This window comes from Lysobacter sp., assembly GCA_013141175.1.
GTDB lineage: Bacteria > Pseudomonadota > Gammaproteobacteria > Xanthomonadales > Xanthomonadaceae > Lysobacter_I.
In genome coordinates, this window is sequence record JABFRN010000001.1 from 3270525 (window position 1) to 3327581 (window position 57057).

General features: G+C 64.8%; 54 protein-coding genes, 1 pseudogene and 1 riboswitch (2 of these 56 running past the window's edge). Of the genes and pseudogenes, 18 read left to right on the forward strand and 37 right to left on the reverse strand.

Features of this window, described 5'->3' with window-relative positions:
* The 7 genes from mltG to HOP03_14395 form a co-directional block, all read left to right on the forward strand.
* Positions 1-649, forward strand: partial view of an endolytic transglycosylase MltG gene (mltG, locus tag HOP03_14365; GenBank protein ID NOT89346.1) — the 3' portion only. Its footprint begins 404 nt before the window's first position; only the last 649 of its 1053 coding nucleotides appear in the window; its start codon lies beyond the left edge, outside the window; the stop codon is at positions 647-649.
* The gene (locus HOP03_14370) at positions 646-1329 is read left to right on the forward strand and encodes a dTMP kinase (GenBank protein NOT89347.1); all 684 of its coding nucleotides are present in this window, start codon (positions 646-648) and stop codon (positions 1327-1329) included. Before mltG ends, HOP03_14370 begins: the two co-directional genes overlap by 4 nt.
* Before the next feature lie 10 nt (positions 1330-1339).
* Complete coding sequence (locus HOP03_14375; GenBank protein ID NOT89348.1) at positions 1340-2404, forward strand: DNA polymerase III subunit delta'; 1065 nt, start codon at positions 1340-1342, stop codon at positions 2402-2404.
* Complete coding sequence (locus tag HOP03_14380; protein ID NOT89349.1) at positions 2401-2763, forward strand: pilus assembly protein PilZ; 363 nt, start codon at positions 2401-2403, stop codon at positions 2761-2763. The genes HOP03_14375 and HOP03_14380 overlap by 4 nt, the downstream gene beginning before the upstream one ends.
* 367 nt (positions 2764-3130) lie before the next feature.
* Entirely contained in the window at positions 3131-3760 is a 630-nt protein-coding gene (locus HOP03_14385; GenBank protein NOT89350.1) for a DUF938 domain-containing protein, read from the forward strand.
* A gap of 261 nt (positions 3761-4021) precedes the next feature.
* Positions 4022-4402, forward strand: coding sequence for a hypothetical protein (locus HOP03_14390; GenBank protein ID NOT89351.1), 381 nt, complete (start codon positions 4022-4024; stop codon positions 4400-4402).
* Positions 4403-4521: 119 nt separating this feature from the next.
* Positions 4522-5520 carry a hypothetical protein gene (locus HOP03_14395; protein ID NOT89352.1) on the forward strand — a complete coding sequence of 333 codons (999 nt, stop codon included), beginning with the start codon at positions 4522-4524 and terminating at the stop codon, positions 5518-5520.
* Positions 5521-5738: 218 nt separating this feature from the next.
* Here HOP03_14395 and HOP03_14400 read toward each other — a convergent pair whose 3' ends face one another.
* The gene (locus tag HOP03_14400) at positions 5739-8651 is read right to left on the reverse strand and encodes a TonB-dependent receptor (protein ID NOT89353.1); all 2913 of its coding nucleotides are present in this window, start codon (positions 8649-8651) and stop codon (positions 5739-5741) included.
* A gap of 461 nt (positions 8652-9112) precedes the next feature.
* Positions 9113-12004 (reverse strand): aminomethyl-transferring glycine dehydrogenase, encoded by a 2892-nt coding sequence (gene gcvP, locus HOP03_14405; GenBank protein NOT89354.1) that lies wholly within the window; start codon positions 12002-12004, stop codon positions 9113-9115.
* Between the two features lie 38 nt (positions 12005-12042).
* Positions 12043-12162: riboswitch (glycine riboswitch) on the reverse strand.
* Between the two features lie 210 nt (positions 12163-12372).
* Between gcvP and HOP03_14410 the strand changes: the two genes are divergently transcribed.
* Complete coding sequence (locus HOP03_14410) at positions 12373-13617, forward strand: multidrug effflux MFS transporter (GenBank protein NOT89355.1); 1245 nt, start codon at positions 12373-12375, stop codon at positions 13615-13617.
* Between the two features lie 142 nt (positions 13618-13759).
* Positions 13760-13963: a hypothetical protein gene (locus HOP03_14415; GenBank protein ID NOT89356.1), complete on the forward strand. Its 204-nt coding sequence runs from the start codon at positions 13760-13762 to the stop codon at positions 13961-13963.
* A 30-nt stretch (positions 13964-13993) separates the two neighbouring features.
* Here HOP03_14415 and HOP03_14420 read toward each other — a convergent pair whose 3' ends face one another.
* From HOP03_14420 to HOP03_14515, 20 genes and pseudogenes are all read right to left on the reverse strand, one after another.
* Positions 13994-15325: an amino acid permease gene (locus HOP03_14420; protein NOT89357.1), complete on the reverse strand. Its 1332-nt coding sequence runs from the start codon at positions 15323-15325 to the stop codon at positions 13994-13996.
* Positions 15300-15743, reverse strand: a complete 444-nt coding sequence (locus tag HOP03_14425) for an aldehyde-activating protein (GenBank protein ID NOT89358.1) — start codon at positions 15741-15743, stop codon at positions 15300-15302. The genes HOP03_14420 and HOP03_14425 overlap by 26 nt, the downstream gene beginning before the upstream one ends.
* Positions 15740-16824 (reverse strand): annotated as a pseudogene (locus tag HOP03_14430) (Rieske 2Fe-2S domain-containing protein). Before HOP03_14430 ends, HOP03_14425 begins: the two are co-directional and overlap by 4 nt.
* Positions 16825-16919: 95 nt before the next feature.
* Entirely contained in the window at positions 16920-17270 is a 351-nt protein-coding gene (locus tag HOP03_14435; protein ID NOT89359.1) for a hypothetical protein, read from the reverse strand.
* Positions 17271-17286: 16 nt separating this feature from the next.
* Complete coding sequence (locus HOP03_14440) at positions 17287-17832, reverse strand: hypothetical protein (GenBank protein ID NOT89360.1); 546 nt, start codon at positions 17830-17832, stop codon at positions 17287-17289.
* Between the two features lie 446 nt (positions 17833-18278).
* A complete protein-coding gene (locus HOP03_14445) occupies positions 18279-18896 on the reverse strand; it encodes a hypothetical protein (GenBank protein NOT89361.1) in 618 nt (205 codons plus the stop codon).
* A 98-nt stretch (positions 18897-18994) separates the two neighbouring features.
* Entirely contained in the window at positions 18995-22291 is a 3297-nt protein-coding gene (locus tag HOP03_14450; protein NOT89362.1) for a transcriptional regulator, read from the reverse strand.
* 44 nt (positions 22292-22335) lie between these two features.
* On the reverse strand, positions 22336-22641 hold the full coding sequence (locus HOP03_14455) for a response regulator transcription factor (GenBank protein ID NOT89363.1): 306 nt from the start codon (positions 22639-22641) through the stop codon (positions 22336-22338).
* 355 nt (positions 22642-22996) lie between these two features.
* On the reverse strand, positions 22997-23830 hold the full coding sequence (locus HOP03_14460) for a hypothetical protein (GenBank protein NOT89364.1): 834 nt from the start codon (positions 23828-23830) through the stop codon (positions 22997-22999).
* Between the two features lie 209 nt (positions 23831-24039).
* On the reverse strand, positions 24040-24450 hold the full coding sequence (locus tag HOP03_14465; GenBank protein NOT89365.1) for a hypothetical protein: 411 nt from the start codon (positions 24448-24450) through the stop codon (positions 24040-24042).
* A gap of 138 nt (positions 24451-24588) precedes the next feature.
* Entirely contained in the window at positions 24589-24858 is a 270-nt protein-coding gene (locus HOP03_14470) for an XRE family transcriptional regulator (GenBank protein NOT89366.1), read from the reverse strand.
* Between the two features lie 537 nt (positions 24859-25395).
* Complete coding sequence (locus HOP03_14475; protein NOT89367.1) at positions 25396-25674, reverse strand: hypothetical protein; 279 nt, start codon at positions 25672-25674, stop codon at positions 25396-25398.
* Between the two features lie 384 nt (positions 25675-26058).
* The gene (locus HOP03_14480; protein NOT89368.1) at positions 26059-26472 is read right to left on the reverse strand and encodes a hypothetical protein; all 414 of its coding nucleotides are present in this window, start codon (positions 26470-26472) and stop codon (positions 26059-26061) included.
* A gap of 162 nt (positions 26473-26634) precedes the next feature.
* On the reverse strand, positions 26635-29988 hold the full coding sequence (locus HOP03_14485; protein ID NOT89369.1) for an AAA family ATPase: 3354 nt from the start codon (positions 29986-29988) through the stop codon (positions 26635-26637).
* 148 nt (positions 29989-30136) lie between these two features.
* Positions 30137-32107: a M2 family metallopeptidase gene (locus HOP03_14490; protein ID NOT89370.1), complete on the reverse strand. Its 1971-nt coding sequence runs from the start codon at positions 32105-32107 to the stop codon at positions 30137-30139.
* Between the two features lie 107 nt (positions 32108-32214).
* The gene (locus tag HOP03_14495; protein ID NOT89371.1) at positions 32215-32754 is read right to left on the reverse strand and encodes a hypothetical protein; all 540 of its coding nucleotides are present in this window, start codon (positions 32752-32754) and stop codon (positions 32215-32217) included.
* Between the two features lie 37 nt (positions 32755-32791).
* Complete coding sequence (minE, locus tag HOP03_14500; protein ID NOT89372.1) at positions 32792-33055, reverse strand: cell division topological specificity factor MinE; 264 nt, start codon at positions 33053-33055, stop codon at positions 32792-32794.
* A gap of 4 nt (positions 33056-33059) precedes the next feature.
* On the reverse strand, positions 33060-33869 hold the full coding sequence (gene minD / locus HOP03_14505; protein ID NOT89373.1) for a septum site-determining protein MinD: 810 nt from the start codon (positions 33867-33869) through the stop codon (positions 33060-33062).
* Positions 33870-33915: 46 nt separating this feature from the next.
* Positions 33916-34704 (reverse strand): septum site-determining protein MinC, encoded by a 789-nt coding sequence (gene minC / locus HOP03_14510; GenBank protein ID NOT89374.1) that lies wholly within the window; start codon positions 34702-34704, stop codon positions 33916-33918.
* Positions 34701-35315, reverse strand: a complete 615-nt coding sequence (locus HOP03_14515; GenBank protein NOT89375.1) for a GNAT family N-acetyltransferase — start codon at positions 35313-35315, stop codon at positions 34701-34703. The genes minC and HOP03_14515 overlap by 4 nt, the downstream gene beginning before the upstream one ends.
* A 181-nt stretch (positions 35316-35496) precedes the next feature.
* Here HOP03_14515 and HOP03_14520 point away from each other — a divergent pair, with 181 nt between their 5' ends.
* The 5 genes from HOP03_14520 (at position 35497) to HOP03_14540 (ending at position 39921) form a co-directional block, all read left to right on the forward strand.
* Complete coding sequence (locus HOP03_14520; protein ID NOT89376.1) at positions 35497-36732, forward strand: sensor histidine kinase; 1236 nt, start codon at positions 35497-35499, stop codon at positions 36730-36732.
* A 145-nt stretch (positions 36733-36877) separates the two neighbouring features.
* A complete protein-coding gene (locus HOP03_14525; protein ID NOT89377.1) occupies positions 36878-37519 on the forward strand; it encodes a response regulator transcription factor in 642 nt (213 codons plus the stop codon).
* Positions 37520-37668: 149 nt separating this feature from the next.
* Positions 37669-38751, forward strand: a complete 1083-nt coding sequence (locus tag HOP03_14530) for a polyketide cyclase (protein ID NOT89378.1) — start codon at positions 37669-37671, stop codon at positions 38749-38751.
* A gap of 95 nt (positions 38752-38846) precedes the next feature.
* The gene (locus HOP03_14535) at positions 38847-39203 is read left to right on the forward strand and encodes a DUF423 domain-containing protein (GenBank protein NOT89379.1); all 357 of its coding nucleotides are present in this window, start codon (positions 38847-38849) and stop codon (positions 39201-39203) included.
* 7 nt (positions 39204-39210) lie between these two features.
* Positions 39211-39921 (forward strand): DNA-3-methyladenine glycosylase 2 family protein, encoded by a 711-nt coding sequence (locus HOP03_14540; protein ID NOT89380.1) that lies wholly within the window; start codon positions 39211-39213, stop codon positions 39919-39921.
* 3 nt (positions 39922-39924) lie between these two features.
* Here HOP03_14540 and HOP03_14545 read toward each other — a convergent pair whose 3' ends face one another.
* Genes HOP03_14545 through HOP03_14565 form a run of 5 tightly spaced genes read right to left on the reverse strand, consistent with a single transcriptional unit; the run spans position 39925 to position 43782 of the window.
* Positions 39925-40989 (reverse strand): acyltransferase, encoded by a 1065-nt coding sequence (locus tag HOP03_14545; GenBank protein ID NOT89381.1) that lies wholly within the window; start codon positions 40987-40989, stop codon positions 39925-39927.
* Positions 40986-41573 carry a hypothetical protein gene (locus HOP03_14550; GenBank protein ID NOT89382.1) on the reverse strand — a complete coding sequence of 196 codons (588 nt, stop codon included), beginning with the start codon at positions 41571-41573 and terminating at the stop codon, positions 40986-40988. Before HOP03_14550 ends, HOP03_14545 begins: the two co-directional genes overlap by 4 nt.
* Positions 41570-42388 (reverse strand): D-alanyl-D-alanine carboxypeptidase family protein, encoded by an 819-nt coding sequence (locus HOP03_14555; protein ID NOT89383.1) that lies wholly within the window; start codon positions 42386-42388, stop codon positions 41570-41572. Before HOP03_14555 ends, HOP03_14550 begins: the two co-directional genes overlap by 4 nt.
* A gap of 9 nt (positions 42389-42397) precedes the next feature.
* Positions 42398-42922 (reverse strand): hypothetical protein, encoded by a 525-nt coding sequence (locus HOP03_14560; protein NOT89384.1) that lies wholly within the window; start codon positions 42920-42922, stop codon positions 42398-42400.
* Between the two features lie 47 nt (positions 42923-42969).
* Positions 42970-43782 (reverse strand): alpha/beta fold hydrolase, encoded by an 813-nt coding sequence (locus HOP03_14565; protein NOT89385.1) that lies wholly within the window; start codon positions 43780-43782, stop codon positions 42970-42972.
* 167 nt (positions 43783-43949) lie between these two features.
* On the opposite strand from HOP03_14565, the gene HOP03_14570 reads away from it, so the two are divergent.
* Positions 43950-44450, forward strand: a complete 501-nt coding sequence (locus HOP03_14570) for a hypothetical protein (GenBank protein NOT89386.1) — start codon at positions 43950-43952, stop codon at positions 44448-44450.
* Here the strand turns inward: HOP03_14570 and HOP03_14575 are convergent.
* From HOP03_14575 to HOP03_14585, 3 genes are read right to left on the reverse strand one after another with little or no spacing between them, the layout of a single operon-like run.
* Entirely contained in the window at positions 44434-44613 is a 180-nt protein-coding gene (locus HOP03_14575) for a DUF4177 domain-containing protein (GenBank protein NOT89387.1), read from the reverse strand. The two genes, HOP03_14570 and HOP03_14575, sit on opposite strands and share 17 nt — an antisense overlap.
* Positions 44610-44792, reverse strand: coding sequence for an Arc family DNA binding domain-containing protein (locus tag HOP03_14580; protein NOT89388.1), 183 nt, complete (start codon positions 44790-44792; stop codon positions 44610-44612). Before HOP03_14580 ends, HOP03_14575 begins: the two co-directional genes overlap by 4 nt.
* A 54-nt stretch (positions 44793-44846) precedes the next feature.
* Positions 44847-45710 carry an SPFH domain-containing protein gene (locus HOP03_14585; protein ID NOT89389.1) on the reverse strand — a complete coding sequence of 288 codons (864 nt, stop codon included), beginning with the start codon at positions 45708-45710 and terminating at the stop codon, positions 44847-44849.
* Positions 45711-45861: 151 nt separating this feature from the next.
* Here HOP03_14585 and purT point away from each other — a divergent pair, with 151 nt between their 5' ends.
* Together purT and HOP03_14595 are read left to right on the forward strand one after the other, a co-directional pair.
* Entirely contained in the window at positions 45862-47091 is a 1230-nt protein-coding gene (gene purT, locus HOP03_14590) for a formate-dependent phosphoribosylglycinamide formyltransferase (GenBank protein NOT89390.1), read from the forward strand.
* 185 nt (positions 47092-47276) lie between these two features.
* Positions 47277-47657, forward strand: a complete 381-nt coding sequence (locus tag HOP03_14595) for a hypothetical protein (protein ID NOT89391.1) — start codon at positions 47277-47279, stop codon at positions 47655-47657.
* 10 nt (positions 47658-47667) lie between these two features.
* On the opposite strand, the gene HOP03_14600 is transcribed toward HOP03_14595, so the two are convergent.
* The 5 genes from HOP03_14600 to HOP03_14620 form a co-directional block, all read right to left on the reverse strand.
* Positions 47668-50592: an EAL domain-containing protein gene (locus HOP03_14600; GenBank protein NOT89392.1), complete on the reverse strand. Its 2925-nt coding sequence runs from the start codon at positions 50590-50592 to the stop codon at positions 47668-47670.
* 144 nt (positions 50593-50736) lie between these two features.
* A complete protein-coding gene (locus HOP03_14605) occupies positions 50737-52029 on the reverse strand; it encodes an endonuclease/exonuclease/phosphatase family protein (protein ID NOT89393.1) in 1293 nt (430 codons plus the stop codon).
* On the reverse strand, positions 52026-52796 hold the full coding sequence (locus tag HOP03_14610) for an arginyltransferase (GenBank protein ID NOT89394.1): 771 nt from the start codon (positions 52794-52796) through the stop codon (positions 52026-52028). The genes HOP03_14605 and HOP03_14610 overlap by 4 nt, the downstream gene beginning before the upstream one ends.
* Complete coding sequence (locus tag HOP03_14615) at positions 52793-53386, reverse strand: hypothetical protein (GenBank protein NOT89395.1); 594 nt, start codon at positions 53384-53386, stop codon at positions 52793-52795. The genes HOP03_14610 and HOP03_14615 overlap by 4 nt, the downstream gene beginning before the upstream one ends.
* Before the next feature lie 239 nt (positions 53387-53625).
* Positions 53626-54834 (reverse strand): sigma-70 family RNA polymerase sigma factor, encoded by a 1209-nt coding sequence (locus HOP03_14620; protein ID NOT89396.1) that lies wholly within the window; start codon positions 54832-54834, stop codon positions 53626-53628.
* A 147-nt stretch (positions 54835-54981) separates the two neighbouring features.
* Here HOP03_14620 and HOP03_14625 point away from each other — a divergent pair, with 147 nt between their 5' ends.
* Positions 54982-55629, forward strand: coding sequence for a hypothetical protein (locus HOP03_14625; protein NOT89397.1), 648 nt, complete (start codon positions 54982-54984; stop codon positions 55627-55629).
* Positions 55630-55704: 75 nt separating this feature from the next.
* Here HOP03_14625 and HOP03_14630 read toward each other — a convergent pair whose 3' ends face one another.
* Positions 55705-56574 carry a hypothetical protein gene (locus HOP03_14630; GenBank protein NOT89398.1) on the reverse strand — a complete coding sequence of 290 codons (870 nt, stop codon included), beginning with the start codon at positions 56572-56574 and terminating at the stop codon, positions 55705-55707.
* 3 nt (positions 56575-56577) lie between these two features.
* Positions 56578-57057 carry the 3' portion of an acyl-CoA thioesterase II gene (locus HOP03_14635; protein NOT89399.1) on the reverse strand. Its footprint extends 429 nt past the window's final position, so only the last 480 of its 909 coding nucleotides appear in the window; the start codon falls outside the window, past its right edge; its stop codon occupies positions 56578-56580.

The following is a 57057-nucleotide window of genomic DNA, read 5'->3' on the forward strand; positions in this document are numbered from 1 at the left end:
ACAGCTCGACGATGCCGCACTGATGCGCGCGCTGGATCTCGGCGCACAGCATCCCGAAGGCCGCTTCCTGCCGGAAACCTATCTGTACACCCGCGAAGACAGCGACCTCGACGTGCTCAAGCGCGCCGCCACCGCGATGGAGAAAGCGCTGGCCGACGCCTGGGCCACGCACGACAAGGGGTTGCCGCTGCAGACGGCCTACGAGTTGCTGACCCTGGCTTCGATCGTCGAGAAGGAAACCGGCGCACCCGAGGAACGCCCGCAGATCGCCGGTGTGTTCGTGCGCCGCCTGAAGGTGCCGATGCGGCTGGAGACCGATCCCACCGTGATCTACGGCATGGGCAGCGCCTACAGCGGCAACATCCGCCGTCGCGATCTCGACACCGACACGCCGTACAACACCTACACCCGAGACGGCCTGCCGCCGACGCCGATTTCCATGCCCGGCCGCGCCGCGCTGCAGGCCGCCGCGCATCCGGCGCCGGGCGATGCCATTTTCTTCGTGGCCATCGGCGATGGCAGCGGCCGTCATGTCTTCACCAGGACCTACGCCGAACACCAGACCGCAGTCGCCGACTATCTCAAGCGTTACCGCGCGCAGCGTGCAGGCGAACAGCGTGCCGGCGAGCAGCAGGCGCCCACGCAATGACCGCACTCGGCGACAACGGCCTCGAGCGCCATCCGCATTTCGTCTCGCTGGAAGGCGGCGAGGGCGCGGGCAAGACCACCGTGCTCAACGCATTGCGCGACGCGCTGCAGCAGGCCGGACACGACGTGGTGTCCACCCGCGAGCCCGGCGGCACGCCGATGGCCGAACAGATCCGCAACCTGCTGCTGAACGTGCCCGTCGACGGCGTGCAGCACGAACCGCCCGCCGCCGAAACCGAACTGCTGCTGATGTTCGCCGCGCGCGCGCAGCATGTGCGCGAAACCATCCTGCCGGCGCTCGCGCGCGGCGCGTGGGTGATCAGCGACCGCTTCACCGATTCCAGCTACGCCTACCAGGGCGGCGGACGCGGGATCGATCCCACCTTCATCGCCGAACTCGAGCACCACGTGGTCGGTATCCAGCCCGGGCTCACCCTGCTGCTCGATCTGGGCGTGGCGCAAGGTCGCGAGCGCACCCGTGGTCGCGATCTGTATCCAGATCGCATCGAGCGCGAGCGCGACGATTTCTTCGAGAAAGTGCGCGGCGCGTTCCTCGCCCGCGCGCGCGCCGAACCCGAACGCATGCGTGTGATCGACGCGACCCAATCGGCCGCCGAAGTCGCCGCCGACGCGGTCGCGATCCTGCGCATGTTCATCGCGCGCACGGAGTCGTCCGGATGAGCCAGCACACATGAGTCTGCAACTGCCCGCGTTCGCGCCCTGGCAACAGCGCATGTACGCGCAGACCACCGCCGCGCTCGACAGCGGTCGCCTTGGCCATGGCCTGCTGTTGTGCGGCCCTGCGCAGCTCGGCAAGCGCCTGCTGGCGGAACGGCTGGCCCAGCGCATGCTCTGCACCGCCCGCGACAGCGCAGGCGAACCCTGCGGCCATTGCCGCAGCTGTCAGCTGTTCGAGAACCGCTACCAGCGCGACCCCGCCGAGCAGCGCCCCGACGGCATGCCGGCGCATCCGTTCGGTCATTCCGGCCATCCGGACCTCACCTGCGTCGGCTACGAGTGGAACGACAAGGCGCGTCCGCCGCGCCTGCGCACCGAACTGGTGATCGAACAGATCCGGCTGATTTCGGAAAAACTCTCGCTCACCCCGCAATACGGCGGCGCGCAGATCGTCATCCTCGATCCCGCGGACGCCATCAACCACGCCGCCTGCAACGCGCTGCTGAAAACCCTCGAAGAACCGCAGCCCGGCCGCTATCTCTGGCTGATCAGCGCCAACCCCATGCGCTTGCCGGCCACCATCCGCAGCCGCTGCCAGCGGCTGGAGATGCGCCTGCCGCCGCTGGACGAAGCCCAGGCATGGCTGCTGGCCCAAGGCCATGCCGACGCCATCGCGCGCGAGGCGCTGACCGCCGCACGCGGCCACCCCGGGCTGGCCGACCGCTGGCTGCGCGATGGCGGCCTGGAACTGCGTCGCGAGATCGCCACCGACCTGCAGGCCATCGGTCGCGGCGACAAGTCGCCGCTCGACACCGCCAAACGCTGGGCCGACGCCGCCGATCTCGACCAGCGCCTGCGCCACGCCGCCGATCTGGCCCTGTCCGAAGCCGGGCGCTTGACCGATCCGATCAGAATCCGCACCCTCGCAATCTGGTTCGACGCCGCCAACCGCACCCGCGACCTGCTGCGGACCACGGTCCGCGCCGACCTCGCCCTTGCCGAACTGCTCGCGCAGTGGCGGGGTCCGGGCAAAGCAGCGGGTGGCGGGTCACAGCAGTCTTCTGGAGCACGACGATGAACGTCAAAGCGGCAAGCGGTGCCCGTCAGGGCATCCTCTCCCTCGCGGTGAAGGACAAGCACGCGCTGTTCCAGGCGTACATGCCCTTCATCAAACAGGGCGGCGTGTTCGTCCCCACCGCCAAGCGTTACTTCATCGGCGACGAAGTCTTCCTGCTGATGACCCTGCCCGAATCCACCGAGCGCCTGCCCGTCGCCGGCAAAGTCATCTGGGTCACCCCCGCGGGCGCGCAGGGCAACCGAGTCGCCGGCATCGGCGTGCAGTTCGCTGAAACCCCCGAAGGCGAAGCGGTGAAGAACAAGATCGAAGTGCTGCTCGCCGGCATCATGACCTCGGACAAGGCCACGCACACGATGTGAGTGCGCGTCGCTGCGACGCCGCCTTCATGCAGGAGCGGCGGCCGTGATGCCTTGTTCTCGTAGGAGGGGCTTCAGCCCCGAGCGTTTCTCCGCACGCCGGAGACATCCGTGAACGTGCCGATGAGAGGCAAAAGCAGCCCCTCATCCGTCGCTGCGCGCCACCTTCTCCCCGCAGGCGGGGAGAAGGAGAGCGAAACGCCGCCCTCTTCGGAACCATGCTGCGATGTTCCCCGGGCACTACCGTTCTTCTCCCCGGATCGCCGCACACACCGCTGTTCCCTCTCCCTGCGCATGGCGCGGGGAGAGGGTGGCCGATGGAATACGGCCTTCGGACCGGGGCTATGATGCTCGGCCCATTGCATCCGGCATCACGATGACGACCAAGCCGCATTCGCCCAGCTGCGACCGCAACCAGGATCCGATCCTGGCGGTGCTGCGCGAACATTTCGCCGATCGTCGTGAGGTGCTGGAGATCGGCAGCGGCACGGGGCAGCATGCGGTGCATTTCGCGGCGGCGATGCCGTGGCTGCGCTGGCAGTGCTCGGATCACGAGGACGGGTTGCCCGGCATCCGCCTTTGGCTGGACGAAGCGGGGCTGGCGAACACGCCGCCGCCGTTCGCGCTGCAGGCGGTGCTGGTGCCGCAACCGGGGCTGGCGCCGCCGGTGTCGTCGCGCTACGACGCGGTGTTCAGCGCCAACACGCTGCACATCATGGGGTGGCCGGAAGTGCAGGCGCTGTTCGCGGGCTTGGCGATGGCGCTCGCCGACGATGCGGTGCTGGCGGTCTACGGGCCGTTCAATGCGGGCGGCGATTTCACCAGCGAGAGCAACCGCGGGTTCGACGGGTGGTTGAAGGCGCGCGATCCGCGTTCGGGCATCCGCGATGTCGAGGCGGTGCGTGCGTTGGCCGAGGGCATCGGGCTGCGCCCGATCGCAGACCTTGCGATGCCGGCGAACAATCGGATGCTGGTGTGGCGGCGGGGTGGAGCGGGTTGAGCCCTGCGATCGCGGCCTCCGCGCAAAGCGGGTGTGCGATGCGGCGGACGCTGCGGTTTCGATCCCGGCACGCGGTTCCGCAGCGGGCGAATGCCTGACATTCCCGGGGCAATTCCGGGTCGTTTTCGCCGTTTCGGCCTGGAATCAAAGGGATACCACCTGTTTTCCGAGCGTGGCCCATGTCTAGATGGTTTCCGGCGCCGCTGCAGTCGGCGCCGTTTCCGGAAATCAACAGACTGGTCCAACCAAGGAGTTTTCTCGATGAAACGTATCCTGCTGTCGTTGTTGCTTGCGTTCGGCGTTGTTTCGGCCGCACAGGCCGTGCCGCCGTGCTACCCCGGGTCGGTGGTGAATGTCGGCCCCGCCCAGTACCTCAGCCCCACCTATCTCGGCAACTGGTGGGCCACGCACTTTGTCCCCGCGCCCGGGAACGTCGCCAACCAGCATTACTACGTGGCCTTCCATGCGAGCGACGAGCGCTGCAAGGCGCTCTACGGCCCGTCGGCCTGGGCGCAGATCACCGGTCCGTATGCGCTGACGAACACCACGAACGGCACGATCGCGGGCGGCGTCTACTTCCAGTGCAAGAAGTGCTCCAACGTGATGGAGCCGGCGCCGCACGATCCCGCCGAGGAAATGTAAGCGCCGATGCTCCGCAGACGCATGCGGAGCGTGCCAGGCACAGCGGACACGGCGGAATCCTCCGCCGTGTCCTTGATCCCCGCAGGAGAGTCCTGGGGGTTCCGGTCGCCGGAGACGGCGTGACAGATGCTGCGCAGTCGCAGTCGCAGTCGTGGACAGCAGACCCCGACGCGCAGGGCGATGGACGCCAGGAACGCCTGCAATCGTTCAAGGAAAAAGGAAACGTCATGAACAACAACCATCCAATCGTCAGACACCCTCGCAAGACCCACCGTTTCGCCCGACCGGCCGCATGGCTGCTGATGGCCATCGTCGCTTTCGCGGCGATGCCGGCATTCGCGCAGGTGACGTCCTCCGCCATGCGCGAAGATCCGGCATGCACCGCCAGCGTCACGATTTTCGAAGCCAAGCAGACCAGCGTGAATATCCGGATCGGATTCAAGTGGACGACATTCGGCGCCACCGCAGCGACGGCGGTGATCCGACTGTTTCCACAGGGCTCTTCGGTGCCGATCTATACCAGCGGCGGCATCTCGGTATCGCCGGTGGCATCTGGCAATCTGTATTTCCTGATCACACCACCCGGTCCGTATCCCTCGGGCACCTACAAGGCGCGGGTCACGCTGACCGCCAACTGCGGCGCCAGCAGCCAGTCCGAGGCGTTCTTCCCGTACTCGGGTGGCAGCGTCGTGCTGCAGCCGATCGTGCGCTGCGATACGCAGGCCACGGGCAATGGGCAGGTGTGGGGCCAGCAATGCCTCAGCTTCATCCCCAACGGCGCGGGCGGCTACACATTGAACAATACCGCTATTACCGATGGCGACCCGAGCGGCCAGAATCTGCAGCATCCGTTCCTGGGCGTGGGCTGCCAGACGTTCCGCAACGGCACCATGATCGAACAGTACGAAGTCGAGCACGTGCTGGGTTCGCAGCAGGGCAATATCGTCGAGTACGGCTTTTCCAACGGTGGTTTCTATCAGACCGGTACGACGCCGCAGGGCAATTACTTCACGCTGCCGACGACCGTGCCCGCCAACGGTGCGACCTACAGCCGCACCTGCCAGCATTGGGCCGGCTTCAATCTCGTGCAGACGACGGTCACCGCCACGGTGCAGTAATGCCGTGATGCGCTGATCGGAACGAAGGTCTGTCGCGGACGCGGCAGACCTTTTTCGTGTGGTGGCGATCGCCCTCGTTCTTGTTGCTTGCGTCGAAAGATCGATGGCCATACGCAAAGGCATCGCCCCCACGAATCCAGCAGGATCCCCAAAAAAACAGGCCCCGACATGCGGGGCCTGCGATCTTGCCTGATGCGCGGATGCGATGCCCGCAGCCGTTACCAGAACTTGTATTCGACCAGCAGCGTGTAGGCACGCCCGCGCGGGTCGGCGATGCGCGGTTCCCAACCGGCACCGGCAGCGAAGTCGTTCATGTGCGCGGTGAAGGGCGGGTCCTGGTCGAGCAGGTTCTTGATGCCGAAGCCCAGCTTGAGATCCTTGATGCCGGTCCAGGTCACGCTGTAGTTGTAAGTGGTGTAACCCTCGACGCGGGGCTTCCAGCCGGCGGGGATGAAGCTGCCGTTGGCGACGCTGGCCGGTGGTTCGTCCAGATAGCCGTCACGATGGATCTGGCTGAGGCTGTGCGACCAGTTGCCGCGTGTGTAGCCGAAATTCAGCGTGTGCTTCCAGGTGATCGGCAGATTGAAATAGCGCACATAGCGGTCGGCCAGGTTCGGCGAATAAGGCAGCGATTCCAGCGCCTTGGTCTTGAACTGGTCGATGTAGCTGCCGTTGAGGTTCACTCTCCAGTGGCCGCCGGCCAATTCGCCGGTGAGATTGGCGTCCAGTTCCACGCCGCGCATCAGGCTGCCGCCGGAGTTGATGTAACGGCGATCGATCGATACCACTTCGCCACTGGCGTCGCGGATCCAGTTGCTCTGGAACAGGTCGTAGTACCGGATCAGGACATCGCGCGGCGCCGAGCGGATGGTGTTCTCGCGTTCGATTTCCCACCAGTCCAGGGCGATGTTGAACTGCCTCATCGGCGAGTACACGAAGCCGATGCTCTTCTGGGTCGACTCCTCCGGGGTCAGATCGGCCTTGCCGCCGAAGATCTCGACCGGGCGGATGGTTTCGCAGCCGACCACGTTCGGTCTGGCCACGCCGTCGGGACAGGTCGCCGGGTCGGCCAGATCCTGGCCGGTGTACTGGATTTCGCTGACGCCGTTGAACAGCTGATTGAAGCTGGGGACCTTGAAGCCGGTGCTGTAGGCGCCGCGGAACAGCAGCGATTCGAACGGCCGGTATTTGAACGACACCTTCGGGTTGGTGGTGCCTCCGAAGCCGCTGTAATGGTCGTAGCGGCCGGCCAGGTTGAGGTCGAAGTTGCTGAAGACCGGCAACTGGAATTCCACGTAGGCGGCCTTGATGTCGCGGCTGACGTTGCCCAGTGCGTTGGCGTCGTCGAACGGAGCGTTGAACACGGCACGCCGGTTGGTGCGCTGGTCGCCGTCGAAATGGAATTCCTCGCGACGCAGATCGACGCCGGCCGCCATCGCGATATTGCCGCCGGGCAGGGAGAGGACGCCCAGCTCACCGGTGATGGAAGCATCCAGCGAAGTCATCACCGATTCGCCGCCGTACAGCGTCACGCCTTGGGCCGAAGCTGCCGCCAATGCCGACATGGCTTCCGGCGACTGGCTCTGCCCCGGCGCGAGGAACGGGTTGATCAGGCCGCTGCCCAGGATCTGCCGGAGCGAATCGGTGTAATGGAAACCGGTGCCGAGCGTGGACTCCGACTGGCTGCTGGCGCGGGTCAAGCCCACGTCGTAGCTCCAGTCGTCGATCAGGCCGCCGTTGATCACGCCACCGATGCCGGCGACGAACCGGTAGGACTTGGTGGTGGTTTCGATCTGGCGCGGGCCGCAGGCCATGCAGCGCCAGCGGTAGGCGATCGGCGCACCGTAGTTGAGTTGCCCGGTGCCGAAATAGGCGGCCAGTTCGTTGTACACCGCGTCGTAGGTGGAGCGGGTCAGCGGATTGAGCGGATACCAGGTGGTCGGCCCCAGCGAAGTGACGGCGGTCGACGTGCTGGACGAGAGCTGGTTGGGCTCGAAAGTCTTGCTCACGTCGACCTTGGATGCGGTCAACTCGAGGTACGCCTCATGCGCGGTGCCGATCCGGTAAGTCGCACGGCCGATGAAATCCACGCTGTCCTGCGGCTGCTGGATGACCGCAGCGCCGCCGTAGTCCCAGGCACAGGCATAGCGCGACGCCGGGGAGTTCCACAGCCGATAGCCATAAGGCCCCATGTTCGGGCCGGCCGCTTCGCAGCCCGCGGCACCGGGAAGATTGAAGATGTTCACCGCGGTCATGCGGGTGGTGCCGCCGGCCGGATCCAGCACGCCGTTGCGCAGCAGACTGCTGGCGCCCACGCCGGTGCTGCCCAGGCTGAACACGGTGGCGAACGGCGTGCCGCGGGTATCCGGCGACAGGCCGCGTTCGGCCTGGAAACCGTCGGAGAAGTCGCGATCATGGCCGCGCAGGATGGTGTTGCGCTTGACGTTGAGCGTGCCGAACGCATTCCAGCCGTCGCTGTCCAGGTCGCCAGTGCCGAACAGCAGACTGCTGACGTAAGTGTTGGCGCCGCCGGCTTCGGTGACATCCACAAATGCCGATGCCTGCGCGCCCTGGTAATCGCGCTTGGTGATGAAGTTGATCACGCCGCCGATGGCGTCGGTACCGTAGATAGCGGAGGCGCCGTCGCGCAGCACCTCGACCCGGTCGATGGCGGCGAACGGGATCGAGTTCAGATCGACTGCGCGCCCCTTCAGGCCATGGGTCGCCACGCGCCTGCCGTTGAGCAGCACCAGCGTGGCGTCCGCGCCCTGGCCGCGGAGGTTGGCGCCGGAAACGCCGTTGTTGCCGCGCTGCTCTTCGTGGACGATGCCGGCGTTGCTGGCCAGATTGTCCGAACTGTTGCCGGAAATATTCAGTGTCATCAGCAGCTGTTCTGCCGAGGTGATGCCGAGCTGGTCGATCTGGTCCTTGCTGAAGGTCGTGATCGGCAAGGCCTCTTCGACCTGGGCGCGTTTGATGCGCGTGCCGGTGACCGCGATCCGGTCCAGGGTCTCGACACCGCCGGAGGTCTCATTGGCGGCGGGAGCGTCCTGCGCAGCGGCCGGCAGCGCCATGGCTGCCAACAGGGCGATACAAAGACGATTGGCGCTTGGCTTCACGCGTGCTGGCATGCTGTGGTCCCTCCCCGGGAGTCTGTGATGTGGGTCAGCGACCCTGGCCGGCAGGTGCCGGACACGCCGCGCCCGTCCCCCGGGCCGATGTGTAAGCTCGCTGTCACGTAATCTAGTCTTTTCCGGCCGCGCAGGGAAATCCGGGGGATCGGCGCCCTTGGATGCCCCGGTTCTCTTCGCACGCCCAGGACGACAGCGTCCAGTCCAGTCCCGCCGAAGACCGCCCCGCCCGGAACCGCTCTGTTCCAGACAGATCGCGCCAGACAGCTTCGTCGCCCCCGCGGACGCGGGGACCCAGCGACTTTTGAAGCTGTCCGCTCAACGCGAAAGGCGCCGGGTTCCCGCGTTCGCGGGAATGACCAGCAGATCAACGATTCCCGTCAGTCGATCGGGCCGCCCGATTCATCGAAGAAGAACAAGGCATCTGGCGGTGCCTCCGCACTCGGTTGCACCGCCATCGCTCAGGCCTCGGCGTCTTCCTTGTACGCATCCACCGGAATGCAGGCGCACATGACGTTCTTGTCGCCGTACACGTTGTCGACGCGCGCGACCGGCGGCCAGTATTTCTGCTGGCGCAGGCTGGCGAGCGGAAACGCGGCGAGTTCGCGCGGATACGCATGCGTCCATTCGCCGGCAGCGATGACGTTGGCGGTGTGCGGCGCGTGCTTCAGCGGATTGTCCTCGCGATCGAGACGGCCGTCCTCGACCGCGCGGATCTCGTCGCGGATCTGGATCATGGCGTCGATGAAGCGGTCCAGCTCGTGCTGCGATTCGCTTTCGGTCGGCTCCACCATCAGCGTGCCGGCGACCGGGAAACTGAGCGTCGGCGCGTGGAAGCCGAAATCGATCAACCGCTTGGCCACGTCTTCGGCGCTGATGCCGGTGCTGTCCTTGAGCGGACGCAGATCGAGAATGCATTCGTGCGCGACCAGCCCGTTGCGGCCGGTGTACAGCGTGGCGTAATGCGGCTCGAGACGCTTGGCGATGTAGTTGGCGTTGAGCAGCGCGACCTGGGTGGCGCGGCGCAGCCCGGCGCGGCCCATCATCGCGATGTACATCCAGCTGATCGGCAGGATCGATGCGGAACCGAACGACGCGCCCGAGACCATGCCGACGGTACCTTCGCCGTCGAACCTTTTCGGCAGGAACGGCGCGAGATGCGCCTTCACCGCGCACGGACCGACGCCGGGGCCGCCGCCGCCGTGCGGGATGCAGAAGGTCTTGTGCAGATTGAGATGCGAGACGTCCGAGCCCCACTTGCCGGGTTTGGCCACGCCGACCAGCGCGTTCATGTTGGCGCCGTCGGTGTAGACCTGGCCGCCATGCTGATGGACGACATCGCAGATCGCGACGATCTCTTCCTCGAACACGCCATGCGTGGACGGGTAGGTGATCATCAGCGCGGCGAGGCGATCGGAATACTTCTCGGCGTTGCGGCGGATGTCGTCGACATCGACGTTGCCGTTGCCGTCGCATTTGGTCACGACGACGGTCATGCCGCACATCTGCGCCGACGCCGGGTTGGTGCCGTGCGCGGATTCCGGGATCAGGCAGATATCGCGATGACCTTCGCCGCGCGACCGGTGGTACGCGCGGATCGCGAGCAGGCCGGCGTATTCGCCCTGCGCGCCGGAGTTCGGCTGCAGGCTCACCGCGTCGTAGCCGGTGCATTCGACCAGCATCGCTTCGAGCTCGTCGATCAACTGCTTGTAGCCGGTGGCCTGAACAGCCGGCGCCAGCGGATGCAGATTGCCGAACTGCGGCCACGTCACCGGGATCATCTCGGCGGTGGCGTTGAGCTTCATGGTGCAGCTGCCCAGCGGAATCATGGTCCGGTCCATCGCCAGGTCCTTGTCCGACAGCGCGCGCATGTAGCGCAGCAGTTCGTGTTCGCTGTGGTGGGTGTTGAACACCGGATGGGTCAGGAAGTCCGAGGTGCGCAGCAGCGCTTCGGGCAGGGCGTCGTGGGTGTCGATGTCGAGGCCGTCGATGTCGCTGGCATCGGCGCCGAACAGCGCGGCGAGCGCGATCACATCGTCGCGCGTCGTGGTTTCGTCGAGGCTGATGCCGAGGCTGCGCGCATCGATGCGGCGCAGATTGATGTCCTCGGCGCGCGCACGCGCATGCACCGCTTCGGCACCCACGCCGGTGATGTGCAGGGTGTCGAAGAAATCATCGCCGACGTGCACGCCTTCCTTTCGCAGCGCGGCGGCGAGGATCGCGGCCAGGCGATGGGTACGGCGCGCGATGCGGGTCAGTCCTTCGGCGCCGTGATAGACGGCGTACATGCTGGCCATCACCGCCAGCAGCACCTGCGCGGTGCAGATGTTGGACGTGGCCTTCTCGCGACGGATGTGCTGTTCGCGGGTCTGCAGGGTGAGGCGATAGGCGGGATTGCCTTCGGCGTCGATGGAGACGCCGATCAGACGCCCCGGCATGCTGCGTTTGTAGGCATCGCGGCAGGCCATGAACGCGGCGTGCGGGCCGCCGAAGCCGAACGGCACGCCGAAGCGCTGCGAGTTGCCGACGACGATGTCCGCGCCCCATTCGCCGGGCGCGGCGATCAGGGTAAGCGCGAGCAGATCGGTAGCGACCGCGACCAGGCCACCGCGCGCGTGCACGGCATCGGCGAGCGCTTTGTAATCGTGGATGCGACCGAAGGTGTCCGGATACTGCAGCAGCACGCCGAAGCAGTCGGTGGCGATGGCGTCGGCATTGTTGCCGATCGTCAGTTCGATGCCCAGCGGTTCGGCGCGCGTGCGCAGCACTTCGAGGGTCTGCGGATGCACGCCGCTGGACACGAAAAACACATTCGATTTGGATTTCGTCGAACGCTTCGCCAGGGTCATCGCTTCGGCGGCGGCGGTGCTTTCGTCCAGCAGCGACGCGTTGGCGATTTCCATGCCGGTGAGGTCGGCGCACATCGTCTGGAAGTTGATCAGCGCTTCCATCCGGCCCTGCGAGATCTCCGCCTGGTACGGCGTGTAGGCCGTGTACCAGGCGGGATTTTCGAGGATGTTGCGCAGGATGACGTTCGGCGTGTGCGTGCCGTAATAGCCCTGGCCGATGAAGCTGCGGAACAGCTGGTTGCAGTCGGCGATGGCGCGGATCTTCGCCAGCGCTTCGACTTCGGTCATCGCGTCGGGCAGCGCCAGCGGTGCGGGCGATTTGATGCTGGCCGGCACGATCGCATCGGTCATCGCGTCCAGCGAGTCGTGGCCGATGGCGCGCAGCATGTGCGCGATCTCGGCGTCGTTGGGGCCGATGTGGCGTTCGAGGAAAGCGGAATGGTGTTCAAGCTCGCGCAGCGTGGACGCGTGCAGCGTGGCGCGGGTATTCGAAGTCGGGGACATGGGCGGGCATCGTCTGGCGCGGCTGAAGCCGCGGGGAAGTCCGCCCATCTGTCCTTTTGCCTGAGAGTTTGAACGCATGGGGACGAGGAACCCCGCGTTTTGCCCCTTCGGCGCCGACGCTGCCGTTGCCGGCGGTCGATCTCTCCAGAGTCTGTATGCATGGCGGTATCAGGCCTGAGCGATTCCGGGCGAATTGCGCCTTCGGCAGCGGTCCAGATGGTCATGGCCCGCTTCTCCCACCGTGCCGGCGGAGTATACCCGGCGCGTCCGGACCTGCGCCACGACACCGCCGGACAGGACACTGGGTTCCGGCATGCGCATCGCCCGGCCGCGTAACATGCGGGGCTGTTCCGCCTGCCGCCGATGCGATGTCCGCCCAGTCCTCCACGCCGTCCCGCGCTCGCCTGGCCCTGATCCTCGGCGGTCTGGCCATGATCGGTCCGTTCTCGATCGACACCATGTTTCCGGCGTTTCCGCAGATCGGCGAACAGTTCGCGGCCGACAAGGTGGCGCTGCAGCAGACGATCAGCGCCTATCTGTTCGCGTATGCGCTGATGAGTCTGGTGCACGGGCCGCTGTCGGATGCGGTCGGACGAAAACGGGTGATCCTCGGCGGGCTGACGGTGTTCACGCTGGCCTCGGTCGGCTGCGCCCTGTCGACCAGCCTGCCGATGCTGCTGGCCTTCCGCGCGCTGCAGGGCATGTCCGCAGGCGTGGGCCTGATCGTCGGCCGCGCGGCGATCCGCGACGTGTTCCAGGGCCAGTACGCGCAGAAGCTGATGAGCCAGGTGTCGATGATCTTCGGCATCGCGCCCGCGCTGGCGCCGATCATCGGCGGCTGGATCCTCGGCTGGGAACGGTGGCCGGCGATCTTCTGGTTCCTGGTGCTGTTCTCGCTCGTCCTGCTGCTCGCGACCTGGCTGGCATTGCCGGAAACGCATCCGCCCGAGGCGCGCTTCCGGCCGTCGCCGAAACAACTGCTGCGCAATCACGGCTACATCTTCCTCAACCGCCGCTTCCAGCGTTTCGCAGCGGCCGGCGGTTTCAATTTCGCGGCGCTCTTCCTGTACATCGCGTCGGCGCCGGCGTTCGTGCTGGATCATCTGAAACTGCAGCAGGACCAGTTCGGCTGGTTCTTCGTGCCGACCATCGCCGGCATGGTGTTCGGTTCGTTCCTGTCGGGTCGCGCAGCGGGGCGGATCAGCGGCACGCGCCTCGCCGGAACAGGTTTTGCACTGTGCGGCTTCGCGGCGGTGTTGAACATCGGCTACAACCTGCTGGTACCGCAGCCGTCGATTCCTTGGGCCGTGGTGCCGATGGCGATCAACGCGATGGGCATCTCGCTGGTGTTCCCGATCCTGACCCTCGCCATTCTCGACATGTATCCGCGCCAGCGCGGCGCGGCGTCGTCGCTGCAGGCGTTCACCAGTCTGATCCTGCAGTCGACCGTCGCCGGCCTGTTTTCGCCGATGCTCAGCCACCATCCGATGTGGCTCGCATTGGGCGCGGCGTCGTTCACGCTGATCGGTTTCGTGTTCTGGTGGTGGGAAGTCTCGCGCACGCGCCTGCCGCCGGAATCCGAGCCCGTCGCCGCCGCGCCGCCGGCGTTGTGATCCGAGCGCATTTCGGGCGCGCTCCACATCGCCCGCAGTTGGCCTGCTTTGCGGTCCGGCTTCGTTGTCCTGTGCAGGGGGAAAGGGTACGGAGCGGCTCGAATCCGTACATTCGACAGGTTACGGTTCAAGGAGATCCGACATGCCTCAAGATTCCTGCCAACCCATTCGCGACTTCATCGAACAACTCGACACCGAAATTCGCGAACTCACGGATCTATTGCCGGAATTGCCCCTCAGCCAGCGGCCAGTCACCAAACTGCATATCGCCGACCTGAAAAGACAGCGCACGCGAATGAAACGCGCGCTCCAGGCGTGCATGCAGGCGAAAAGAACCGGTGCCTGAATCGTGAGGGTAAGATCGGCCGGCGATCGCTCAGCCACTGCGATTTTCGTTCCCACGTTTCCACCACAGATGCAGCGGCAGGCCAGCGATCACCAGCACTGCGCCCCAGACCAGCGCATCCGCGCCGGTGCCGATCAGCGCATAGACGCTGTACAGCAGCGCAAGCGCGGCGACGATCCGGCCGCGCTTGCCGAGCTTCAGCCACGCCGCGCTGCTGAACACATAGGGCAGCAGCGTCGCGGCGGTGGAGAGCAGGATCGAGAAGGTGAAGACCTTCACCAGCGAGTCGGTGTAGTTGGCGACCACCAGCAGGCTCGCGAGCAGGGTGCTGACCACGATGCCCATGCGCGGGGTGCCCTGCGCATCGAGTTTGGCGAACGTCTGCGGAAACAGGCCGTCGTGCGCGGCGGCCATCGGCAGTTGCGCCGACAGCAGCACCCAGCCGTTGAGCGCGCCGATGCAGGAGATCGCCGCGACCACCGCGATGCCCATGCCAGCCGCCGGCCCCCACAGCGCTTTCGCGGCATCGGCCATCGGTGCGGTGGAGGTTTTCGCGACATCGGGCGGGAGCAGCCCGAGCACCGCAGTGCAGGCGAGGATGGTCGCGATGCCGGCCAGCAGCGTGCCGATCAGCGTGGCGCGCGGAATCGTGCGCTCGGCGTCCTGGATCGCACCGGCGGGAATCGTTGCGGCCTCCAAGCCGAGAAACGCCCACAGCGTCAGCGCGACGGTGGCGTGGATGGCGGACGCCATCGACAGCGGCGCGTCGCTCGCCAGCGTGTCGTTTGCGGGCCGTAGATATTGCGGGTCGATCAGCCAGATCGCGATCCCGCCGAACAGCAGCAGCGGCAGCAGCTTCAGTACGGTGGTGACGATCTGCAGCCGCCCGGCCTCGCGCACGCCGATGAGGTTGATCGCCGCGCACAGCCACAGCGCCGCCAGCGCGACCGCCGCACCGCGCACCGGCGAGGCCACCAGCGCCGGAAACAGACTGCCCAGACTGCCGGCGAACGCCACCGCGATCGCCGCATTGGCGCACCAGATCGAAATCCAGTAACTCCACGCGATGACGAAGCCGACCGTGTCGCCGAACGCCTCGCGCGCATACGCATACGGCCCGCCCGCCTGCGCGCCGCGCGCGGCCAGTCGTGAGAACGTCATCGCCAGCAGCAGCGCCCCGCCGAGGGTGATGCCCCAGCCGATCAGACTGATCGCACCGTAGGGCGCGAGCGAAGCGGGCAGCAGGAACACACCGCTGCCGATCATGTTGCCGGCGACCAGTGCGATCGCGGACCAGAGGCCGAGTGGGCGAGGGGACATGGCGATTCCTGCGGTATCAGCGGTCGGAGGGGACGACGACATCGCGCGCCCAGAGTGTGCGCCAGCGGTCCACCCTCTCCGCCGGGCTGAGGCGCTGCGGCGAAGCGATCACCTCCGCAGCGAACACCGCGCGATCCACGAGGCAGCGGGCATTCACGGCGCCGAACCTTTCCGCCTCCGCTTCGAACACGACTACTACCGGCACGCCACAATGCGCGCACAGCAGGAATCGGGCGGTTCCGCTGCCCTGCCGTTCGCTGCGCACATCGATCGCATCATCCGCATCGATGCGGATGCGTCCGTCGGCATCGGAGACCCAGGCGGCGTCATGGCTGCGGCAGAAGCTGCAATCGCATGCGCGCGGCTGCAGCGAAGAGGGGAGCAGAGCGGTCTCGAAAACAACGCGGACTTTGCCGCAGTGGCAGCCGCCGTGCAGAACCGCGTTCGCGATCGCGGTCATTGCGCTTCGCGATACGTGCGACGCAGCAGCTCATGGAAATGATGCACCGCGTTCTCGCGCAGCGGATTCAAGCGCCCGGCCTCGTACGAACCGGACGACAAGCCGCGCTGCACGTCCTCGCAGATGCCGATGTCCTCGTCCTGTACCACATCGCTGAAGGAGAGATCCGCTTCGCGGCGCGCGCGGCCGGCGTCGGAATCGTCGGGCGCGTAGTAGAAATCGAACTCCACCCGGCAGCGATCCACGCCCTTGGGAATGATGCGGTTGGTCTGCATCCGCCCGGGCAGGATATTCAAGGTCGTGTTCGGCCACAGCCAGTAATACAGCGCATCGCCGCTGCCGTAGAGCCCTTCGCCGCTTTCCAGCGGGCTGAACTGGAACGAATACCACTCGGCGGTTTCGGTCACGTAGCTGCGGTAATCGAGCATCCGGTTGAGCTCCGGATGCACGTGCGGCACGTGATAGCCCTCCAGGTAATTGTCGACGTACACCTTCCAGTTGCAGGCGATGTCGTACCCGACGCGGTGATGATGCGTGAACGATGCGAGATCGCGCTCCGCACCGATCCGCGCATCGATCCCGGCCACGAAGGCCTCGAACGGCGGCGCAAGCGCCTCGTCCACCGCCGCGAACACCAACCCCTGCCACACCCGCACCGCAAGCTGCGGCAATCGGATATCGCCCACATCGAAATCCGCCGCATCGGCCATTTCCGTCGCGGCGCGCAACTGCCCGTCGAGCGCATACGTCCACCCGTGGTACCGACACCGCAACGACTTCGCCCCCAACCCGTCGCACTGCGCCAGCGGCCCCGCCCGATGCCGGCACACGTTGTGCATCACCCGGATCACCCCATCCGCCCCCGCACCGCGATCACCGGCAACCCGCCCAGATCGGCGATGGCGTGATCCCCGGCATTGCGCAGTTGGCAGAGGTGGGCGACCAGCTGCCAGCTGCGGTCGAAGATCAGTTTGCGGTCGAGCGCCACCGTCGCGGGGTCGGCGTAGAAACGCGCCGGGAGGGCGGTGGCGTGATCGAGGAGTTGTGGGGTTAGGTCGGTGGGGTGGGTGATGAACGTCATGCGGTGAGTATCGCGCAGCGGCTGGGGCGCTGTCAGCCGAAGACGCGAATTGTCGGAGCACTGTGGAATCCTGTTGGCCGGCTTGTCCGCTTCCGCTATGACGTATCGCCGCGCAGCCCAGCCTGCGCCGCGTCCAGCAGCGCCACCGCTTCGGCCTGTTCGAGGCGCCGCCCGATCGCCCGCCGCACCGTCTGGCTGAATACATCCCAGACCACACTCTCGTACAGTGCCTCTGCCTCGATCCATGTTCGTTCGCCGTCGGTCCGCAACCGGTCGCCGACGCGGCGCTGGTATTCGGCCAGCACGATGAACCCGGGCGCGTCCACGCCCAGGTCCACTTCCAGCGACTGACCAGGCCGAAGCCGTTTCGCGGCCGTGCCGGAAACGCCTGCGATGTGCATCAGCGTGTCCCGCGCAGCGACAAGGAATGCCTTGTGCTCGTCCATGCAATGCCTCCTTCCTTCACTTGAGCAGATCGGTGGCCGGCACCCCGTAGTAGCGGCCCAGCTCCCGGGCGATCCGATAGCGCACCATGCGGCCCAATTCCACGCGCTTGATCGTGGCCAGCCCGATCTGGATCTGGCGGCGCCAGCAGTCGTCGGCCATCTCCTGCTGGCTCAGCATGTTGGCATCGCGAAGCCGGCGCAGCTTGGCGGCGTCGAGCTGCACGCAGCCTTTGTGCAGCAATCTCGAATGCGCCAGCGGCGTAACGGGCGGATCTTCAGGCGGAGATTCGCCCTCATGGCGCGCGGGCAACGCGGAAACGGTCATCGTAGGTAGCGTTACGCTGTGCGCGACGGCATCCGGCGACACGGTCGGAGGTACCTGCATATGCGGTGCTGACGAGGCAGGTGTAGTCTCGCCGGGAGGTGTGAAGCCCGGTGTCGTGTCTGCCGAAGGAAGCGGATTCACCAGCGAGGCTGCATCGGCGGGCGTCAGGGAAGTGGACGGACGGCTGCTGTCGAACACGCTGAACGGTGTGTCGGAATCGGGAAGTTTGAAATCCATGAGAGCGTTCCTGTTGGAAGTGGCGTCGGCCATCGTTGGGATGGCATCTACCCCGCAACCACATGCAGCGCGGGGCAGGTCCGACCCTGCCCATTTCCACTTCAGCGAACCTTACGGATTGCTTACGATTCGTATGTCTTTGATTTTCTGTTGAATTTAATCTGATGGTCAGGCGGTAAGGAACCACGCGGACATCGATCGGACGGGCCAAAGGCATCGCCGAAAGGGATGAAACAGACGATCTTGATGAATCGAAGGCCGCACTGTCGGCTCGGCGTACTGCGACTGGCAACGACGGACCGGATTCGAATAGCGGAACGAATAAGCCCCGCGTGAGCGGGGCTTGATTACAGGATCAATAGATATTCGCCTTGTGCTGGTCGACCCCCTTGTTTTTAATTTCAGATTTGATTCGCTTGATCGCCGTTGGCTTCAACTTTGGGCGGTTACGGCTTTTTCGGAGGGTCATTTCCAACTTGCGGATCGCAATCATATGCGTGGTTGGTTTTGTCGGCCAAGTCATCGATGAGAATCGAGAATTCGATGTCCTCTCCACGCTTCAGGCTGAAATGAATGAAAACATGCCGCGGTTCCTTGATGTCCTGACGGATTTCGGTGGCGCCGGCTTTGAATGTGAGATCCACTTCCTCGGAATCCGGTCCGCTGAGGCAGCAGGCTTCCACGATCGCGCCCTGAGTATTGCATTTCAGGCCGGCAAACCCGAACTTCTGGGAAAGAAAAGGGTCGTTGAGTAACTCGGTATTGATCACGAGTATCTGACGGATTTTGTCGGTGTTGAATCTGATATTCGGTTTGGAGGACACAAGGTCTGTAGTACCGAGCGTTGGACCGGCTGCGTACAGGACAAGTTTGCAGTGCTCGTGGCTTTTGGCTCCAATGAGATCCACATCGATTTTGTCGAGGAATTTTTCGAGCGAGGAAGACTCTCTCTTCGACAAAATTTGTAGAGATTGCATGAAATCAGGAAAGGATTTCGGTGGGATTGGTGCTAAAGAAACTTGAAATTCCGACTTCGTGACGTGAGGAATGGAATCTTGCGGCATTGCTAAACCCCCCTTATTGTTGTGGCCTGACTAACTTTGATGGTTTGGGATACGGATGGGTGTGTTGCGGCGACAAGAATTCCAGCAAAAGCTTCTAGTCATGGGTTCATTTCGGTATCGTTATGACATGGCGGCCTGCTCTTGCCAGGGGAAATGGCAGAATTCCGATACCCTGAAGACTCGAGTCGATTCGCCCAGTCGCAAGGAATGGCGCGGGAGTCCAGTAGATCGGTGGCACGGACTTTGAATGCAACGACCTGGATGTCGTCGTCTCTGTTCAAGTGGTCCAAGTACGTCATTGCCTCAACGGCATCACGGTTTTTTCCAGGTTCTGTATGGCCGGGCGTGAGTGAATGCTTGGCTCTCACGAGCAACGCATCTACGAGCGCAAATCTCGCATATCGATCGGAGGTATTGAGTTCTACCAGTTTTCGCAGCGCTTCGATCGATTTTTCCATAAATAGCTTGTTGGCGTTTTTTGCGTCGACACCATGAGTGTCGTACAAGGATTGTCTGAAGTTGATCGTTGCGGCCATCCTTTTCCAAGAGCTTGGTGACGATGGCTTGGGATCAAGAACGGCCATGGCTGCTCTCAAATGATCTTCGTTGGCAGGCCAATCCTCACGAGCGATGGCGATAGTGCTTGCCATCAAATGAGCATTGGCGAGAAAGCCGGCCAAAGAATCGTTCCCTGGTTCCATCCTGCGGAGAAAGGCAAGGTGCTGGATTGATCTGGAAATGCTTTTTTCAGCCAACATGGTTTCGCCCAGGTCGAGTTCGATAGCGGCTTGGAATTGCATCAGATTGGCGAGTTGGCGCTCCCAATCCCTTGCGTCGGGCTTGTCTTTCAGCAGCGCCTGTATTGCCTGGATCGCACCCGAATAACATTTGCGCGCCACCTGGAGCTTCCCCATTTTGGCGTAGGTGCGGCAGATGAGAGAATCGGTCACGGCCATTTCGAATCGAAGAGTGGCATCTTCATTTCGTACTGCAAGTGCCTGTTTCTTGAGCTGGTTGGATCGGAGGTAATGCTCGACGGCTTGCGGGTAATGGCCCAGTTCATCCTCGATCGAACCGAGGTTTGTCAGCGCGTAGGATCTTTGGATATGGCTTTCATGATCGTTCGGGTAAGCGGATGTCAACCGCTCGCTGAGACTCTCATACTCCAGCCACGCCTCCCTCGCGCCCTTCAGGTCGCCTTGCCGCTTGCGAAGTTTGCCAAGCCAGGCCGCAGCTTGCCCGGCTTCGTTGAGGACGAGGCTGGACCTTGGGTCAATGTCCACCGCGCGCTTTGAAAGATCGACAGAGCGTCGGATCAGTGTTTCGGCGTCTTGCAACTGATTTTGCTCCATCCGGACTTCACCCAGCTTCCTCGATGCACGGGAGCAGATGACCATGTCGTTCGCGGACATGTTGCTGTCGCCGAGACCATCGCAGTATTCCAGAACCTTCGTGCTGACATTCTCGATCAGTACGAGGTTGCCGGAAGGGTCGATCTCATCGGTGAATTCGCCGATCACGACCGTGAGTTCGGACAGCTTGTTCCGCTGCATATTCGCCAGAAAAGCCATCGAGCAGGAGATGATCGCGAGCACTGTCAGCGCGGCTACGGCCCCGGCGCGCAGGCGACGATTCCGCAGTCTGCGTTGATTGGAACGTGCCAGGAATTCACGCTCGTCATCGGTCAAAGGCATGATGACGTGGGCAGGCGCTTCCGACACTTCAATTGCTTCCATCAGCGGCGTGCCCGCATTCAGCAAGTAGTCGTGCGCACGGCCGGAGATGAGCCATCGCTTGGTCGCGATTTCCAAGCGCGCCCTGGCTTGGAGCAGACGTTGATTCCTTTCGATCCATTCCTTGATGACCGGCCATTGGCGTAGCAAGGCCTCGTGTGCGACACCGAAAAATGCGTGTCCATCGTCGAAGTCGGTCGCGAACAAACGTCCTTGAATGAATGCTTCGACCAGAACGCGTGCATCGTTGTCGAGCGTGTCGATCGCGACGCGCCGTCCACCGACGAAATCGTTTTCGGCCTGGACGACGATCAATTTCGCCAGCACAGTGTCCAGTGTGCGCTTGGCGCTGTCCGGCAGGGCGCGGAACACTGCATCGGCACGGTGCGCGATGGCGCCGCCGATGCGGCCGATGGCTTCATATGCGGCGTATGTGAGGGTGTTGTCGTCGGTCCGGCGTTCGTAAAGCGCTTGGAGAGCATGCTGCAGTAAGGGTAGAACATCCGGCCGTTCGACCGAATCGGCGAGCATGGTGTCGTCGAGCCGCTGGCGGGTGATGGCATTGATGCCGAATTTCAGGCCTGCCTGCCATGCAGGGGTGCGGATGATCTCCGCGATTTCTCCGCGTTCCGGCGCTAGGACATCGATATGGCCGCAGCCGGTCTTGAGTGCGGTCAGCTTGGGCAGGGCCTGGGAAAGCTCTGGATAGCAATCGCCCCTAGCGATCATCACTACCAACGTTCGCGGTGTATCGCAAATCGCTTGGAGCACACGTTCGAATGCCGCCGTGGCGTTGGGGTCGTGTCCCGGGGCGACCAACGCCTCCGCGTGATCGATGGTCAACAGAAGATGCGCGTGTGGCTGTGCACCGCGCACAGGATGGCAACGAAAGGCATGCTCGATGGTTGGGGCGACCGATTCTGGCGCTTCGGTCAGATGAAGCTTCAAATCCTCGGCGGGCCTGGAGAGAAATATCGGGCGATCGCCCAAGAACCAGCTGGAAAGCGCAGCCGCAAGCTGCAGCATGGGATCTCCGGCAGGCGATGTGGCGAGATCGCAATCCGCAACAGTCAGCGCCTCCAGTCCGCCGAAACCGCCTGGCGTGGTCATGAACGGTAGCGCACCCGCGCGCAGTAGCGACGACTTTCCGCAGCCGCTGGCGCCGACGATCAACACGAACCGTCGTTCCAGATCAATCTGGGCGCGCATGGCGCCGAACAGTTCCGCGATCATGCGGTCACGCCCGGAGAATACTTGCGCGTGGTCGGAGTCGAATGCGGAAAGGCCGACGAATGGACTGCCTCTCGTCCATGCTTCGGTCTGTTTCGGCAGGTGGTGATAATCGTCCAGGATCACAACGGTCGGGATTATCTTGTAGCCCTTTCCACGCAACGTCTTGATGTAACGGGGCGCGTGGATGTCGTCGCCGATCTTCTTCCGCAGGCTGGACATCGCCTTGTTGACCGGATTGTCGCCGTAGAAATCGCCGCCCCACAGCTTGATGAGGAGTTCGTCCTTCCCGATGACGTCTCCGGCTTTTCCGGCAACCGCGACGAGCAGTTGCATCTCGCGCGGTTCGAGCGGTATTTCCTCTTCGCCCCGGATCACGAAGTTCCGGTCCGGATGAACCTGCAGGTTGGCGATCTGGAAGCGGTTATGCATGACTCAGCATCCTAGCGTTGAGTAAGGAAATGAATCGCTTGCGATTAGACTGCAACCTTATTCCACGCATCGCTTCGATGTAGCGCGGTGCGTGGATGTTGTCGCCAATCTTCCACCCACAATCTGGACATCGCCTTTTTGACCGGATTCTTGTCATATATGCAATGTACCCACGCCAGAATGAGCAGTTCGTCGGTGCGCACCGTTTCGTCCGCTTTTCCGGCGAGCGCGATGAGCACTTTCATCTTAAGAGGTGTGAGCAGGATTTGTTCTGCGCCACAGCTCGCGACGAGCTGATCGGGGTGAACACGCAGATTGGCGATTGATAGGAAATATTCGCGCGCGCCCATGGCTCAGCATCCTCACGTTGCCGAAGGGGAGATAACGTTGCTCAAGATGCCCGGGGCTGATTCGCGATGGTGGCGGCAGGATGCGTTCGAATCGCACCGTAGTGCGATGAGATATCGAAGTGATACCGATCGTGACTCCATTCCATGTCCGCCCCCTGGCAGTAGGCGCGCCTGCGCCCACATCGGTGATGTCTTGCTGTGCTCTGTCGTGCGATCCCTTGGTACCGTTTCCGGATGCAGCCAGTCGTGCTGTCCGGATTGCCGCGATGGTGCCCAGTTGTGGCGCCGGGGCGAGCGCTTGTCAAGAATGACTTTCGGCATGCTCCGGCGCCTTCGGGCGCCGGAGCATGGGGCATCAGCCCTTCGCTGGAGCCGGAGCAGGGGTAGCAGCGGGCCCACCCGCCTGCCACCCGCAACTCTGCCCCTCGTTCTGCTGTTTCAGCCATTCCTGCAGCGGCGAGAAGTATTCCAGCACGGCCGAGCCGTCCATCTTTTCGCCGCCGGTGAATTCCTTCATGGTCTTCTGCCACGGTTGGCCAGCGCCTTTGCCCAGCATCGCCCAGTATTTCTGGCCGGCGTCCTTGTTGCCGTAGTAGCTGCATTCGTAGAGCGGGCCTTTGTGGCCGGCGGCGTCGCAGAGGGCTTTGTAGAACTGGAACTGCAGGATGTGGGAGAGGAAATAGCGGGTGTAGGGGGTGTTGCCGGGGACGTGGTACTTCGCGCCGGCGTCGAAGAATTCCTCGCCGCGCGGGGCGATCGGGCCGACGCCCTGGTACTTGGCTTTGAGTTCCCACCATGCCTGGTTGTAGTGGTCGGGCTTGATCGAGCCGTCGAACACGCCCCAGCGCCAGCGGTCGATCATCAGGCCGAAGGGCATGAACGAGACTTTCGCCAGGGCCATGCGCATCTGCGCGTTGATCAGCGCTTCCTTGCTCTGGTCCTGTGCGTTGACCAGGCCGATCGATTCCAGGTATTTCGGGGTCATGCCGAGCACGATGGTGTCGCCGATGGCTTCGTGGAAGCCGTCGTGCGCGCCGGTCTGGAACAGCGGCGGTTTGTCGTTCAAAAACCAGACATCGCCTACAGCCACCCATGCTATTTCCCGATGGCGGCTGTCCTGCCACAGCCCTGCGATGTCGATCGTGGCCCGGTCGCGATCACAGCGCGTTCCGACGGATAGCCCAAGCACGTTTCATTGCGTGCAGCATGTCCCGTTTGGCGCTGGTCAGTTTGCTCTACGGTGTATTTCAAGCGACTACGTAACGCCGCTGGCGAAAGCACGAAGGCCCACCAGAGAGGTGGGCCTTCGTGGGCTGCGGTCTACCGCTGACATGACACAGGTTCAGGGATGTCGGGTCTGGTTTGCCCGGTGACTCCAAAGCGGAGTGGCTGTCCTGGTCAGCCGCTGTAAGCACCGACATACCAGGGACCGTCACCATCCCAGCATTGCTCCTGGACCTGACCGTTCGCCTTGGTGACATAGACGCGCAAGTGAATGGCACCGCCGACATACCATGCCGTTGCCGACGTTTTGCCACCATCGGTGGACAATGCGCCGACGTACCAGGAATCCTTGTCCCAGCAGTATTCGACGATATTGCCCTGATTGCTGACATAGACGCGGATATGGATTTGTCCGCCGCTGTCGACCCAACTGGTCGCGCCGACGGACTGCCCTGCGGCTTTCATCGCACCGACATACCATTTGTCGCTGTCCCAGCATTGTTCCGTGACATTCTGCCCGTCGCTCGAATAAACGCGAAGGCTGATGTTTCCCCAGCTGACGACAGCAGTATTGGAATTGGACATGAGGTGTCTCCCTGTGTGGTTGAAGAAGTTTTCGACTTGCTGACAGGCGGGTTCGTGTTCCCGCAACCGAATGATGGTCGGCTCCGATCGCGCGCATGGGCCCTTCGCGGATCGTCACCAGTGCCGCTCCGGTGCGTGTCAGTGATGGCATCCGGTTGCCGGGTCTTCAGCGCGCACGATCTGCGTCACCAATACGTCGAAGCAGCGCGCGAATTCGCGGGCGATGCGGAAGCGCACCGCGCGGCCGAGCTCGGCGCGCTTGATGGTGGTGAGCGACAGCGGGATGTTGCGACGCCAGCAGTCGTCGGCGAGATCCTGCTGGCTCATGCATCTGGCTTGGCGCAGTTGGCGGAGCAGGGCGTTGTCGAGCAACACGTGGCCGCGATGCAGGCGTGCGGCGGCGGTCATCCGGGCCGCCTCGACCCCGCCGGCGTTCTCGCTGACGGTGGGCAGCGGCAGCGCGTCCCCATCGAAGCCGTGAAGGTGGCTGACGCTGTCCTGGGTCTGGGCGTGTGCGAGTTCCATGGTGGTCCCCTTGTCTGGAAGGATGGATGCCATCGCGATCGATGACGGCCGGATGGCGTCGCTGCCTGTTCTGCCAGCTTGCGACTGCCGAGGGAACGCACCGTCATGGGTGGCCTGCGGCAGTGGCATGGAGAGAAGCGGCGCCATGGAACGGAGCCTGCGCAACAGGCCGCTTTGGTTCCTTCCGGGAACCTTCCGATCTTCAAGTGATTGATTCAACAGGCGGCGATCGATGTGGGATGCTTCATGCACATGTCGCAACAGATGCGGCGCCGCGCGATGCGCTGCGGCGGACCATGGTCATCCAGGTGCGCGAAGCATGCGCAGCAGTGGTGTCGATACCGTCGATCTGCGCCCGGCGCAGGGCGCGGGGGCGATCAGGATGGCAATGGCAGCGCTTCGTGGCGTCGCCGCCCCGTCTCACGGGCGGATCGGGATGATCCGGTAGTGGGTGGGTCTGGCGCTCTGCGGCTGGTGGATGTAAACCTTCACCGTGTTCTCGTCCGGGAACGGGGTTGCGTACTGCACTTCGCAGAGGAAGCAGTAGTCGGTGCCTGCCACGGCCCGGCTGGCGAATGCGAGCGGCGTGTACTTTGCGCCGGATAGCGGGGGCATCGCGGTCTCGAAAACATCCTTCGCTTCCGGGGTGAGGGTGAAATCGAAATTCGACCATCCGCCGGCCAGAACCCGGTTCGACATGACGTGCTCCTTGCGATGCGTGCAAATGTGATGCGACGGGTGGGTGTGGAGCCAAGGCGATCAGGAAACGGTCGTGTCGCGATGTTTTCGGGGTTCGATCGTTTTCGCAGCGTCATCGTTGCAGATCCGGTTCTCCCGGATAGCGGCTTTGCCGATCCATTTCGGTGCCGAGCCGATATGTCACCGGGCACCGGTATTCCGGAAAAGAAAAGCCCACCTTTGCGGTGGGCTTTCGTATCCGGTCGGCTCGCAGTGCAGTGGGCGATGGAATCGCGCTGCATTACGATTCCATCGATGCAGTGATGCCAAGACTGTCTTGTCCATCCGCCCCGAAGAAAACGATTTGTTTCCAGTTCGGTTCGGCTGCTCAAGATCAAGGGGAATTCATGGGTTTTTGATCGGGTCGTTGCTGGCCTGCGGGTCGCAAAAAAGTATTGTCGCTGGCTCGCCGCGCCGTTCGATCATGACGAATACTCCGAAGTCGATCAATTGGTTGGGCAGAAGACTTATCGTGAAAGTGGCTGATTGCGAATCTTTACCCAATTCGAATGAGCTTATCGGCGAGCGTATATTTGATACGTCCGTGGATGACACGCCCGTGGATGCGTAGTTGGCAATGTACGCTGTAGCGTCCGTTCTATTGTTCAATCTGATTTCGACTGGCATGGCGGAACTGTCGATAATGACGTGCCTGTTTTTGTAAGACCACCTGAATTCGTGATCTTTTTCAGAGATATCCAATTCGATAGTCCTGGGTCCTTGTGCGGCCAGATCGCCGCCGTGTAAGAATCTGGTCATGTCGAGCGTTCCTCTTTGTAGTTGGTGGTCGCGGCTTGGAGATTGTCCGGCGATGGCGCTTGCCGGCGAAGCCGTCTTTCGAAGGCAGGGCTTGGATCTTGCATCATGAGTATTTCAAGGTACGGATTTGGATTCGGTGCCTTTGCGGATTCTTTCCGGCGTTCATTTCGATTGCGATGTCTTTGGTTGAGCATTGCTCAAGCTCACAATCCGCATGAAATCCGGATCGCGGTATCCGATTTTCGTCAGCCACGCGATTTCCGTTTCGACGCGATCGCGATCGCCGAGCAGAAGGTGGGCGCTGGCCCAGGGGGCGATGACATTCGGATCTTTCGAGGTTTTCGCCATCGTTCCGAGCAAGCCGATCACGTGTTCCCAGTCGCTGCGCGCTTCGATCTTCGATCCGATGTCCCATCGATGTTTGCCTCGAGAGATCAATGCCTTCGCGAGCACACACCTGTCGGGGATGCTGCCGTCCGGATCTTTGGCGATGCGTTCCAGACCCGCCAAGGCCCTGTTCCTCTTCGCGTCGGCATCGATGGCGTCGGGTCGGGCTTGGGCGATCAAAAGACCGGTGTTCGCATCCAGACGTTGCAATGCCAGTGAAGCATCGGCTGAGGTCTTGATGTCCTGAATCAACTTTTCGGCGATCAGGGCGTGCGAGAGATGATTGCCGCTGTCTCCGCGCATGTGTGCGATTTCGCCTGCTTCGATGTGCGCCAGAACCAGGTCGCGCGCCCAGACCTGGTTGTCGGGCTCTCGAGCGGTCAATGCCGACAGCAGGGCAATGCTTTCCGCCGTCTGCGCGTGGGCCTCCTCCAGGCGCCCGCGGGATGCCGCGAGTTGTCCGCTGCTCAACAGCGATGTTGCAAGCCGCCGTTCCCAAACGAGCGCATCGGATTTGTTCGCAACCAGCGTGCGCAGCATGCCGATTTGTTCGGCATATCCGCTCGCGGCCTCGGACAGACGCCCTTCAGAACCATCGCCACTGCTGATCCAGGAGAGCGTGTCGACCAGATCGTATCGCAGTGCGTCGTCATGAGGCCGTGCAGAAAGAACGCTTGCCTTGAGCTTGGCCGAGCGCTTGAAATATGCGAGAGCCTCATCGATGCGCCCCTGGTCCCGGGTGACGGCACCGAGGTTGTTGAGCGCATACGACAGCTCGATCTGCCAGTCGGCTTTTCCCGGATCCAGACGGACCAGTGTTTCGCTGGTCTGTAGATAGATGGCCCAGTGCTTGCGCGCTTCATCCAGCTGACTTTGCCGGTAATGATAGTAGCCCAGCCAATATGCTGCGATGCCCTGTTCGGCGATGGCATCCGCAGACCCGGGCGCGCGTGCGACCGCGCTGCGTGCCGCCTCGTCGGCGCGCGTGAAGGCGGACTTCGCTTCTTTCAGCTTCGCCTGTTCCATCATCACTTCGCCGACCGTGCGCAGGGCACGGGACCGGTTGATCAGATCTTCGGTGCGGGTCTGCGCCTTGGGCCGGCGTTCCAGTTGAGCCAGCGCTTTGGCGCTGATGCCGTCGAGCAGTTTGAGGTTGCCCAGCGGGCGCAGTTTCTCGGCCAGGTCCACCAGCATGAAGTCGGACAGCTGCAGGGCTTCTTCGCGGCGGTGTTCGGCTTCATCGCGGGCCTGCGACGCGAGCAAACCGAATACGGCGGAGACGGTCGCGAATACCGCCAGACTCGCGATCGCTGCGGCGCGCAGCCAGCGTTTGCGCCGGTAAAGACGCGCCGATGCCTGAAGGAATGCGTGTTCATCGGGGCCGAGATCGTCGGGCAACCGCGACGCGGCTTCCAGCGATTCCTGCAACGGTCGACCGGGGTTGAGCAATTGATCGGCGATGCGTCCTTCTTCCACCCAACGCGCAGCCGCGCGGCGCATGCGGGCCTTGGCTTGCAACAGACGACGATTGTCCTGGGTCCAGTCGCGCGCGCGCGGCCATTGCCGCAACAAGGCTTCATGCGCCACCCGGAAGCCCGCGTGGCCATCGCTCAATTCAGCGATGAACAGGCGGGCGCGGACGAAGGTTTCGGCGAGTGTGCGTGCGTTTTCGTCCAACGCGGACCAGACGACGCGGCGGGCGCTGACGCTGTCGCTGTCCTGTTGCATCACGATCAACTGCGAGAAGACGCTGTCGAGGCTGCGCTTGGCGGAATCGGGCAGGGTGGCGAAGACTTCCTCTGCGCGATGCGCGAGCGCGCCCTCCAGACCGCCGATCTCGCGGTAGGCATCGAAGCGCAGTTCGCCGTCGTCGCTGCGGCGTTCGTACAGCGCCTGCAGCGTGTGCTGCAGCAGCGGTAGCGCATCGGGGTGTTCGTTCGCGGCGTCGCGCAATACGTCGTCGAGGTGCTCGGTGGTCTGCGGGTCTTCCTCGAAGGTCAAACCCGCCAGCGCGGCGGGTGTGCGGATGATCTGGGCGATCTCGCCGGAACGAGGGGTCAACACATCGAAATGGCCCTCGCCCAATTTGCGTACGGCGACTTCCGGGTAGGTTTCGACCAGTGCGAGGTAGAAGTCGCCGCGGACGATCATCGCCACCATCACCCGCGGCGATTCGCACAAGTGGTGCAGCGCGCGCGAAAACGCGGCATCCCGCTCCGGGTCATGGGCGCGGGTCGCGACCAGCGCTTCGGCATGGTCGATCAACAGCAGAAGATGCGCGTGCGGTTGATCCGCGAGTTCGCGCGAGGGATGACGGCGGAATGCCTCCTCGATGGTGGCGGTGATCGATTCCGGCGATTGCCGGATCGCAGAGGCAAGGTCGGCGGCCGGTCCGGGTGCGAACACCGGCCGTCCACCGAGCGTCCAGGTCTTCAGCGATACGGCGAGATGGGTCAAAGCGTCGCCGGCTTCGATGCCGGCCAGATCGCAGTTTGCGATCGCGAGTGCGCGCAAGCCGTCGAAACCGCCGTCCTGGAGCAACAGCGGCAGCGCGCCTGCATTCAGCAGCGAGGTTTTGCCGCAGCCGCTGGCGCCGACGATGAGCACGAACCGTCGCTGGTTGTCGATCTGCTGGCGTATCGCGGCGAGCAGCTCCGCGGTGACGCGGCTGCGCCCGAAAAACACGCCGGCGTGTTCGCCATCGAACGCGGCGAGGCCGACGTAGGGGCTGGCATTGCTCCAGGCCGAGGTCTGTACGGCAACGCGCCGGTAGTCATCGGGATACGAGACTTTGGCGATCAGCCGATAGCCGCGTTTGCGGATGGTTTCGATGTAGCGCGGCGACTTCAGATCGTCGCCGAAGACTTTTCGCAGATAAGCGATGGCCTTGTGGACCGGGTTGTCGCCGTAGAAAGTGCCGCGCCAGACTTCGATCAGCAGTTGTTCGGCACTGACCACCTCGCCGGCATGCTCGGCCAATGCGATCAGCACTTCCATCATCCGCGGTTCGAGCTCGGTGTCCTGACCGTCGAGCGATACCACCAGACGGTCGGGTTGCACCAGCAGCGCACCGACGCGGAAGCGCGAGTGCGTCGCCAGGGTCCTGATACGATCGGTGCGCAGTTGCATAAACATCCTGTCCGATAGAGGAACGCCGGCGGGCTTGCTTCATACGCCACGCATCATAGCCAGCGCGACCCGCAATGCGCAGGATTGTTCGCCGCAAAGCAGAAGGCCGGCTCGCGCCGGCCTTCGATTCAATTGAGCGCGATGAAGGTCAGCGTTGCGCTGCGGGCGCCCCCGCCTGCCACCCACAACTCTGTCCCTCGTTCTGCTGTTTCAGCCACTCCTGCAGCGGCGAGAAGTATTCCAGCACTGCCGAGCCGTCCATCTTTTCGCCGCCGGTGAGTTCCTTCATGGTCTTCTGCCACGGTTGGCCAGCGCCTTTGCCCAGCATCGCCCAGTACTTCTGGCCGGCGTCCTTGTTGCCGTAGTAGCTGCATTCGTAGAGCGGGCCTTTGTGGCCGGCGGCGTCGCAGAGGGCTTTGTAGAACTGGAACTGCAGGATGTGGGAAAGGAAGTAGCGGGTGTAGGGGGTGTTGCCGGGGACGTGGTACTTCGCGCCGGCGTCGAAGAATTCCTCGCCGCGGGGGGCGATCGGGCCGACGCCCTGGTACTTGGCCTTGAGTTCCCACCATGCCTGGTTGTAGTGGTCGGGCTTGATCGAGCCGTCGAACACGCCCCAGCGCCAGCGGTCGATCATCAGGCCGAAGGGCATGAACGAGACTTTCGCCAGGGCCATGCGCATCTGCGCGTTGATCAGCGCTTCCTTGCTCTGGTCCTGCGCGTTGACCAGGCCGATCGATTCCAGGTATTTCGGGGTCATGCCGAGGACGATGGTGTCGCCGATGGCTTCGTGGAAGCCGTCGTGCGCGCCGGTCTGGAACAGCGGCGGTTTGTCGTTGTAGGCGAGGTAGTAATAGACGTGGCCGAGTTCGTGGTAGATCGTGGTGAACTCTTCCTCGTTCGGCTTGATGCACATCTTGGTGCGCACGTCGCCGCCCATGGTCATGTCCCAGGCGCTGGCGTGGCAGACCACGTCGCGGTCGCGCGGCTGGATGAACTGGGTGTTCTGCCAGTAACTTTCCGGCAATTTTGGCATGCCCAGCGAGACGTAGAAATCCTCGGCGCGCTGGGTCATCTGTTTGGCGGTCGCCAACTGCGCTTCGCGGTCGGCCTCGACGATTTTCTCCGCAGTCGCTTCGCCTTCGATCTTCGCGCGCGCGGCGGAAAGATTGCGCTGGTACTGCGCCTGCAGCGCGCTGTTGATGTCGAGGCTGCCGGCGCCCTTGTACGGTTCCAGCACGTCCCAGAGGTTGCCCCAGTCCTGTTGCCACATATTGCCCATCAGATGCGCGGGCAGCATGCCGCCGGCGACCTGGCCCTTGTCGGCGCCGTATTTGGCTTTCAGTTTGGTGCGGGTGTAGCAGTGCAGTTGTTCGTAGAGCGGTTTGACCTGGCCCCAGAGGCGGTCGGTTTCGGCGGCGATTTCGGCGGGACTCATGTCGTAGCCAGAACGCCACATCTCGCCGGTGTCGGCGAAGCCCATGCCTTTCGCGCCGTCGTTGACCAGTTCGGCGAAGCGCACGTAATCCTTGCGCATCGGCTGCGAGATGGTGTGCCAGCCCTGCCAGGCATCGAGCTGCGCCTGATAGTCGCGGCTCTTGGCCAGCACTTCGCTGAGTTCGCCCAGATCGCGGCATTGCTGCTTGTCGCCTTCGCCGGTGCAGTACTTGCCCGCGCCGTAGTCGCCTTCCATCTTGGTGGCGATCCTGGTGAGTTCCTCGAGCTTCTTGGCGTCGTCCGGCGGCGGCATCGCGGTCGAGAGTTTCAGCAGCAGGATGGTGCGCGCGCTTTCCGGCGACATCTTCTGGCCTTCGAACGGCTTCGCCGCCTTGATCCAGGTGTTGAGCAGGGTGAGATAGCGTTCGTTGGCCTTTGCGGCGATGGCCTGGGTGTCGTCGGTGATGTAGGTCGACGACAGCCACTGCGCTGCGGTCAGATCCGGATAGATCGCCCTGTATTCCTGATTGACGCGGGCCACGAAAGCGTCGGCGTCCGCATCGGCCTTGGCGGCTGCGGCGGTGTCGCCGGTCGCGGCGTCGCCCGAAGCGTCTTTCTTGCATGCCGACAGGGACAGCAGGCCGGCGCCGATGGCGAGGGCCAGAAGGGTGGTGCGATGGTTCACGGGGACTCTCCGGTGGCCGGATGGCTTCAGCCCGGGAGGCTAGTGTTCCGCGCCGGTTGGCGCAAGGGCGGGCGTTGGACGGGCAGGTTGCGGGGGACGCCGAACCCTCACCCCCGGCCCCTCTCCCGGCGGGAGAGGGGAGCAAGCCCTTCCGGGAGATGCGGCAGTGCGTGCAGGAAGGCCGCCGCGTCTTCGGCATCCTGCTCGAACCAGGCCCGGGCCGAGCCCAGCCGGAAGGTGTAGCCCCAGGCGTCCATGTCGGCGAATGCGCGTTCGATGCCGAAGCCGCGCAGTTCGTCGGCCAGCAGCAGTTGGAGGTAGCAGGTCGCGTCTTCCTCGAATTGCGAGTCGCTGGCGTCGGTATGGACCCGGGCGCGCAGCTCCGGCGGAATGACGATGAGATGGCAGGCTTCGTGCAGCAGCGAGTGCACCGGCGTATCGCGCCGCGCGTACACGGTGCTGCCGATCACGCCGGCTTCGCGTTCGCCCCAGAAACTGCCGGGAATGGGCGCGTCGTCGTCGATCGGTTCGAAATGCAGACCGTAGCGCGCGAGCAGCGCGATCGCCTCGGCGCGATCGATTTCGCCGAGGGTGAGGACTTTGGATCCTGTGGGAGCGGCGGAAGCCGCGATTGGAATATCGGGCATGGTTCATCGCGGCTGAAGCCGCTCCTACAGGAGCGGGTCAGGTCGGGGAGGGGCGGCCGTCGGGCAGGGCCACCGAGATGTCGAGGACATCGTGGTCGCCGTCTTTCGCCATTTCGACCCGGACCGCATCGACATCGACGCTGACGTATTTGCGGATCACTTCCAGCAGTTCGCGCTGCAGCAGCGGCAGGTAGTCGGGGGCGCCACGGCTGCTGCGTTCCTGCGCGACGATGATGCGCAGGCGTTCCTTCGCGACCGAGGCGGTGTTCTTCTTGGGCTTCAGGAAGTCGAAGAGGGACATGGGCTCAGCCTCCGAACAGCTTGCTGAAGAAACCCTTCTTCTCGAACTGCGTGAAGCGCATCGGACGGTCCTCGCCGAGCAGTCGGGCGACGGCGTCGTCGTAGGCCTGTCCGGCGTTCGATTCCATGTCGAGGATCACCGGCTCGCCCTTGTTGGAGGCATTGAGCACGTCCGGCGATTCGGGGATCACGCCGACGGTCTTCAGGCCGAGCACGTCTTCGACATCCTTGATGCTGAGCATTTCGCCGGTTTCGACCCGCGCCGGGCTGTAGCGGGTGAGCAGCAGGTGTTCCTTGACGCGCTCGCCGTTCTCGGCGCGCTTGGTCTTCGAGGCGAGCAGGCCGAGGATGCGGTCGGAGTCGCGGACGCTGGAGACTTCCGGATTCACCACCACCACCGCCTGGTCTGCGAAATACATCGCCAGGAACGCGCCTTTTTCGATACCGGCGGGCGAGTCGCAGAGGATGATGTCGAAACCGTCGTCGGCCAGGTCCTTCAGCACTTTTTCCACGCCTTCCTTGGTCAGCGCGTCCTTGTCGCGGGTCTGCGAAGCGGCGAGCAGATACAGCGTCTCGAAGCGTTTGTCCTTGATCAGCGCCTGCTTCAGCGAGGCTTCGCCGTGGATGACGTTGACGAAGTCGTACACCACGCGGCGCTCGCAGCCCATGATCAGGTCGAGGTTGCGCAGGCCGACGTCGAAGTCGATGACCGCGACTTTCTTGCCGCGCCGTGCGAAACCGCAGGCGAGGCTCGCGCTGGAGGTGGTCTTGCCCACGCCGCCCTTGCCCGATGTGACTACGATGATTTCAGCCAAAGTCGTTCTCCCGTAAAAATGTCTTGCCGATGAAGGCGGGCCGCACTCAGGCAAGCGCGGCGATATGGATCTGTTCGTTGTCCAGCCACACCTGCACGGCCTTGCCGCGCAGTTCGGCCGGAAGATCCTCCATGACCTTGTAGTGCCCCGCGATCGCGACGAGTTCGGCGTGGAACTCGCGGCAGAAGATGCGGGCCTTGTCGTTGTCGCGCGCGCCGGCGAGCGCACGCCCGCGCAGCGCGCCGTAGATGTGGATCGAGCCGTCGGCGATCACTTCGGCGCCGGCACCGACGGTGCCGAGCACGGTCAGATCGCGCTGATCGGCGTAGATCTGCTGGCCGGAGCGGATCGGCGCGGTGTGGACCATGCCGATGTCGGCGGCGGGTTTGACGACCGGTGCGGCAGTTGCAGGTGCGGCTTTTTTTGTGGGAGGGGCTTCAGCCCCGACGGTCGGGGCTGAAGCCCCTCCCACAGAGGCATCGGCTGCGGGCTCGTATTGCGCACGGAATTTCGCCAACAGCGGCAAACCCAGTTCGACCGCCAGACGCTCGTTCTCGCCGCTGCCCCAGGCCAGTGCGACCGGAATCACGCCCGCATCGCGCAGTGCGACGAGCAGTGCGCGCGCGGTCGCCACATCGGGCGTTCCGGGCAATCCGCCGAAATCGACGATCACCGCCGCGCGCTCGAACAGTTTCGGCGCGCGTGCGACGCGGTCGCGCATTTCCGCGCCGAGACGTTCGACATCGAGCGTGCGTACGCGCAGGTTGGCGATGCCGACCTGGCCGATCTTCAGATCGCCGGCCAATTCGTAGTTCGCGGTCGGTGCCGCGCTCATGCGCCGGTTCCGGTGGCGAGCGGCGGCTGCAGATCGATCCGCGGCGCGGCCAGCCACGGCACGTTCGGCAGGTGCGCGCCGTAGGTATCGCGCACCCAGGGATAGCTGCAGAGTTCTTTCATCAGCATCGACGTGCGCAGGCCGGTTTCGGCCATCAGCTGCTGGCCGACCTCGCGGAAGCCGAAGCTGCCGTGGAACAGCAGGGCGGGATCGGCGCGCGAGGGGTCGCTGCCGGCATCGAGGAAGACTTCGCAGGCCAGTTGCGGGTAGCGCAGCTCGGCGTAGCTCTGGGCATCGGCGTAGAACGCGCGGCCCACGCCACCGCCGCGGCGGCGGCTGGCGACCACGATGCGGTCGATATAGAAGAAATCCGGGTAGCGTTCGGCGAACCAGCGGAAGTTGCTGCTGTCGTGGTCCGCATGGTTGCCCACACCGATCATGAAGCCGACGAAGGTGCCGCTGCGCTCCGCCACGCGGAAGTATTCGGCGGTGTCGAAGAAATGACGCAGGCGGGGCGGGTCGAAAGGCAGGATCGTGGGGCCGGCGGCATTGTTCAGGGCAAGGACGGAATCCAGCTCGTGCTCGCGCACGTCGCGGATGACAATCGACATTCCAATGGCTCCGGCAGTGGGTGCGGGGCGGGGGCCGGCACGGTGGGCGCGAAATTATCGCACGTGCGCCTGAACCCGGCGAGGTCGGCGACTGGCGGGTGTCCGGGCGATTTGCGCGAAGTGCCGCCATGCATGACTTCCGGTGGGGGGCAGGGGATGGATGCTGGCCTACACTGCAGAGATGTTCACGCGCATGAACCACAGCCGTTTGCTGCGTTACGCAGGCCTCTTCACCTGGGGCATGGTCGGCGTGCCGCTGCTTTTGCTGTCGCTGCAGGCGGTGGAGGGCGGCGACGAGGCGGTCGGGCCGCTGTCCTGGCAAGGGTGGACGGCCTGGGGCGTGTTCGGCGTGTGCTATGCCTGGTTGACGCGGGGGCTGGGCAGTCGCCGGATCGTCCTGCTGGACCATGGCGTGCTGTTGCTGCTCACCGCCAGCGCGGTCGCGGTCAGTTACTACAACGAAAGCGGGCTCGGCAGCATTCTGTTGACCGTGGTCGCCTATCTGCTGCCCTGGCTGTTGCCGGTACTGGTCGGTGTGGCCTGGATGGTGATCAGCCAGATCGCGATCGTGCCGGTGTTCATCGCGATGGGCATCCCGCCGGTCGAGGCGGTCATGCTTTCGCTGCTGTACGCGGCGTTTTCCAGCTTCATCTTCGTGACCAGCCTGGTCGCCCGCCAGCAGGCGCAGGCCCGGGAAGAGCAGCGTCGACTGAATGCGGAACTCCGCGCCACGCGCGCGCTGCTTGCGGAGAGCGTCCGGGTCAATGAGCGTACCCGCATTTCCCGCGAACTCCACGATTTGCTGGGCCATCATCTGACAGCCCTCAGCCTGAATCTGGAGGTCGCGATCCACCTGGCCGACGGCAAGGCCCAGGAGCATGTATCCCAGGCCCATACGCTGGCCAAACTGTTGCTCAGCGATGTTCGCGAGGCGGTCAGCCGGATCCGCGACAGCGATGCCATCGACATGGCCGCGACCTTGCTCCCGCTGGCCGACAACGTTCCCGGATTGCATATCGATATGCGATTGCCGACGCCATTCCTGATCGACGACGCCGAGCGCGCCCACGTATTGCTGCGCTGCACACAGGAAATCGTCACCAATGTGGTTCGGCACGCGCAGGCGACCACGCTGGAGCTGCATTACCGCTGGTGCGGCGATGGCATCCAGCTGCAGGCCCGCGACGACGGCCGGGGTGCCGATAGCCCGGTGGCCGGCAATGGTCTGCGCGGGATGCGCGAACGGTTGGCGGCATTTGGCGGTCAGGTCGAGATCGACACCCGGCCGGGCAGCGGCTTCCATCTGACCCTCTTGCTGCCGGTGATCCAGGCGCCCGGCCGGATGGGTCTGCCGCTGGAGCTTCCGCAGGTGGTGGTGCCGATGGGCCAGCCGCCGGTCAGCGAGGCGGCTGCTTGAGCGCATCCGGACGAAGATCTGAAGGCTGCTGCGTCCGGGGCGGCCGGCTACACGTATTCAACAGGGGGAGATGGCTCGCTGTCCCGCCACCGCGACCTGCCGGGATCGGCTGGCGCGTTTCCGTTACAAGGACACTGGAGGCATCATGATTCGCGTTTGTCTGGTCGACGATCAGACCCTGGTACGCCAGGGTATCCGCTCGCTCTTGGCGCTTGCCGAGGGTATCGAAGTCGTGGCCGAGGCGTCCGACGGCCGTCAGGCGGTCGAGTTGATCCCGCAGATCAATCCCGATGTCGTTCTGATGGACATGCGGATGCCGGCGATGTCCGGTCTCGAGGCGCTGCAGGCGCTCAGCAAGCTCAACCAGCTTCCGCCCACCATCATCCTGACCACCTTCGACGACGACCAGCTGGTGCTGGCCGGCATGAAGGCCGGGGCCAAGGGCTATCTGCTCAAGGACGTCTCGCTCGAGCAACTGGTGGGCGCGATCCAGGCGGTGGCTGGCGGCGGTTCGCTGGTCCAGCCGGCCGTCACGCAGCGGCTGCTCTCGGGCCTGGAGCACATGCGCAACGACTTCGTCAGCCTCGACCGCCCGGACCCGCTGACCGACCGCGAGACCGAAATCCTGCGCCTGATGGCCTCGGGCTTCTCCAACAAGGAGATCGCCAACTCGCTGGGCGTGGCCGAGGGCACCATCAAGAATCACGTGTCGAATATTCTGTCGAAGCTTGGCGTCCGGGACCGCACCCGCGCGGTGCTCAAAGCGTTCGAGCTGCAGCTGATCTGAGCGGGCTGCCGCCCGTGCGCCTCCCGGCCGCGTCCCGGTCGCCGGGTTGTTTTCGTCTCCCGGTCGGGCGCTCGCTCCTCACCGGGGTTCCCTGATACGATTCGGGTCTTGCCCGCCATGAGCGGGTATTGGTCCCGGAGAGCCCCTGCATGACCCGTCTGATCGAGATTCTGATTTCCCTGGCGATCGTTGCCGCGCTGTTCCTCATCGTCGGCCTCGTGCTGCCCTCCAGCCGATATCTGGTCGAGCGGGTCGAAACGAACCGCAAGTTGAGCATCGTGTACGACACGCTGAACAATTTCAGCCGCTTCAAGGATTGGAACGCGACTCCGCTCCGCGACCCGAAGATGGAAACCCGGATCTCCGGTCCGGCTTCCGGCGTCGGCGCCGAATTCCACTACGACTCCAAGAACGACGCAGTGGGCAGCGGCAGTTGGAAGATCGTCGAAAGCGTGCCGAACGAACTGGTCGCGATCAGCATCGAAAACGATCGCATGGGTACGGACAAGCGCACCGAATTCAAGCTCAAGCCGACCGGCAACAACAATCGCAACGTCGAAATCGCGCAGAGCTACAAGGTCAACTACGGTTGGAATCTCTTCGGTCGTTATGCCGGCCTGTACGTGCGCAGCCACGTCGGCGACGACATGAAGTTCGGCCTGGCCAAGCTCACCAACATGCTCGCGTCGATCCCGAACATCGATTACGCGGTCTACGGCGAGAAGCTCACCGGCCTGTCCGTCGCCCAGATTCCGGCCGAGCACCTGCTGTTCGTGCCCGCCGGTACGCTCGAATTCGACGATCCGGTGATCGAGAAGTCCATGCGCGCCAACATGGAATGGATCAACCGCACGATGGCCTCCAGTGGCCTGGTTGCCACCGGTCCGATGCGCATCATCACCAGCGAGCAGGGCCGCGAAACCTATACGTTCGACGTCGCGCTGCCGGTGCGCAAGGCTTCCGATGCCGAAGGCGCCGCCGTCACCGGCGAACTGACCGGCCTCAGCCTGCAGGGCCCGGTGAAATACCAGCTGTTGCCGGCACGCCGTGCGGTCACCGGCAAATTCATCGGCTACATCCGCGAACTCGAGAACGTCCGCAACGCGCTCCGCGCCTGGTCGGCGCCGCGCGGGTTCGAAATCACCGACCGTCCGTACGAGGTCTACGACAGCGGCATCGACGGCGCATTCAAGGAAGACGGCCAGTTCACCGCGTACTGGACGATCAAGTAACCCGCGGGGATGTCCGCCGGTTCCGTCTTGTGTTCCGAAGCGCCGCACACTGCGGCGCTTCGCGTATGTGGTGCTCGAAGCCGGTGCGCCCGGCGATGAAACCACGCTCCTCGCATCGTGCGCTCGCCGCCGCTGGCGCACTGCTCGCGGGCGCGGGCGTGGCCCTGTCGGCTTACGCTGCGCATGGCGCCGAGGGCGCTGACCGCGCCAATCTCCAGTCCGCTGCGCTGTTCGCGCTGGTGCATGGCGTCGCGCTGGCGGCGCTGTCGCGGCAGACGCCGCATCGTCTCGGCATGGCCGCGCTGTCGGTGCTGGTGATCGGCGTACTGTTGTTTTCGGGCTCGCTGGTGGCGGCGCACTTCTTCGCTGCACCGACCCGGCTCGCGCCGCTGGGCGGTTCGCTGCTGATCCTCGGCTGGCTGCTGTATGCCGTCGATGCGTTTCGACGTTGAGGTCGCCATGCCCAGACACGCCCGTGGATTCGACACCCAGGCCGCTTACGATCATCTGGCCAGGCGCGACCGAAAACTCGGCGCTTGGATGAAACGCATCGGCGCGATCGACGCCGACCCGCGCTGGCGCAAATCCTTCGATCCGGTCGATGCGCTGGCGCGGGCGATTCTCTATCAGCAGCTCAGCGGCAAGGCGGCGGCGACGATCGTCGGCCGGGTCGAAACCGCGATCGGCAGCGACCGCTTCCATTGCGACACGCTGGCGCGCTGCGACGACGCCACGATCCGCGCCTGCGGCGTGTCCGGCAACAAATTGCTGGCATTGCGCGACCTCGCGATGCGCGAGGGACGCGGCGAAATTCCGGCGCTGCGGCAGATGTCGACGATGGACAACGACGCCATCGTCGATGCGCTGGTGCCGGTGCGCGGGATCGGCCGCTGGACGGTCGAGATGATGCTGATGTTCCGTCTCGGCCGCGCCGATGTGTTGCCGATCGACGACCTGGGGATCCGCAAGGGCGCGCAGGTCGTCGACAAGCGCGACGATATGCCGGCGCCGAAAGCGCTGGCCGAACGCGGCGAACGGTGGGGCCCGTATCGCACCTATGCCAGTTTCTATCTGTGGCGGATCGCCGATTTCGGCGCGCAGGCGACATCCAGAACGTCAGCGGCAACGAAAACGAAAACGAAAACGCCGACCAAACGCTCGCAGGATTGAACGTCAGCGGCTCGCGTCGGCGGGCGCTGCAACGCGTTTGAGCAGGCGCCGGTTTTTGAGCAGATGCTGTTTCCAGACCAGCGCCGGTTGTTCGATCAGGAACCACGACAGCGCAGCGCAGATCAGCGCGAGCACGGTCGCGGCAGCGGTGTTGCCCGGAGCGGTGGTGGCACCGGCGAGGAATGCGAGCTGCTGCATCGGCCAACCGTAGAGATACAGGCCATACGAAAGATCGTTTTTCGCGATCGCCGGCAATTTCGGTATCAGCGCGATGTAGAGCGTGGCGTAGGCGAGCAACGGCGCATATGCCAGTCCGAACCACCATGTGCCGCGCACTGCCAACGCTGCGGCCAGCAATGCCAGCAATGGCCAGATCGACAGCGGAATGCGCTGGCGATACACCCAGCACAGCGTGCCGGTGATGAAGAACCCGGTCACCCACAGCAGATTGAGCAGGTGTTCGGGCAACGGCGCACGCAGGTAGGCCAAAGCGCATGCAACCGCGATCGCCAGCGTCCAGGCCGGCAGATAGCGCTTCGGCGCGAGCATGCCGGTCAGCCCTGCGGCCACCAGGGCGAGATAGAGGCGACCCTCGATCGGCAGCGTCCACAGCGATCCGTTCACGGCGGTTCGGGGCAGCGCGTCGAATACGCCGGGCAGCCAGAACTCCGCACGCCACAGACTGGCGTTCGCCCACAGATAGCGCCACGTTTTCGCATCGCCCCAGTAGTCGGGTGCGGTGGTGAGCAGCGGCCCCAGCGCGCAGACGCTCAACAGAACGCAGACGATCAGCGCGGGATAGATGCGCAGCGCGCGCGCCAGCAGGAATTCGCGCAGCGGGTTGCGCTGGAAACTGGCCGCGACCAGAAAGCCGCTGATCAGGAAGAACGCGTCCACCGCCAGTGCGCCGCCTGATTTGATATGCGTGAGCGCGCCGATGGCATCGACACCGGCGCTGCCGGTGATCGCCCAGCTGTGGCTGTAGATCACCAGCCATGCGGCGATCAGCCGGATCAGATTGAAATTGTTGCGGCCGGATGCCCAGGCCGACTCGATCGTCGGCGTCATTCGGCGTCGGCGGGCTTCAGGGTCAGGGTGGTGGACAGCTGCAGCAGCGAATCCTTGTCCGGGTGATCGATCCGCGCTTCGATGCGGTAATCGCCGAGCGCGTCCCCGGGCTCGAAGCGGATCTTCAGCTCCACCGGCGAAAGCTGCAGGATGTGTCCCGGCGCCGAAGGCTGCGATTGCGCCAGCGACATTTCTTCGGGATTGCCGTAATCCGAGCCGTCGGGCGCGACCACGCGCAGTCGCAGTTGCGCTCCGCAGGGCGCCTTGTTTGCCGCGATGGTGTCCTGCGCGGCGTCATCCAGCGCACAGCCGGCGTACAGCACCAGGACCGATACCGTGTCGCCGCGGCGCGCGCTGTCGGTGGTCTGCAGTTTCGGCGAGTGATCGGTCGCGGTGCCGTACCACTCTTCGTGGAAGCGTTTGGATTCCGCTTCGGTCGCGACCTGCAGCATCGCGCCGAAGCCGCGTTCGGACTGCTGCGATGGCGTGTCTTCGAGCATGACGCCGTCCGGCGTGCGCCATCCTGCATCGGCGGTCGTTGCAGCGAGCGCGAGCAACAGCGCGAGTGCGGGGGAACGGATCATGCGTGGATCTCTTGCGGATGCGGTTCGGAATAACGCCAGTGCCAGGGCTCGTAGACGATGCCGTGCGGATTGTCGCGCGGATAACTCATCGCGAAGCCATGATTGCCGGCATGCTCGCGCAGCCATGCGAACGCGGTGGTGAGCTCGAAGGACTCTTCCGCTGGCGGCTCGCCGGGCGCACCGATGTCCAGCGCACGGCCGCTGTGATGTTCGCTGAAGCCCGGCGCGGCGTTGACGGTGAGAATCCCGTCGACCGGAATTCCGCGTGCGAGCTTGCGTTCGAAGATACCGAGTTGGTAATCGTGGCTGCGATAACCGGAGATCGCCTCCAGCACGATGCCGTCGCGCAGCGCGGCGGCGCGCAGGCCGGCCCATGCGCGCGCGGCGCGGGGATGCAACCACAGCGGGCGGCGATAGCGATCGAAACCGGCGTGCGCCAACCATCGCGGCTCGGCGACCAGCGGCAGGCCGATGCGTTTGCCGTATCCGTCGGCGTCCAGTCCCAACGCGTCCAGCCGTTCATGCAGCGCATGCAGCGGCAGAATGCCCGGATCGCGCACGCCAACGTGCGGCAACGGTGCGTCCACGGCATCGAGCGCGGCGTCGATGCCCGATGCGCGGCTCCAGTGCGGATCGAGCGCCATCCAGCCTTGCGGCAGTTCTGCGACGAGATAGCGTCCGTCGCGTTTGCGCCGCAGCACCCAGCGCGCCGTGGAGACGATGCGGGCATCGCGGTTGCTGCGTGCGGCGAGCAGCCAGGCTGGCCAGGCTTCGATCCGGGCGGTGTTGAGCAGGATGCGGGGCAGGGGACGCATCGGTACAGATTAGCGTCGCGCCCCGGCCTCCGCCATGGTCTTGAGCGCGTCCAGCAGGGTCTGCGGACGCTCCAGGCTCAACAGCAGCATGCGACCGCTGCGCTCCGGCAGCGCCAGCACTTTCGTCCTGTCGGTGAGCAGCACGAAGGCGCGGGAGCGGTTGCGAAGCCGGAAGTGCCCGGCCTGATAGCCCGGCATGGCGGTGCCGAAGGTCTTCAGGCCGGGCTTGAGGGTCGCGTTGTCCGCCAGATTCACGACACGCGCGGCGGCGACATCCAGATCGGCCGTGCGCACGCGGGCGGTGTTGACGCCCGCTGCGATGGTGAGCAGACCGTCATCGAGCACGACATGCCGCCTGCGTACCGTCCATACGATGAAAACGCCGGACAGAACGATGATGATGCTGGCAAGCCATGCCCACGGTGCTTCGCGCGCGGCAAACCAGATGCCGACCATTGCGGCGAGCAGACTGATGGCCAATACCGGCATCACCAACCTCAGGTCGGGCGGGACAATGATGAATTCACGATGCATGTTGATCTCTCTTCGTCATGCCTGTGGAGGTGTGTGCGGGGTGCCGCTTACTTCGGCGGCTGTGCAGCGATCCACGCGGCGATGTCGGCGATCAGCGTGGCGTCGACGTGTCCGGGCGTCTGGTATTCCTGCAGATTGCCGTCGCCTTCGCCGGGAATCGCGAGATGGTTCAGCGTTTCGTACAGCTTGAACGTCGCGCGCGGGCTGTCGTGGAACGCGTCGCGCCAGCCTTGCCAGTCGGCGTCGACCACCTGGATATCGCGCGCGCCCTGCAGGAACAACAGCGGTTGTGCGATCGCGCGCGCTTCCGAGATTTGATCGACGGCGTCGACGCTGCGCCAATACGCGGGCGCGATGCCCATCGGTGCCTGCGCCGCAGCGATCTCGCGACCGCTGCGCACCGCAGCGACCTGATCGACCAGCTGTTGGATCGCGATGCTTTCGGCATCGCTGGTCTTGCCGTCGTTGAGGATGGCCATGCGTCGGTTCTGTTCGATCAGGATGTCGAGCAGGGGCCGCGATGGCGCCGCGAGCAGGATCAGCCCGGCGATCCGCGGGTCGCGCGCAGCGATCCGCGGCGCCAGCATTCCACCCTGGCTGTGGCCGAGCACGAACACGCGTTTCGGATCGATGCCGGCTTGTTCGCGCAGCAGTGCGACCGCGCGCACCGCGTCGTCGGTGGTTTCCAGATCGATGCTGCCGCCGTCGGCGAATTCCTGCGGATGGGCCTTGGTACGCTTTTCGTAGCGCAGTACCGCAACGCCGCGTTCGGCGAGTCCACGGGCGATGTCGAGGAGCGGCCGGTTCGGGCCGATCGTGCTGTCGCGGTCCTGCGGGCCGGAGCCGTGGACGAGCACCACGGCGGAAAAGGGACCCTCGCCGCCGGGCATCGCCAGCGTCGCCGGCAGGCCGGTCGCTTCGTCGCCGATGCGCAGGTCCAGCTCGCGGTAGTTCGCGTCGGCAGCGACCGGTGGTGCGGCGGGCGCGGTCGCCGGTGCGGCAGGGCGGATCGCGGTTTCGCGATCCGGTGTTCGGCATCGAACGCGAGCATCGCGTCCAATTCGGCGTTTTCGTAATGCAGTGGAATGATCACCAGGGTGCGGCCGTCGCGGTCGACCACGCGCGCTTCGCCGCGCGCCTTCAGTGCGCCGGTCTGCGCCGGCAGCGCTTTCCAGCCCTGCGCCAACTGCTCGGCGGTGATCGCACTGGCCATGGTCGTATCGAAGCGGGCGTGCACGGCGGCGAAATCGCCAGAGTCCATCGTATCGAGGACCTTGTTCGACTCGCGCGCAGCGTCGAAATCCTGGGCCTGCGCGCGCGGCGAGAGCAGCATGCCGAGCCCCAGCAGCAGAGCCAGCATGGACAGCAACAGCGCGCGGGTCGCGATGCGCCCTTCGCCGGGGCCACGGTCGAGACGACGCTCGATCTGGCGGATGATATGGATCATTGCAATGCTCCTGTCGCTCGCCGCATCGCGTCGTTTGAAGACATGCGGCTCGAGTGTCGGTCGTTCATTTGGGTTTCTTGAAATACAGCGTTGCCCGGTTCATGGCCAACTGGATCACGTCGACCAGCTCCCAGCCCTGCATCCCCTGCTGATTCAGCACTTCCTGGACATCATCGGCATTGAGCATCATGCGCATGCCCTTGGTTTTCACATCGATCACTTTGTACGTCCAGTGCGCGCTCACGTCTCATCCTCGGTCTTGGGTACGGTCTTGTCGGGCAGCCGCCCAGCCTTGCGCAGGGCGTCGCGCAGCAGGTATTCGATCTGTGCATTGAGACTGCGCAGCTCATCGTCGGCCCACCGCTGCGCCGCCGACAGGACTTCGGCGTTGATGCGCAGCGGATAGGCTTTCTTCTCTGACATGATCGGCGTTCTTGCGTAGGGTGTTCTTGCGTAGGAGCGGGGCTTCGGCCGCGATCAGTACAGCGTGCCGGCGTTGATCACCGGCTGCGTGGCGCGCTCGCCGCACAGCACCACCAGCAGGTTGCTGACCATCTGCGCCTTGCGCTCTTCGTCCAGATGCACCACGCCGTTCTTCTGCAGCGCTTCGAGCGCCATCTCGACCATGCCCACCGCGCCGGCGACGATCCGCGTACGCGCGGCGATGATCGCGTTGGCCTGCTGGCGCTGCAGCATCGCCTGGGCGATCTCGGGCGCGTAGGCGAGATGGCTGATGCGCGCGTCGAGGACGGTGACGCCGGCGTCGGCGAGGCGGTCCTGAAGTTCTTCCATCAAGTGCTTCGACACCTCGGCGGCGTGGCTGCGCAGCGCGAACTGGCCGTCCTCGTGCTGGTCGTAGGGATAGCTGGTGGCCATCGTGCGCACCGCCGATTCCGACTGGATGTGCACGAAGCTTTCGTAGTCGTCGACGTTGTAGACCGCCTCGGCGCTGTCCACGACCTGCCAGACGATGACGGCGGCGATCTCGATCGGGCTGCCGTCCAGTTCGTTGACCTTGAGCTTGCTGCTCTCGAAGTTGCGTACGCGCAGCGAGACTTTCTTCTTGCCGTAGAAGGGGCTGCTCCAGCGCAGGCCGCCGTCCTTCACGGTGCCGACGTATTTGCCGAACAGGTTCAGCACCGCCGCCTGGTTGGGCTCGATCTTGTACAGGCCGAAGAGCAGGAAAAATGCGGCAATGCCGATCAGCACACCGAGGATCAGGATCCACGGCGATGCGCTCGCGGCACCGCCGATCACCGCAAACACACCGACAGCGATGGCCGCCAGCAGGACCAGCAGGACCGGGATGCCCGGGATCGAGGGGAAGGGATTCTCTTTCATGGCGATGGCTCGCAGGTGGTGTTGAAGGATTAATTGATATCAAAAAGATATCACTTTGTGCAATCAAAACCGGACGAGCGGTTGATCTTGTGGGCGGGGTTTCCGCAAGTGACTGATTTAAAATCGACTCTTTCCAATAGGCCTGCCGCCCATGCCCGCTCCCGAAGCCCTCGAATTCGGCACCCCGTTGTCTCCGTCCGCCATCCGCGTGCTGCTGCTGGGTTCGGGCGAGCTGGGCAAGGAAGTCGCGATCGAGCTGCAGCGCTTCGGTTGCGAGGTCATCGCCGCCGACCGCTACGCCGACGCCCCGGCGATGCAGGTCGCGCATCGCAGCCATGTGCTGAACATGCTGGACGGGCAGGCGCTGCGCGCTCTGATCGCGGAGGAAAGACCGACCCTGATCGTCCCCGAGATCGAGGCGATCCACACCGAAACCCTGGTCCAGTTGGAGCATGAATTCGCCGGTCGCGGCACCCATACCCGGATCGTCCCGACCGCACGCGCCGCACGGCTGACGATGGACCGCGAGGGCATCCGCCGGCTCGCGGCCGAAACCCTCGGCCTGCCGACGTCGCCGTACCGGTTCGTCGATACGCTCGACGACTATCGCGAAGCGGTGTCGACGATCGGTCTGCCGTGCGTGGTGAAACCGGTGATGTCCTCGTCGGGCAAGGGCCAGAGTCTGGTGCGCAGCGCCGACGACATCGACAAGGCATGGGACTACGCGCAGACCGGCGGACGCGCCGGCGCCGGACGCGTCATCGTCGAAGGCTTCATCGACTTCGATTACGAAATCACGATGCTCACCGTGCGTCATGCCGGCGGCACCGATTTCTGCGCGCCCATCGGTCATCTGCAGCGCGACGGCGACTACCGCGAAAGCTGGCAGCCGCAGCCGATGTCGCCGCGCGCGCTGGAACGCGCGCAGCGGATCGCGCAAACCATCACGGATGATCTCGGCGGCTGGGGCCTGTTCGGCGTCGAGCTGTTCGTGAAGGGCGACGAGGTGTGGTTCTCGGAAGTTTCGCCGCGCCCGCACGACACCGGTCTGGTCACCCTGATTTCGCAGGATCTCAGCCAGTTCGCGCTGCACGCGCGCGCGATTCTCGGGTTGCCGATCCACGTGGCCGGCAACGGTGCCATCGGCCAGAAGGGGCCGTCGGCCTCGTGCGCGGTGCTGGCGCATGGTCATGGCGTGCCGGTGTTCGAGCATGTCGCCGATGCGCTGCGTGCGCCCGATACCGCGCTGCGCCTGTTCGGCAAGCCCATCGTCGAAGGCCATCGTCGCGTGGCGGTGACGCTGGCGCTGGGCGAAGACATCGACACCGCGCGTGCGACAGCGCGCGACGCCGCTGCGGCGTTGAAGATCGAACTGCGCTGAGCCGATCCAAGCGCGCCGGACCCGGTAGAGCGGCCTTCAGGCCGCTGTTTTTTTTACAACCGATGCCTGCAGTCGATGCTTGCCGGCCGACAAGACGACGCAGTGGCGCGAAGGCCGCTCTACCGCCCGCATCGGGAGACGCATGGTTTCCTGCTACGCTTCCGCGACTTGTTGAGGAGACCTCGATGGACGACAACAACGGCTATGCGGTGTTCTTTTTTCCGCAGGCGCTGGAAGCCCTGGGCGAAGCGATCCATCCGTTCCTGCAGGACGGTCCTGCCGGTCCGCACGTCGCCTGCCATACCGTCGATACCGGTGGCGCATTCATCGAAATGACCCTGCAAGGGCGCACACCGGAAGGCAAGCCGGTTTCGTTGGAGCTGATGGTGCCCAGCGGCATGGTGCGGATGATCGTATCGACCCACAGCGACGAGATGTTCGGCTTCGGCCTGCATGCATTCTCGAAGCCCGCCGCGGCGCTGCCGGTGCTGGGTCCCACTGCGGAACCGGCGAGCGCACCGTCCGAGGCGTTGCCTTCGAGCGCAGGACCGCAGGCCAACGGCTGATTGGTTGCCGTCAGTGCTGCAGGGCGCCGCGACGGCGACCGCCATGCGCACGCAGCAGCGGTTTCGGTACGCCCAGCAGAAAGCCCTGGCCGAACTGGCAACCCTGGTCGATCAGGATCCTGCGCTGCGCTTCGGTTTCGATGCCCTCGGCGATGGTGTCGATGCCCAGGGTGAGCGCCATCGCCAGGATCGCGCGCACCAGGGCCAGGCTTTCCGCGCTGGAATCGCTGTCCAGGCCGGCGACGAAACTGCGGTCGATCTTCAGTCCCTGGATCGGGAAGCGATGCAGGTACGAGAGCGCCGAAAATCCGGTGCCGAAATCGTCGAGCAGGGCGGCGATGCCGTGATTGCGCAGATCGCGCAGGATCCGCAATGCGCGCGGCGCGTCCTCGATCAGCGCGACCTCGGTGATCTCGATGCGCAGCCGGCGCGGATCCTGGTCGGCTTCGTCGAGCATGCGCAGCAGGCGGTCGGAGAAATTGTCGGAAAGAAAATGCCGCGGTGAGACATTGATCGAGACGTAATGTTGCGGGTATTCGCCCATCGAGGCGATCACATGCGCGTACATCAGCCAGTCGACCTGTTCGATCAGGCTGCTGTCCTCGCCGACGCCGATGAACGCGGACGGCGTGAGCAGGCCGCGTTCTTCGTGGTTCCAGCGCACCAGCGCTTCGCTGCCCACCTGCTCGCCATCCTGCAGGCGCAGGATCGGCTGGAAATGCGGCTCGAACGCGTCGTGCATGATCGCGCGGCGCAGGTCGGCCTCCAGGTCGAGCAGGCGCATCGCTTCGGCGCGCATTTCTTTGTCGAACACTTCGCTGCGGTTGCGGCCCAGGCGCTTTGCCCGGTACATCGCGGCATCGGCGTCGCGCAACAGCTCCTCGCTCTTGCGGTAGCGCGGGTGCCACAGGGCGATGCCGATGCTGGCCGAAGGAAAGATTTCGCGGCCTTCGATCCACATCGATTGACCCAGGGCGCGCAGGATGTGCGCGGCGCAGCGCTCGGCCGCTTCGGGCCCTTCGATGTTCTCGGCGAGAATCGCGAATTCGTCGCCACCGAGGCGAGCGACCAGATCTTCGCGCGCGACCACTTGCGAAATCCGGCGACTGGATTCGACCAGCAGTTCGTCGCCGGCGACGTGGCCGACGCTGTCGTTGATCAATTTGAAACGATCGATATCGAGGAACAGCACCGCGAACGGTTTGCCGTCCGCGCTGCTGATCCGCGCGATGGCGTCGTCGAGACGTTCCTGCAACTGGCCGCGATTGGGCAGCCCGGTGAGGCTGTCGTGGCGCGCCTGGTGGCGCAGGCGCTGCTCCGCGCGAAGACGCTCGGCGATCTGTTCGCGCAGCTCGTGGTTGGTTTCGGCCAATTCCCGGGTGCGGGTCTCCACCCGCGCCTCCAGTTCGGCGTGCGCGGTCACCAGCCTGCGCTGCGCGCGCTTGCGCGTGAGCGCGGCGTCGACGTGGTGGGCGACGAACGTCAGCAGTTCCTGGTCGCGTTCCACGAAACTGATCTCCGGGGTGTAGCTCTGCACGCCGATCACGCCGACCACGGCATCGTCGCGGGTCAGCGGTACGCCCAGCCAGCAGTGCGCGAGCGGCCCGAAACTGCGGACCAGGCCTTCCGATTCCAGTGCCTGGATGTGCGCGCGGTCGGCGAGCAGGGCGCGCCCGGTACCGATCACGTATTCGGTCAGCCCTTTCGCGCGTGCGCGGTCGCGGTGCGGGCGCGTATCCATTTCGTCCGCGGCATAGGGAAATTCGATGTGCTTGCCGTCGTCGCTGAGGAACGCGATGTAGAAGTTCTTCGCGTACAGCAATTCACCGATGATCGAATGCAGGTCTGCGTAGAAACGCTCGAGGCTGTCCGCGGTCATCGACAGTTCGGTGATGCGGAACAGCGCCTGCTGCAGTTTTTCGGCGCGCTCGCGATCGATCACCTCGGCCTGCAGTTCGTAGTTGGCCTGTTCCAGCGCGCGGGTCCGCTCTTTCACCCGCCACTCCAGTTCCACCTGGGCGGTCTTGCGGTCCAGCGCGGTGAGGATGTGCTGCGCGACGTATTCCAGCAGCGCGCGGTCCTCCGCGTCGTAGCGGTCGGCGTTCTCGTAGTCCTGCACAACGATCGCGCCGCAGACCTGCGCGCCGCGCAGCAGCGGCACGCCCAGCCAGTCCTCGCTGAGCGGTCCGCCGGCGTATTCCTCGCTGGCGATGTTCATGCCCCGCAGGATGCTGCGCGGTGCCCCGATCAGCGGCTTGCCGTGCTGCAGCAGCGCCGCCGTCATGCTGTGCATGCCCTGGTCGATCGCGAATTCGGTTTCGGAATCGGGATCGAACCGGTCGCGGCTGTCGGCGAAGTACAGGTAGCGGATCGTCGCGTGCTTGCCGTCGTACTGGACGATGTAGAAATTCTCCGCGGGCATCAATCCGCCGACGACCTGATGGATCCGCGCCAGCATGTCGTGCATTTCCAGACCGGAGCCCGCGAGATCGGAGATTTCGTACAGCGCCTGCTGCAGCCGTTTGGATTTTTCCAGCGCCTCGATCCGTGCGCCCGCGTTGGCGATGCTCAGCGACGCTGCGAGCAGTCTGTGCGCCAGTACGAACCACGATGCCTGCATCCAGTCGGCCGGTGGCGACCCGCCGAATGCGAGGCCGATGACCGTGCGGCTGCCGTCGTCGCCGTCGTGGCGGTCGATCCTTGCCTGGGCCGATGGTGCAGGTGGCGCATCCTCGAGGTGCGCCAGCACATCGGCCCGCAACGCCTCATCGCTGGAGGCGTTGCGCGCGCTTCCGGAACCGAGACGGACGTGCCTCCATGCAATGGCGAGCTGCGTGTCTGCGGGCAACGTGCCGAGCAGCGCATCGATCACTTTTTCCGAAGTGATTCCAGCAGCCAGAGCTTCCCCGGCGCCATCGTCTGTCCCTGTATCCATGTCGTGATGGCCGAGGGTCATGGACGGAGCATATACCCGAACTTTCGGCAGGGACAGGGAGCGTCGAAGTCGCATCGAAGTGCTCACGCGACGATCGCGTTTGCGATAGACGGGGTCTTTCGTCGACCATGCCGGAACGGCGGATCACTCTGCCGGCATCAGATCGATCCACACCGCGTGATGGTCCGATGCTTTGGCGATGCCGGCATCCACGGCGCCGGGCGCGGGCCAGAATACGCCGCTGCCGACGACGCGCAGCCCGAGCGAAGGCAGCAGATGATCCAGTCGCAGATTGCCGACCCCGGGACCGAAGTCGCCGGTGTCCTCGGCGGGGTCGCCGCGATGGCGGGCATTGGCGCCGCCGACTTCGCGCGCGGCGGCCACGGCCCCGGCGCTGCGCGGCGCCGGGTGGCGCAGCATGCGCGCGTGTTCGATCAGCGCCACGATCGCGTCATGACGGCCGTCGCCATCGACCGGATCGTTGTTGAGGTCGCCGGCGATCACGAAACGCTCGCCTGCCGGCAATCCGCCGCAGCGGCCGACGTCGTCGCACAGCCACGCGGCATCGGATGGATCGTTGTCGAGGTATTCGCGCCACAGCCGCAGCTCGTCCGCATTGCGCGCACCGTTGCGATCCTCGGGCCCGTCGAACACCGGCGGGGTCGGGTGCGACGCCAGCAGATGCAACAGGCCGTGCGGCGTACGCACCGGCACGTCCCAGTGCGATTTCGACGACAGCCGCAGCTGGCGCCAGACCGCTTCGGGGTAGTAGTACCTGCGCGCGCGCGGGTCGATCGGCGATGCGGCGTCCGGCATCGCGCTCCATTTCAGCTGTTGGAAGGTACGCACCTGTGCGCTGTCGATGGGATACCGCGACAACACCAGCATGCCGTACTGGCCGGGGTGCAGGCCGTAGCCCCAGGCATCGTTGCCACGATCCCGCCCATCGCCGCCGACGATCCCGTTGGCATCCAGATCCAGGCCGCTGGGGACGCCGGTGTTGACCGGTGCGAAGTAGCGGTAGGCGTAGCGCAGCGCCTGCGCATCCTCACCCTGCGCCACTTCGAGGTAGTCGTGCTGGAACAGATCGGCGGCGCGGCCCGCAGCGTCGTAATCGAATTCGTTGAGCAGCACCACATCCGGGCGCACGCGCTGCAACACTGCGGCGATGCTGCGCGCGGTCGGGTCGCCGGCTTGCAGTCGTCGGATCAGGCCGCCGTCGCTCTCGTCGTACAGCGAGGTGTTGTAGGTCGCGACCCGCAGCGGCAGCGATGCGGCGATCGCGTCCTCGACGCGCTGCGCCGCGCCCGCCAGCGCGGCCTCCGGATCGCCGTGCACCCGGAGGCGCACGCAGCCGGCCAAAACAACCGGAAGGGCGACGAAAAGCGCCGCGACGAATACTCGAATCGGCGTGTGGGGCGTGAATGGCGGCGTCATGGCGTTGCGTCTCCGGAGTTGCGCGACCAGCCGTGGCCGTCGAAGGATTCCAGCGGCCGGTAGCGGCGTTTGTAGGCCATCTTGCGATGCCCGTCGATCCAGTATCCGAGATACAGATGACGTTTGCCTTCGCGCTGCGCCCACGCGATCTGCTGCAGGATCGCGAAGGTGCCGAGACCGCGTTCGGCGGCATCGGGATCGTAGAACGTGTACACGGCGGACATCGCATCCGCGACGACATCGGTCACCGCCACCGCCAACAGTTCGCCCGTGCCGTGCGCCTGCCGCGTACGCAGTTCGAGGAAGCGGCCCTGGCCCCAGGCGCTGACCAGGAACTGGTCGAATTCGGCCGGACCGTGCCCGTCCATGCCGCCGCCCGCGTGACGCGCGCCGAGATAGCGCTGGTACAGCGCGAAGTGTTCTTCGTTGCGCTCGGCGGGCAGCACCCGTGCTTCCAGGTCCGCATTGCGTGCGAGGCAACGCCGCTGGCTGCGATCGGGGCGGAATTCCGCGACCGGGATCCGCACCGCGACGCAGGCCTGGCAATCGCGGCAGTGCGGCCGGTAGATCAGGTTGCCCGAGCGGCGGAAGCCCCAGGTCAACGCCATCGGATAGGTCTGCGCCAGCCGTGGATCGCCGGGATCGAACACCAGATCGCGCGCCTGGCGCTCCGGCCAATAGCCGCAGGCATGGTCTGTGGTATGGAACAACCGCAGCGGTTCATTGATGTCGATGTCTTCCCGTTCGTCCTGAATGTCGCTGTTCATGGCGATGCCTGCAGCGCGTGCAAGCTCAGCCAGTAGCCGCTTGCGGCCAGGCCGCCAGTGGCGGCACCCGCCACGATGTCGCGCGGCCGATGCCGCGACAACCGCAGCCGCGACCAGGCGACGATGCCGGCGAACGCGCAACCGGCACCGACCGCCGCCGCGCCCAGTGGCCACAGCAGGCCGGCCGAGTAGACCGCGAACGAGGCGTGCAGCGAAAGCTTGCACCAGCGCACGACGGATATCGCGATTGCGACGATGCCCGCCGACAGTGCGAGCGTCAGGGCGAGATCGGGCGTCGGCGATCGTAACCACGCCACCAGTGCGCCGATCGTGATCCCCACCAGCAGCGTGCGGTTCAGGGATTTGCGTTCCGACGGCTGGCTGGCATCGACATGCGCCCAGCGACTGCGCCGTACCTGCCACCACGACCAGCCCAGCAGCAGCGCGGCGAACAGCGCGAAGCCGATCAGCATCGATCGCAGGGTCGCGTGATCCGCATCGCGCATCGCGGCCGGCAGCGCCAATGCCGCCGGCAGCACCAGCAGCGGGTGGCCGAGGATCGAGACAGCGCGGGCGAGGCGATCGAGCATGCGGGCAGGATACCCGCCCGCGTTCGCAGCCGCTGCGAACATCGCCGCAGTCGTCGATGCCTGCGTCTGCGCGATGGCCGCGTCAGAGCCTGCCGGAAGCGACCAAGTCCGCGATCACGCCGCCGAATCCGCACACGAACCCGTGCGTCGCGCCAAGCCGGCACTGGATGCGTTCGCGTCGGCGCATCTTCGCCGCCGGCACGTGCGGCGGCCACATGCATCGATCGGTGCGACGGCGTTCAACTGGGCCGCTGCTCCGCCAGCATCCGGATCGTTCCGATCACGGCGTCGACGCTGTAATGCACACCCAGATAGAAGATCGCCATCGAACCGACATACAGCACGCCGGTGATCACGATGGCGGTGGGTCCATAACTGTAGTCGTAAGCACGGTACCGGCATGCCGCGCCGACCGGGTCGCGGATGGCGTCGCGCGCGATCATCGGCTGCAGGACCCGATGGATCCGCAGCAGCGTCCACAGCGAGGCGAATTCGGTCGCCAGCGTCGCGGTCATCGCCCAGCCGAAGCTCGGCACCCACCAGGCCACGAGGAATGCGACCAGCATCAGGCTCATCGTGACGTAGAAATACAGCTGGTAGCTGCGCAGGATCGCATCGCGCTCTTCCAGCGTATCGGCGAACACCAGAAGATATTTCCGGGTCATCTGCGCGGCGATCGCACCGCCGACCATCGACATGCCGATCAGGCTGCCCATGCCGAGGATGACGGCCAGTCCCTTGCTCGCGATGCCGCCGCCGATGCTGGCGGTACCGATGGCGGTCGCACCCGCCGCTGCGGCCGGTTTGGCGACCATGCCCAACGTCGTGATGACTGCGGCGGTGAATGCCGCCGATGGCGCCGAACTGCTGGCGAAATCGCCGAAGCGCTTGAGGATGTCGTCGCGCACCAGTTGTCGTGCGCGTGAAAGGCGCTTGCGCGCAGCGGCATCGCTGATGCCCAGCAGTGCGGCGACCTGCTGCGAACTCTGGCCTTCGCGATAGAACAGCAGCAACGCTTCGCGGCTGTCGTCGGGCAACGACGAGATCAGCTCGAACGCGGCGTTTTCGCGCTCGTCCTCCAGCGCCTGCTGCATCGGCTGCGGGCCGGGGTCGGCGGCCATCGCCATGATCAACTCGGCGCTGGGTCCGTCCAGTGGCTGGTTGCGGTGCGCGCGCAGATGGTCGCGGGCGAGATTGCGGGTGATCTGGCGCAGCCAGGGCAGGAAGCTGTCCGGGCTGTGCAGGCGTTCCAGATGCTGCCAAGCATTGAGGAACGCCTCCTGGGCGATGTCCTCGCTGGTCGCCACGTCGCGGGTGATCGCCAGCGCCACGGCGGTGACGGTGTTCTGGCAGGCGGCGACGATCCGGCCGTAGGCGCCCTGGTCGCCATTGCGGGCGGCGGGCAGCTCCAACTGGATCAGGGCATCGATGGTCAGGGCGGTGCTCATGGGCGAAGGTTAGCCGGTACATTAACGAAGACAACATCAGGACGGCGTCCGGTGGGGAATGTGACCGGCTCGGTCAACGGCGCCCGCACCCGCACGTTGACAGGCCATGCAGGGCCTCCGGCCCGGCCCAAACCACGAGGACATTCCATGAAATCCATCGCCAGACTCGCGCTCGGCCTCGCCATCGCCGGCGCCGCCACCTTGACCTTCGCGCAGACCACCCAGCCCGCCGCCGGCAAACCCGCCCGCCACGCGAAGATCGACGCCAACGGCGACGGCGTCATCGATCGCAGCGAAGCGGCCAAGGCGCCGAAATTCGCCGGGCAGTTCGACAAACTCGACACCAACAAGGACGGCCGCATCACCGCCGACGAACGCCCGCAGCGCGGCATGCGCGACGGCAAAGGCGGTGGATCCGGCGGTCGCGGTGGCCAGATGCCCAAGGTCGACACCAACGGCGACGGCGTCATCGATCGCAGCGAAGCGGCGGCCAACCCGCGGATGGCCCAACACTTCGACACGCTCGACGCCAACAAGGACGGCCGCATCACCGCCGAAGAACGTCCGCAGCACGGCGGCAAGGGTGGACGTGACGGCATGCGCCAGCACATGCAGCAACTCGACACCGACAAGGACGGCCGTTTCAGCCGCGCGGAGCTTGCCGGGAAGGACCGCATGCTGCAGAACTTCGGCGCGATCGATGCCGACAAGGACGGCATGCTGAGCCGCGAAGAGATGCAGGCCCACCACAAGGCGCATCGCGGCGAACGTGGCGGCCAACGTCCGCAGAACTGATGCAATTCCCCTGCGGACACACGACCACCTCGTGTGTCCGTCAGCGGTGATCGAAAGGCCCCTGCTACGGTCCCACTACAGCACGGCGCGCTTCACTTCCCATTCCAGCCCATCGCGTTGGACTTCGAGGGTCCGGGTTTCGACCCGGGGTTTGCCGCCCTTGTCGCGATCGGCGATCCCGACCTTCACCGTGCCGCGTCCGGAACCATCGGTGAGGTATTCGCGCACATCCACCGACACCACGTTCCTGTCTTCCGCTGCGGCCGTACACGCGGATTGCGGGCGGATGCGCGCAATGTCGGTTGCCTGCAACGCAGCGATGATCGGTTTCGACGGTGCAGCGCCGTCCACGGCCAGACAGACGTCGGCGGTGTCGTGCGCGCGCAGTTCCGCTGCGATCAGCATCGCCGCCAGCGCGCTCGGCACATCCGCCCGATAGATCACTTCCGCGTTCGTCCCGACCGTGGGGCGTTCGGGCGTTATCGCTTCTTCGATCACCGGGATCGGGGGCGTAACCGCAGGCGCTGTCGCCGTTGGCAATGCAGGCTTGCGCCAGGCGAACAGCCCGGCGCCGACCGCGACGATGATCCCGACCAGCAGCGCCGACTTGATCAACAGCATCCGCCGCTTCGAGGCGTTGCCGCTGTCGGTATCGCCGGGATGCAGCAGGGCCTCCGTTGCAAGGAAACTGGTCGGCGAGCGCCCGGAATCGAGCAGCCCGGCCTCGCGCATCAACGCGCGCGCCTTCGGCTGGTCGTCCGGCCGCACGATCCACACCGCCGGCTGCGGGTCGGTGCGGGTGTCGTCGCGATAGCTGAAATTGCCGCGGCGGTTGCCCTTGTAGGAGCGGCCGTTGGTGATGCGCGCTTCCACGCCGTGCTCCTTCAACAACGCGGCGACGCGCTCGACGTTTTCCAGGCGCGGGCTGGTGAAGATTCGACGCATCGATCAGCCCCCCGATGGTTTGGCGACCGGCGCGGCATCCAGCACGCGGATCATGCCTTCCTGGGTGGTGCTGGCCACCAATCGGCCCGTGCGGTCGAAGATCTGTCCCCGCGCCAGCCCGCGCGCGCCCTGTGCGCTGGGGCTGTCGATCGAATACAGCAGCCAATCGTCCGCGCGGAACGAGCGGTGGAACCACAGCGCATGATCGAGCGACGCCATCTGCACGTTCGGCTGGTAATAGCTGATGCCGTGCGGAAAAGTCGTGGTGCCCAGCAGATGGAAATCCGACGCATAGGCGAGCAGGGCGCGATGCAGCTCCGGCGCGTCGCCCACCGTTTCGCTGAGCTTGAACCACACCTGCTGGAACGGCGGACGCTTCGGCGGGTTCAGTTCGTCGCGCGGATAGATCGGACGGAACTCGAATGGCCCCATCCGGTTCAGCCAGCGCTGCACCTTGCTCGGCAGTTTGGCCAGCGCTTCCGC

Excerpts from the sequence above, each read along its gene's own strand:
- HOP03_14370 (NOT89347.1), top strand. The coding sequence starts at position 646 with ATGACCGCACTCGGCGACAACGGCCTCGAGCGCCATCCGCATTTCGTC.
- HOP03_14375 (NOT89348.1), top strand. The coding sequence starts at position 1,340 with ATGAGTCTGCAACTGCCCGCGTTCGCGCCCTGGCAACAGCGCATGTAC.
- HOP03_14380 (NOT89349.1), top strand. The coding sequence starts at position 2,401 with ATGAACGTCAAAGCGGCAAGCGGTGCCCGTCAGGGCATCCTCTCCCTC.
- HOP03_14390 (NOT89351.1), top strand. The coding sequence starts at position 4,022 with ATGAAACGTATCCTGCTGTCGTTGTTGCTTGCGTTCGGCGTTGTTTCG.
- HOP03_14400 (NOT89353.1), bottom strand. The coding sequence starts at position 8,651 with ATGCCAGCACGCGTGAAGCCAAGCGCCAATCGTCTTTGTATCGCCCTG.
- gcvP (NOT89354.1), bottom strand. The coding sequence starts at position 12,004 with ATGTCCCCGACTTCGAATACCCGCGCCACGCTGCACGCGTCCACGCTG.
- HOP03_14410 (NOT89355.1), top strand. The coding sequence starts at position 12,373 with ATGTCCGCCCAGTCCTCCACGCCGTCCCGCGCTCGCCTGGCCCTGATC.
- HOP03_14415 (NOT89356.1), top strand. The coding sequence starts at position 13,760 with ATGCCTCAAGATTCCTGCCAACCCATTCGCGACTTCATCGAACAACTC.
- HOP03_14420 (NOT89357.1), bottom strand. The coding sequence starts at position 15,325 with ATGTCGTCGTCCCCTCCGACCGCTGATACCGCAGGAATCGCCATGTCC.
- HOP03_14425 (NOT89358.1), bottom strand. The coding sequence starts at position 15,743 with ATGACCGCGATCGCGAACGCGGTTCTGCACGGCGGCTGCCACTGCGGC.
- HOP03_14435 (NOT89359.1), bottom strand. The coding sequence starts at position 17,270 with ATGGACGAGCACAAGGCATTCCTTGTCGCTGCGCGGGACACGCTGATG.
- HOP03_14440 (NOT89360.1), bottom strand. The coding sequence starts at position 17,832 with ATGGATTTCAAACTTCCCGATTCCGACACACCGTTCAGCGTGTTCGAC.
- HOP03_14445 (NOT89361.1), bottom strand. The coding sequence starts at position 18,896 with ATGCCGCAAGATTCCATTCCTCACGTCACGAAGTCGGAATTTCAAGTT.
- HOP03_14450 (NOT89362.1), bottom strand. The coding sequence starts at position 22,291 with ATGCATAACCGCTTCCAGATCGCCAACCTGCAGGTTCATCCGGACCGG.
- HOP03_14455 (NOT89363.1), bottom strand. The coding sequence starts at position 22,641 with ATGGGCGCGCGCGAATATTTCCTATCAATCGCCAATCTGCGTGTTCAC.
- HOP03_14465 (NOT89365.1), bottom strand. The coding sequence starts at position 24,450 with ATGTCCAATTCCAATACTGCTGTCGTCAGCTGGGGAAACATCAGCCTT.
- HOP03_14470 (NOT89366.1), bottom strand. The coding sequence starts at position 24,858 with ATGACCGCCGCCGCACGCCTGCATCGCGGCCACGTGTTGCTCGACAAC.
- HOP03_14475 (NOT89367.1), bottom strand. The coding sequence starts at position 25,674 with ATGTCGAACCGGGTTCTGGCCGGCGGATGGTCGAATTTCGATTTCACC.
- HOP03_14480 (NOT89368.1), bottom strand. The coding sequence starts at position 26,472 with ATGACCAGATTCTTACACGGCGGCGATCTGGCCGCACAAGGACCCAGG.
- HOP03_14485 (NOT89369.1), bottom strand. The coding sequence starts at position 29,988 with ATGCAACTGCGCACCGATCGTATCAGGACCCTGGCGACGCACTCGCGC.
- HOP03_14495 (NOT89371.1), bottom strand. The coding sequence starts at position 32,754 with ATGCCCGATATTCCAATCGCGGCTTCCGCCGCTCCCACAGGATCCAAA.
- minE (NOT89372.1), bottom strand. The coding sequence starts at position 33,055 with ATGTCCCTCTTCGACTTCCTGAAGCCCAAGAAGAACACCGCCTCGGTC.
- minC (NOT89374.1), bottom strand. The coding sequence starts at position 34,704 with ATGAGCGCGGCACCGACCGCGAACTACGAATTGGCCGGCGATCTGAAG.
- HOP03_14515 (NOT89375.1), bottom strand. The coding sequence starts at position 35,315 with ATGTCGATTGTCATCCGCGACGTGCGCGAGCACGAGCTGGATTCCGTC.
- HOP03_14520 (NOT89376.1), top strand. The coding sequence starts at position 35,497 with ATGTTCACGCGCATGAACCACAGCCGTTTGCTGCGTTACGCAGGCCTC.
- HOP03_14525 (NOT89377.1), top strand. The coding sequence starts at position 36,878 with ATGATTCGCGTTTGTCTGGTCGACGATCAGACCCTGGTACGCCAGGGT.
- HOP03_14530 (NOT89378.1), top strand. The coding sequence starts at position 37,669 with ATGACCCGTCTGATCGAGATTCTGATTTCCCTGGCGATCGTTGCCGCG.
- HOP03_14535 (NOT89379.1), top strand. The coding sequence starts at position 38,847 with ATGAAACCACGCTCCTCGCATCGTGCGCTCGCCGCCGCTGGCGCACTG.
- HOP03_14540 (NOT89380.1), top strand. The coding sequence starts at position 39,211 with ATGCCCAGACACGCCCGTGGATTCGACACCCAGGCCGCTTACGATCAT.
- HOP03_14545 (NOT89381.1), bottom strand. The coding sequence starts at position 40,989 with ATGACGCCGACGATCGAGTCGGCCTGGGCATCCGGCCGCAACAATTTC.
- HOP03_14550 (NOT89382.1), bottom strand. The coding sequence starts at position 41,573 with ATGATCCGTTCCCCCGCACTCGCGCTGTTGCTCGCGCTCGCTGCAACG.
- HOP03_14555 (NOT89383.1), bottom strand. The coding sequence starts at position 42,388 with ATGCGTCCCCTGCCCCGCATCCTGCTCAACACCGCCCGGATCGAAGCC.
- HOP03_14560 (NOT89384.1), bottom strand. The coding sequence starts at position 42,922 with ATGCATCGTGAATTCATCATTGTCCCGCCCGACCTGAGGTTGGTGATG.
- HOP03_14580 (NOT89388.1), bottom strand. The coding sequence starts at position 44,792 with ATGTCAGAGAAGAAAGCCTATCCGCTGCGCATCAACGCCGAAGTCCTG.
- HOP03_14585 (NOT89389.1), bottom strand. The coding sequence starts at position 45,710 with ATGAAAGAGAATCCCTTCCCCTCGATCCCGGGCATCCCGGTCCTGCTG.
- purT (NOT89390.1), top strand. The coding sequence starts at position 45,862 with ATGCCCGCTCCCGAAGCCCTCGAATTCGGCACCCCGTTGTCTCCGTCC.
- HOP03_14595 (NOT89391.1), top strand. The coding sequence starts at position 47,277 with ATGGACGACAACAACGGCTATGCGGTGTTCTTTTTTCCGCAGGCGCTG.
- HOP03_14600 (NOT89392.1), bottom strand. The coding sequence starts at position 50,592 with ATGGATACAGGGACAGACGATGGCGCCGGGGAAGCTCTGGCTGCTGGA.
- HOP03_14605 (NOT89393.1), bottom strand. The coding sequence starts at position 52,029 with ATGACGCCGCCATTCACGCCCCACACGCCGATTCGAGTATTCGTCGCG.
- HOP03_14610 (NOT89394.1), bottom strand. The coding sequence starts at position 52,796 with ATGAACAGCGACATTCAGGACGAACGGGAAGACATCGACATCAATGAA.
- HOP03_14615 (NOT89395.1), bottom strand. The coding sequence starts at position 53,386 with ATGCTCGATCGCCTCGCCCGCGCTGTCTCGATCCTCGGCCACCCGCTG.
- HOP03_14620 (NOT89396.1), bottom strand. The coding sequence starts at position 54,834 with ATGAGCACCGCCCTGACCATCGATGCCCTGATCCAGTTGGAGCTGCCC.
- HOP03_14625 (NOT89397.1), top strand. The coding sequence starts at position 54,982 with ATGAAATCCATCGCCAGACTCGCGCTCGGCCTCGCCATCGCCGGCGCC.
- HOP03_14630 (NOT89398.1), bottom strand. The coding sequence starts at position 56,574 with ATGCGTCGAATCTTCACCAGCCCGCGCCTGGAAAACGTCGAGCGCGTC.